The 57,671-nt window shown below is 50.3% G+C and carries 55 protein-coding genes (2 of these 55 cut by a window edge); 25 read left to right on the top strand and 30 right to left on the bottom strand.

The genetic code is table 11. From position 1 onward, the window contains the following. The 7 genes from AC5FXQ_RS09180 to AC5FXQ_RS09150 all read right to left on the bottom strand — a co-directional run. Positions 1 to 1,809, bottom strand: the beginning of a protein-coding gene (locus AC5FXQ_RS09180) for an ice-binding family protein (protein WP_493602167.1). Its footprint begins 2,244 nt before the window's first position; only the first 1,809 of its 4,053 coding nucleotides appear in the window; its start codon is at positions 1,807 to 1,809; its stop codon lies beyond the left edge, outside the window. A 496-nt stretch (positions 1,810 to 2,305) separates the two neighbouring features. After that, positions 2,306 to 3,208, bottom strand: coding sequence for a lipoyl synthase (gene lipA / locus AC5FXQ_RS09175; RefSeq protein WP_493602179.1), 903 nt, complete (start codon positions 3,206 to 3,208; stop codon positions 2,306 to 2,308). 132 nt (positions 3,209 to 3,340) lie between these two features. After that, a complete protein-coding gene (locus tag AC5FXQ_RS09170; RefSeq protein WP_493602166.1) occupies positions 3,341 to 4,039 on the bottom strand; it encodes a hypothetical protein in 699 nt (232 codons plus the stop codon). A 194-nt stretch (positions 4,040 to 4,233) separates the two neighbouring features. Continuing rightward, positions 4,234 to 4,575 (bottom strand): bacillithiol system redox-active protein YtxJ, encoded by a 342-nt coding sequence (ytxJ, locus tag AC5FXQ_RS09165; RefSeq protein ID WP_493602165.1) that lies wholly within the window; start codon positions 4,573 to 4,575, stop codon positions 4,234 to 4,236. Between the two features lie 16 nt (positions 4,576 to 4,591). Continuing rightward, entirely contained in the window at positions 4,592 to 4,948 is a 357-nt protein-coding gene (locus AC5FXQ_RS09160) for a hypothetical protein (protein ID WP_493602164.1), read from the bottom strand. 54 nt (positions 4,949 to 5,002) lie between these two features. Further along, entirely contained in the window at positions 5,003 to 5,206 is a 204-nt protein-coding gene (locus AC5FXQ_RS09155; protein ID WP_493602163.1) for a hypothetical protein, read from the bottom strand. Between the two features lie 35 nt (positions 5,207 to 5,241). Beyond that, complete coding sequence (locus AC5FXQ_RS09150) at positions 5,242 to 7,221, bottom strand: alpha-ketoacid dehydrogenase subunit alpha/beta (RefSeq protein WP_493602162.1); 1,980 nt, start codon at positions 7,219 to 7,221, stop codon at positions 5,242 to 5,244. Between the two features lie 297 nt (positions 7,222 to 7,518). On the opposite strand from AC5FXQ_RS09150, the gene AC5FXQ_RS09145 reads away from it, so the two are divergent. From AC5FXQ_RS09145 to AC5FXQ_RS09105, 9 genes are all read left to right on the top strand, one after another. Then, positions 7,519 to 8,784, top strand: a complete 1,266-nt coding sequence (locus tag AC5FXQ_RS09145; RefSeq protein WP_493602161.1) for a M16 family metallopeptidase — start codon at positions 7,519 to 7,521, stop codon at positions 8,782 to 8,784. Positions 8,785 to 8,932: 148 nt separating this feature from the next. Then, a complete protein-coding gene (locus tag AC5FXQ_RS09140; RefSeq protein WP_493602160.1) occupies positions 8,933 to 9,382 on the top strand; it encodes a PepSY-like domain-containing protein in 450 nt (149 codons plus the stop codon). A gap of 227 nt (positions 9,383 to 9,609) precedes the next feature. Continuing rightward, positions 9,610 to 10,050, top strand: a complete 441-nt coding sequence (locus AC5FXQ_RS09135; protein WP_493602159.1) for a PepSY-like domain-containing protein — start codon at positions 9,610 to 9,612, stop codon at positions 10,048 to 10,050. Between the two features lie 107 nt (positions 10,051 to 10,157). Then, positions 10,158 to 10,607, top strand: a complete 450-nt coding sequence (locus AC5FXQ_RS09130) for a MarR family winged helix-turn-helix transcriptional regulator (RefSeq protein WP_493602158.1) — start codon at positions 10,158 to 10,160, stop codon at positions 10,605 to 10,607. Between the two features lie 59 nt (positions 10,608 to 10,666). Further along, positions 10,667 to 11,485 carry an aldo/keto reductase gene (locus AC5FXQ_RS09125; protein ID WP_493602157.1) on the top strand — a complete coding sequence of 273 codons (819 nt, stop codon included), beginning with the start codon at positions 10,667 to 10,669 and terminating at the stop codon, positions 11,483 to 11,485. Positions 11,486 to 11,784: 299 nt separating this feature from the next. Further along, on the top strand, positions 11,785 to 12,885 hold the full coding sequence (locus AC5FXQ_RS09120) for an alkene reductase (protein ID WP_493602156.1): 1,101 nt from the start codon (positions 11,785 to 11,787) through the stop codon (positions 12,883 to 12,885). Positions 12,886 to 13,081: 196 nt separating this feature from the next. Beyond that, entirely contained in the window at positions 13,082 to 13,567 is a 486-nt protein-coding gene (ispF, locus tag AC5FXQ_RS09115; RefSeq protein ID WP_493602155.1) for a 2-C-methyl-D-erythritol 2,4-cyclodiphosphate synthase, read from the top strand. A gap of 33 nt (positions 13,568 to 13,600) precedes the next feature. Beyond that, positions 13,601 to 15,250, top strand: a complete 1,650-nt coding sequence (locus AC5FXQ_RS09110) for a M28 family peptidase (protein WP_493602154.1) — start codon at positions 13,601 to 13,603, stop codon at positions 15,248 to 15,250. Positions 15,251 to 15,400: 150 nt separating this feature from the next. Next, positions 15,401 to 16,777 carry a LutB/LldF family L-lactate oxidation iron-sulfur protein gene (locus tag AC5FXQ_RS09105; RefSeq protein WP_493602153.1) on the top strand — a complete coding sequence of 459 codons (1,377 nt, stop codon included), beginning with the start codon at positions 15,401 to 15,403 and terminating at the stop codon, positions 16,775 to 16,777. Positions 16,778 to 16,878: 101 nt separating this feature from the next. Here the strand turns inward: AC5FXQ_RS09105 and AC5FXQ_RS09100 are convergent, their stop codons facing one another. Then, positions 16,879 to 17,832 carry an asparagine synthetase A gene (locus tag AC5FXQ_RS09100; RefSeq protein ID WP_493602152.1) on the bottom strand — a complete coding sequence of 318 codons (954 nt, stop codon included), beginning with the start codon at positions 17,830 to 17,832 and terminating at the stop codon, positions 16,879 to 16,881. A gap of 155 nt (positions 17,833 to 17,987) precedes the next feature. Between AC5FXQ_RS09100 and AC5FXQ_RS09095 the strand changes: the two genes are divergently transcribed. After that, positions 17,988 to 18,452, top strand: a complete 465-nt coding sequence (locus tag AC5FXQ_RS09095) for an Lrp/AsnC ligand binding domain-containing protein (RefSeq protein ID WP_493602151.1) — start codon at positions 17,988 to 17,990, stop codon at positions 18,450 to 18,452. 92 nt (positions 18,453 to 18,544) lie between these two features. Here the strand turns inward: AC5FXQ_RS09095 and AC5FXQ_RS09090 are convergent, their stop codons facing one another. The 3 genes from AC5FXQ_RS09090 to sdaAA form a co-directional block, all read right to left on the bottom strand. After that, the gene (locus AC5FXQ_RS09090) at positions 18,545 to 19,801 is read right to left on the bottom strand and encodes a pyridoxal phosphate-dependent aminotransferase (RefSeq protein ID WP_493602150.1); all 1,257 of its coding nucleotides are present in this window, start codon (positions 19,799 to 19,801) and stop codon (positions 18,545 to 18,547) included. Between the two features lie 179 nt (positions 19,802 to 19,980). Continuing rightward, entirely contained in the window at positions 19,981 to 21,156 is a 1,176-nt protein-coding gene (locus AC5FXQ_RS09085) for a DUF4407 domain-containing protein (protein WP_493602149.1), read from the bottom strand. Between the two features lie 375 nt (positions 21,157 to 21,531). Further along, the gene (gene sdaAA / locus AC5FXQ_RS09080; protein WP_493602148.1) at positions 21,532 to 22,449 is read right to left on the bottom strand and encodes an L-serine ammonia-lyase, iron-sulfur-dependent, subunit alpha; all 918 of its coding nucleotides are present in this window, start codon (positions 22,447 to 22,449) and stop codon (positions 21,532 to 21,534) included. Positions 22,450 to 22,652: 203 nt separating this feature from the next. On the opposite strand from sdaAA, the gene AC5FXQ_RS09075 reads away from it, so the two are divergent. From AC5FXQ_RS09075 to AC5FXQ_RS09060, 4 genes are all read left to right on the top strand, one after another. Continuing rightward, positions 22,653 to 22,940, top strand: coding sequence for an acylphosphatase (locus AC5FXQ_RS09075; protein ID WP_493602147.1), 288 nt, complete (start codon positions 22,653 to 22,655; stop codon positions 22,938 to 22,940). Positions 22,941 to 23,006: 66 nt separating this feature from the next. Continuing rightward, complete coding sequence (locus AC5FXQ_RS09070) at positions 23,007 to 24,020, top strand: type II restriction enzyme NmeDI-related protein (protein WP_493602146.1); 1,014 nt, start codon at positions 23,007 to 23,009, stop codon at positions 24,018 to 24,020. A 7-nt stretch (positions 24,021 to 24,027) separates the two neighbouring features. Continuing rightward, positions 24,028 to 24,579 carry a Crp/Fnr family transcriptional regulator gene (locus AC5FXQ_RS09065; protein WP_493602145.1) on the top strand — a complete coding sequence of 184 codons (552 nt, stop codon included), beginning with the start codon at positions 24,028 to 24,030 and terminating at the stop codon, positions 24,577 to 24,579. An 86-nt stretch (positions 24,580 to 24,665) separates the two neighbouring features. Next, positions 24,666 to 25,223, top strand: a complete 558-nt coding sequence (locus tag AC5FXQ_RS09060; protein ID WP_493602144.1) for a DinB family protein — start codon at positions 24,666 to 24,668, stop codon at positions 25,221 to 25,223. 27 nt (positions 25,224 to 25,250) lie between these two features. Here the strand turns inward: AC5FXQ_RS09060 and AC5FXQ_RS09055 are convergent, their stop codons facing one another. Further along, entirely contained in the window at positions 25,251 to 25,931 is a 681-nt protein-coding gene (locus AC5FXQ_RS09055; RefSeq protein WP_493602143.1) for a hypothetical protein, read from the bottom strand. Positions 25,932 to 25,959: 28 nt separating this feature from the next. After that, the gene (locus tag AC5FXQ_RS09050) at positions 25,960 to 26,511 is read right to left on the bottom strand and encodes a hypothetical protein (RefSeq protein WP_493602142.1); all 552 of its coding nucleotides are present in this window, start codon (positions 26,509 to 26,511) and stop codon (positions 25,960 to 25,962) included. A gap of 285 nt (positions 26,512 to 26,796) precedes the next feature. Here AC5FXQ_RS09050 and AC5FXQ_RS09045 point away from each other — a divergent pair, with 285 nt between their 5' ends. Further along, entirely contained in the window at positions 26,797 to 27,423 is a 627-nt protein-coding gene (locus AC5FXQ_RS09045) for a YczE/YyaS/YitT family protein (RefSeq protein WP_493602141.1), read from the top strand. Positions 27,424 to 27,435: 12 nt separating this feature from the next. On the opposite strand, the gene AC5FXQ_RS09040 is transcribed toward AC5FXQ_RS09045, so the two are convergent. Then, a complete protein-coding gene (locus AC5FXQ_RS09040) occupies positions 27,436 to 28,860 on the bottom strand; it encodes a thioredoxin-like domain-containing protein (RefSeq protein ID WP_493602140.1) in 1,425 nt (474 codons plus the stop codon). A gap of 168 nt (positions 28,861 to 29,028) precedes the next feature. Here AC5FXQ_RS09040 and AC5FXQ_RS09035 point away from each other — a divergent pair, with 168 nt between their 5' ends. The 3 genes from AC5FXQ_RS09035 to AC5FXQ_RS09025 are packed head-to-tail and all read left to right on the top strand — an operon-like array spanning position 29,029 to position 30,838. Then, a complete protein-coding gene (locus AC5FXQ_RS09035; protein ID WP_493602139.1) occupies positions 29,029 to 29,517 on the top strand; it encodes an NADH-quinone oxidoreductase subunit A in 489 nt (162 codons plus the stop codon). 59 nt (positions 29,518 to 29,576) lie between these two features. Further along, entirely contained in the window at positions 29,577 to 30,203 is a 627-nt protein-coding gene (gene nuoB, locus AC5FXQ_RS09030) for an NADH-quinone oxidoreductase subunit NuoB (RefSeq protein WP_493602138.1), read from the top strand. Between the two features lie 35 nt (positions 30,204 to 30,238). Beyond that, positions 30,239 to 30,838, top strand: a complete 600-nt coding sequence (locus AC5FXQ_RS09025; RefSeq protein WP_493602137.1) for an NADH-quinone oxidoreductase subunit C — start codon at positions 30,239 to 30,241, stop codon at positions 30,836 to 30,838. 12 nt (positions 30,839 to 30,850) lie between these two features. Here AC5FXQ_RS09025 and AC5FXQ_RS09020 read toward each other — a convergent pair whose 3' ends face one another. The 4 genes from AC5FXQ_RS09020 to AC5FXQ_RS09005 form a co-directional block, all read right to left on the bottom strand. After that, positions 30,851 to 31,303 carry a GNAT family N-acetyltransferase gene (locus tag AC5FXQ_RS09020; RefSeq protein WP_493602136.1) on the bottom strand — a complete coding sequence of 151 codons (453 nt, stop codon included), beginning with the start codon at positions 31,301 to 31,303 and terminating at the stop codon, positions 30,851 to 30,853. A 33-nt stretch (positions 31,304 to 31,336) separates the two neighbouring features. Next, positions 31,337 to 32,089, bottom strand: a complete 753-nt coding sequence (locus tag AC5FXQ_RS09015; protein WP_493602135.1) for an energy transducer TonB — start codon at positions 32,087 to 32,089, stop codon at positions 31,337 to 31,339. 70 nt (positions 32,090 to 32,159) lie between these two features. Beyond that, entirely contained in the window at positions 32,160 to 32,840 is a 681-nt protein-coding gene (locus AC5FXQ_RS09010) for a 2'-5' RNA ligase family protein (RefSeq protein ID WP_493602134.1), read from the bottom strand. A gap of 173 nt (positions 32,841 to 33,013) precedes the next feature. Continuing rightward, positions 33,014 to 33,379, bottom strand: coding sequence for a hypothetical protein (locus tag AC5FXQ_RS09005; RefSeq protein WP_493602133.1), 366 nt, complete (start codon positions 33,377 to 33,379; stop codon positions 33,014 to 33,016). A 716-nt stretch (positions 33,380 to 34,095) separates the two neighbouring features. On the opposite strand from AC5FXQ_RS09005, the gene AC5FXQ_RS09000 reads away from it, so the two are divergent. From AC5FXQ_RS09000 to AC5FXQ_RS08985, 4 genes are all read left to right on the top strand, one after another. Beyond that, positions 34,096 to 35,301: an NADH-quinone oxidoreductase subunit D gene (locus tag AC5FXQ_RS09000; RefSeq protein WP_493602132.1), complete on the top strand. Its 1,206-nt coding sequence runs from the start codon at positions 34,096 to 34,098 to the stop codon at positions 35,299 to 35,301. A gap of 151 nt (positions 35,302 to 35,452) precedes the next feature. Then, positions 35,453 to 36,304, top strand: a complete 852-nt coding sequence (locus tag AC5FXQ_RS08995) for a phosphatase PAP2 family protein (protein ID WP_493602131.1) — start codon at positions 35,453 to 35,455, stop codon at positions 36,302 to 36,304. Positions 36,305 to 36,383: 79 nt separating this feature from the next. Then, positions 36,384 to 38,798, top strand: coding sequence for a DUF5686 and carboxypeptidase-like regulatory domain-containing protein (locus AC5FXQ_RS08990; RefSeq protein ID WP_493602130.1), 2,415 nt, complete (start codon positions 36,384 to 36,386; stop codon positions 38,796 to 38,798). Positions 38,799 to 39,143: 345 nt separating this feature from the next. Further along, entirely contained in the window at positions 39,144 to 40,655 is a 1,512-nt protein-coding gene (locus tag AC5FXQ_RS08985) for an NAD(P)H-hydrate dehydratase (RefSeq protein WP_493602129.1), read from the top strand. Here the strand turns inward: AC5FXQ_RS08985 and AC5FXQ_RS08980 are convergent. From AC5FXQ_RS08980 to AC5FXQ_RS08930, 11 genes are all read right to left on the bottom strand, one after another. Further along, positions 40,652 to 41,512 carry a UbiA prenyltransferase family protein gene (locus AC5FXQ_RS08980; RefSeq protein WP_493602128.1) on the bottom strand — a complete coding sequence of 287 codons (861 nt, stop codon included), beginning with the start codon at positions 41,510 to 41,512 and terminating at the stop codon, positions 40,652 to 40,654. The genes AC5FXQ_RS08985 and AC5FXQ_RS08980 overlap by 4 nt on opposite strands. A 137-nt stretch (positions 41,513 to 41,649) precedes the next feature. Then, complete coding sequence (locus AC5FXQ_RS08975) at positions 41,650 to 42,222, bottom strand: inorganic diphosphatase (protein ID WP_007653328.1); 573 nt, start codon at positions 42,220 to 42,222, stop codon at positions 41,650 to 41,652. Positions 42,223 to 42,269: 47 nt separating this feature from the next. Then, positions 42,270 to 43,973, bottom strand: coding sequence for an alkaline phosphatase PafA (gene pafA, locus AC5FXQ_RS08970; protein ID WP_493602127.1), 1,704 nt, complete (start codon positions 43,971 to 43,973; stop codon positions 42,270 to 42,272). Between the two features lie 169 nt (positions 43,974 to 44,142). Beyond that, positions 44,143 to 45,030, bottom strand: coding sequence for an ATP synthase F1 subunit gamma (gene atpG / locus AC5FXQ_RS08965; protein WP_493602126.1), 888 nt, complete (start codon positions 45,028 to 45,030; stop codon positions 44,143 to 44,145). A 68-nt stretch (positions 45,031 to 45,098) separates the two neighbouring features. Then, entirely contained in the window at positions 45,099 to 46,679 is a 1,581-nt protein-coding gene (gene atpA / locus AC5FXQ_RS08960) for a F0F1 ATP synthase subunit alpha (protein WP_493602125.1), read from the bottom strand. Positions 46,680 to 46,681: 2 nt separating this feature from the next. Then, positions 46,682 to 47,239 (bottom strand): ATP synthase F1 subunit delta, encoded by a 558-nt coding sequence (gene atpH / locus AC5FXQ_RS08955; protein WP_493602124.1) that lies wholly within the window; start codon positions 47,237 to 47,239, stop codon positions 46,682 to 46,684. A 53-nt stretch (positions 47,240 to 47,292) separates the two neighbouring features. Next, the gene (locus AC5FXQ_RS08950; RefSeq protein ID WP_493602123.1) at positions 47,293 to 47,787 is read right to left on the bottom strand and encodes a F0F1 ATP synthase subunit B; all 495 of its coding nucleotides are present in this window, start codon (positions 47,785 to 47,787) and stop codon (positions 47,293 to 47,295) included. A 133-nt stretch (positions 47,788 to 47,920) separates the two neighbouring features. Beyond that, positions 47,921 to 48,184: an ATP synthase F0 subunit C gene (atpE, locus tag AC5FXQ_RS08945; RefSeq protein WP_007653345.1), complete on the bottom strand. Its 264-nt coding sequence runs from the start codon at positions 48,182 to 48,184 to the stop codon at positions 47,921 to 47,923. A 37-nt stretch (positions 48,185 to 48,221) separates the two neighbouring features. After that, entirely contained in the window at positions 48,222 to 49,235 is a 1,014-nt protein-coding gene (gene atpB, locus AC5FXQ_RS08940; protein ID WP_493602122.1) for a F0F1 ATP synthase subunit A, read from the bottom strand. Between the two features lie 44 nt (positions 49,236 to 49,279). Beyond that, on the bottom strand, positions 49,280 to 49,663 hold the full coding sequence (locus tag AC5FXQ_RS08935) for a hypothetical protein (RefSeq protein WP_493602121.1): 384 nt from the start codon (positions 49,661 to 49,663) through the stop codon (positions 49,280 to 49,282). Between the two features lie 4 nt (positions 49,664 to 49,667). Further along, the gene (locus AC5FXQ_RS08930) at positions 49,668 to 49,898 is read right to left on the bottom strand and encodes an AtpZ/AtpI family protein (RefSeq protein WP_007653348.1); all 231 of its coding nucleotides are present in this window, start codon (positions 49,896 to 49,898) and stop codon (positions 49,668 to 49,670) included. A 317-nt stretch (positions 49,899 to 50,215) separates the two neighbouring features. Here AC5FXQ_RS08930 and porW point away from each other — a divergent pair, with 317 nt between their 5' ends. Genes porW through uvrC form a run of 3 tightly spaced genes read left to right on the top strand, consistent with a single transcriptional unit; the run spans position 50,216 to position 57,236 of the window. Beyond that, positions 50,216 to 53,098, top strand: a complete 2,883-nt coding sequence (gene porW / locus AC5FXQ_RS08925; RefSeq protein WP_493602120.1) for a type IX secretion system periplasmic lipoprotein PorW/SprE — start codon at positions 50,216 to 50,218, stop codon at positions 53,096 to 53,098. 1 nt (position 53,099) lies between these two features. Continuing rightward, positions 53,100 to 55,406: a penicillin-binding protein 1A gene (locus AC5FXQ_RS08920; protein ID WP_493602119.1), complete on the top strand. Its 2,307-nt coding sequence runs from the start codon at positions 53,100 to 53,102 to the stop codon at positions 55,404 to 55,406. A 12-nt stretch (positions 55,407 to 55,418) separates the two neighbouring features. Then, entirely contained in the window at positions 55,419 to 57,236 is a 1,818-nt protein-coding gene (uvrC, locus tag AC5FXQ_RS08915; protein WP_493602118.1) for an excinuclease ABC subunit UvrC, read from the top strand. A 216-nt stretch (positions 57,237 to 57,452) separates the two neighbouring features. Here the strand turns inward: uvrC and porN are convergent, their stop codons facing one another. Continuing rightward, positions 57,453 to 57,671, bottom strand: partial view of a type IX secretion system ring subunit PorN/GldN gene (porN, locus tag AC5FXQ_RS08910; RefSeq protein WP_007658785.1) — the final stretch only. It continues 639 nt past the right edge of the window; 219 of the gene's 858 nt are visible here — the last part of the coding sequence; the start codon falls outside the window, past its right edge; its stop codon occupies positions 57,453 to 57,455.

Below are 57,671 nucleotides of genomic sequence, written 5' to 3'. Positions count from 1 at the left end.
CTTGGCATTCACCAGTTCTTTTGTTACGCCCAGGTCTGGCAGCAGGATTACTACTTCTTCTTCATTGTTATCCGGGTCCTTGTCATTGTCCGGAGTGCGGTCGATAATCGTGGCTACGTTGCGGATAGCACCCGTACGAACAATCTTCGCATACACAACCAGTGTAACAGAAGTATTTCCTGCCAATGTTGGGATGTTGAATATACCTGTCGAGGCGTCGTAAGTCGTTCCGTTGGTAGCAGTATGACGCACATACTCCAGCTCCTGTGGCAACTGTTCACGCACATTAACATTTGTCTGAGGCGTAGAGGCGTTGTTCGAAACCTTGATTTCGTAGGCTACCACATCGTTTATCTTATACTCCTCCTTCGGATCAACGACTTTCTTGGTTATACCCAGGTCCGGTAGAATGATCTCTACCTCTTCTTCATTGTCATCCGGGTCTTTATCATCAGGGCGGTCGATGATGGTGGCTACGTTGCGGATGTTGCCTGTGCTTACAATCTCGGCATATACAATCAACGTAGCTGACGTATTACCGGCAAGCGTAGGAATGTTGTAGATGCCTGTAGTTGGATTATAGGTACTGCCAGGAGTCTCCTCGTGACGCACATATTTCAGTCCACTCGCCAGCTGCTCGCTGACATTAATATTCTTTTCCTCTTTTGAAGATGTGTTTACGATCTTAATTTCATAGGCAATCACATCGCCCAGATTATAGCTTGCTTTTGCATCAACTATACGTTTTGTCAAGCTCAGGTTTGGAAGTACAACTTCTTCATCGTCTTCCTCATCACCCGGTTTCGGATCTGGATTATCACCAATAATAATGACTTCGTTTCGGATGTTACCTGTGCCAATCACTTCAAATACCAGGCGAATGCTCTGAGTTTCCTCTACCCCCATGTCGCCAATCACCCATTCGTTTTTCTCCTGGTCGTAACTTCCCTTTGTAGCTGGTTTTACTTCTACCAGTCTCAAACCAGAAGGTATCCGCTCTTTCACAACCACGTTGCGGGCTATACCCGGACCGTTATTCTTGGCAGTAATGGTGTAGGTCACGCGCGAACCCAGCGATACGTCTTTGTTATCTACATTTTTCTCTACTGTCAGGTCGGCATTCGTCACGTTCTGAAGTACAGTAGGGTTGTTTTCGAAATAAATAGTGCCCCCTATGGAGATGGCTCTGCCGTACAGGGATACACCTTTCCCGAATGTGATATCACCTGTAGCGATGATATTGCCATAAAGACTACTAGGAGCCAGGATTTCTACGTCACCGTCGACTACCCAGTAGATATTCTTAGTCTCTACACCTACACCGGACAAGCTAAGCGCTCCCGGATTCACTCTCAGGTTACCGTCGATTTTGAAAACAAAGATTGGTGAACTGCCACCCTGTGACACGAGTAGCGAGATACCACTGATCGTGGCATCCCCGGTGATGCTATATACTCCAGGATAAATTTCACGTCCATTACCTAAATTGGGATTCAGGTTCTCCACTTCCTGAAGGGCCATCAGCTCCTGGTACAGTCTGTTTGCATCGACCATTGCCTCTGCAGCCAGTTCTGTCCCCTTCTCTTTCTTGCCTGTTACCTCAAGAAATTCCTCTCCGATAATTACTTTGCCAGGGCTGATGCCGATGTCACCGCGGATCCATGTTTTGTCGGGGCCTTTAACGACGATCTGTTCATTGGCTAAAGCAATGAACCTATTCACGCGGCCCAGGTTGATTTCCGTCTGCCCAAAACTAAGGGTGGTGGTGGCAGTCAGAAAAAGGGTGAGAAGCAGTAAAATTCTACTCATAGGGGATATGTAATAAAGCGTAATAAATCAGGCATAAATATAAATGTATTTTCATAATCTTTTACTATATCCTGATACTTATATATTCGAGATAAGTTTAATACAATATAAAAAATACAATATATATCTTTAAATAAAATGTTATAACAGTAATCTTGTAAGACTATTCTAATATGACTCCTGCAAATATTTTTTTTAGGAATCTGCTTTTCCAGTGCAATGTTCAGAATATGGCCATATATAAGTGTATTTGTAGCTAAATATTCGAATATACTAATTCAACAACCTTTAAGTTGCCAAAATGCTGCTTTTATACACCTTTTGTTATATAGGCGGACAAAGGAACTGAAAATTTTTTAATTAGAATAGGGAAATTTAGGGAAGGAAAGTAGTACAATAAAAAAGTGCCCTATCAGGATTTGCTTCCCGACAGGGCACTTTTTAAATTAAATTAAACTTTCTAAAAAATCTTTGAAAGTTAATAACTTAACAGAGCCTATACATGCACGTGACGCTCAGCATGGTAGGAAGAGCGCACCAGCGGACCGGACTCCACATATTTGATTCCACGCTTCAATCCTTCTTCTTTGTAATGATCAAATAAATCCGGGTGAATGAACTCAGCCACCTCAATATGAAGCTTGGTTGGCTGCAGATACTGACCCAGCGTCAGGATATCACAACCATTGGCCGCCAAGTCATCCATTGCCTGGTATACCTGCTCGCGGGTTTCGCCCAGCCCCAGCATGATACCGGTTTTAGTGCGCTTGCCATACTCCTTCGTGCGCCTGATTTGCTCGAGGCTGCGGTCGTACTTAGCTTGTGGTCGCACACGGCGGTATAGCTCTTTCACTGTCTCCATGTTGTGCGACACCACCTCCTGGCCCGGAGAGATCATCGTGATCAGGGCATCCCAGTTGGCTTTCACATCAGGGATGAGAGTTTCAATAGTAGTGGCAGGAGAAAGTTCTTTTACCATCCGCACGGTTTCGTGCCAGATGGTGGCACCGCGGTCTTTGAGTTCGTCGCGGTTCACAGAGGTAATTACAGCGTGCTTCACGCCCATTAGCTGTATGGCCTCAGCCACACGGCGCGGCTCGTCTTCGTCGTATTCGTTAGGGCGGCCTGTGGCCACGGCACAGAAAGAGCAGCTGCGTGTACACACATTGCCCAGAATCATGAAAGTAGCTGTACCGGCTCCCCAGCACTCACCCATGTTAGGGCAGTTGCCACTCTCACAGATGGTATGCAGCTTATACTCGTCTACGATGCTTCTAACCTTTGCATACTCTTTCCCTACCGGTAGCTTTACGCGCAGCCAGTTTGGCTTGCGGGGCTGTCCCAAAGCATTGAGCCCCTCGGGCTTCGCATTGGGTTGTATTACCGGAAGTGTCATCATTTCATCCATGCTGCAAAGATAGGTATAATGCGTTAAGACTTCAGCAAAAGCATCCGGAAATTAAGGCTATGTGCCCATCACCAGGTGCTTTCCTCTCAACAAGCAATTGCAGGGAATTGTTCTCAGCCCCTCTTATTTGCGACGGCCGTAGTAGATGTTCAGGTACACGGAGGTAAACAGGCTGTAGTTCTCGGTCTGCGGGATCATGACCATGTCTTTGAAGAACTTCTCGACCATAAAACCCACTTCTACACCTGTAATGCTCTCGCGGTAGCGGCCGTACTCAAAACTCAGGCCTGCCTTGGCGTGCACACCCAGATTGATGTTCGTTTCGCCCAGGCCAGTAAGCACGTTCGCATTGCCCAGCGTGTTTTCGAAGCTCAAGTGCTTATTCGGGTCATAGGCCTCTGTCCGTATGTCACTGCCCAGGCCGCCGGCATAGTCGTAGCGGATGTAATAAGGTATGAGCAGCCCCAGCGAAGGACCTATTGCGCCCAGTGCATTCACCTGCACGCCGCTTTCGGCAGCTTTACGGAACAGTACATGCTCCAGCCCATAGTGCGGGCGCACCGAAAAGAAGTGGTTCTGTTTGCCTGCGATAAAGTGGTCGCCTGAGCCCGGGTTGTAAAGCCTGTTCTCTTTCGGATGTTTGATCTCCACGATCTCGAGACCGCCGAAACGGTAGAGCCGTTCTTTCATGAACCAGGAGCTACGCACAAACACGCCGCCCAGCAGGCCGCCGTTCGAATTCAGGTTGATGCCGTAGCTGAGTTCGTTGCTAAAGTCATCATCAGACTGAGCTGTAGCCGGCAAAACCAGCAGCAGTGTCATAGCAATTGTGAGTAACAGGTTTCTTGCCACCTTTATACAATTTGGGTTAGGTATGTTCTATCCAAAGGCCAGAACCAAAAGCAGGCAGGTATCAGGCATTCGAAGCCATACAGCCCAGCTTACAACTCCGGTCAGGATGGCTACTATCAAGGAATACAGGTTATCGATGAGGCCGGATTTACGCCACAGCTATATCAGGCCGCCAGGCTCCTCTTCATCGAGTCAATGCTGATGCTCAAATGCGAGGCATCATACGTGCACATACCATCCTGGATGAGCAGCAGTTGGGGCGACTGGTGCTGTACCTGAAACACTTCCGCTATTTCGTTTGAAACCGGTCGGTAGCGCAACAGGTCAAGGTAGTAAGGCTTAATATGGTCTACACCGGCACCATCCCACTGGCGCTCCAGCCTGCTTTTGGCAGTGGAGCTGATAGAACATGTCGTACTATGCTTAAATATCACCACCGGGGTGTGCTTCGACTCTTCAATAATGGAATCTAACTGCTCTGCGCTTGTAAGCGGATGCCAATTCATAGCTATCTGGTTAGGTTTACTTTTCCTTCTTCCGGAAAAGCCTGAATTTCTTTTTCTCGCGGTCAGCCGGGTCACGCTGCACGGCCTCTTTCGTGCCATCATGCTTCGTTTTGAGCAACCCCAGCATCGGGCGCCGTCTCACTTTGCCAGACTCACCTTTTTTCAAGGTATAAGCCTCCATGTTCAGGTGGGTATCCTTGTAAGTGGCTGCCTCTACCTGATTGGCCTCCCGCAGCGCCTGACGCATCAGGCGACCGTGTTTGTCTGTCATGGTATAGCTGATCTGACCAAATGCAGGCCAGGCCGCTAAAAACAGCATACCTGTCAGCACTACCAAACGTTTTGTTTGCTTATCAAATCCCAACTTTTCCATAACAGCTTTCCATCTACAGTTGTTATACTGAATTCGGGAATAGGGGTTGCTCCCCTAAAAAATTCCCATTCGCTTCTTCTTCACGCGGCCGTTTTTGTCCATGTCTACCCGCACTGCTTCAAGCCCGGAGGCGTTCTTCCCCGATACTTTGGACGTTTTTCCGGGCTTCGGGCAAGGTATACCTTTGCGCTGGCAGCCTGAACCAAATAGCAGTGCTATGCACAGCAGGCCCAGTACCCAATATCTACTTTTCTGCATCACAAGCAATATACGTGTATTTCCTCTAATTTCTGCTAAAATGCCATAATGCTCTCTACCTTCTCGCGCAGGCGCTGCTTCGGCAAAAACTCCTGCTCCAGCGGCGGCGCAAATGGCACGGCGGTGTCCAGGCTGGCAACCCTTGTTACCGGGCCGTCGAGCAGCTCGAAGCAGTTCTCGCCGATCCAGGCCGCAATCTCGCCTCCTATACCTCCGGTCATGGTGTCTTCGTGCAGAATAATAACGCGGCCGGTGCGGGCCACAGTATCGCGCACGGCTTCTTTGTCCCAAGGGAGTAGTGAGCGCAGGTCCAGTATGTCGAAGCTGATGTCGGTCATCTCTTGCTGCAGTTGCTTGGCCCAATGCACGCCCATGCCATAGGTGATGATAGAAATGTCGGAACCTTCGGCTACCAGTTTGGCTTTGCCGATTTCGATGGTATAATAGTCGTCCGGAATCTCCTGTGAGATGGAACGGTACAGCAGCTTGTGCTCAAAGTACATCACCGGGTTCGGATCTTCGATGGCCGCGTTCAACAGGCCCTTAGCATCGTAAGGCGAAGACGGGTATACGATCTTCAGACCCGGCGTATGGAAAAACCAGGCCTCGTTACTCTGGGAGTGAAACGGCCCCGCAGCGGCACCAGCGCCTGTTGGCATTCGCACCACCACATCGGCATTTTGCCCCCAGCGGTAATGGCTCTTGGCCAGGTTGTTCACGATTTGGCTGAAACCGGCACTCACGAAGTCTGCAAATTGCATCTCCACCATGCTTTTCTTGCCTTTCACGGACATACCCAAGCCTATACCTAAAATGGCCGACTCGCAAAGCGGGGTATTGCGCACGCGGTCTTTGCCAAATTGGTCAATAAAGCCTTCTGTAATTTTGAACACGCCACCGTACTCGGCAATATCCTGCCCCATCAGCACAAGCTCCGGGTAGCGCTCCATGCTTTGGCGCAAACCATCGGAAATAGCGTCTACATAGCGCCTCTCGGTTTTGGCATCCGAAGCAGGTTTGATCACCTCTTGCTCGAAAGGACAATACATATCCTCTATTTCTTCTTCACGATTTGCTTCTGGCATTGGCGTCGCAAAGGCAGTCTGCAGACCTTCTTCGATCTCAGCCTTTATCTCTTCGCGTATACCTTCTATGGCTTTCGGGGTCAGGATCACTTCATCTAGCAGGTACTTCTCAAAGTTTTCCACCGGATCTTTTTTCGACCACTTCTCGAACAGCTCCTGCGGCACATACTTGGTACCGCTGGCTTCTTCGTGCCCACGCATACGGAAGGTGATGGCCTCGATCAGCATCGGGCGCGGGTTCTTGCGCATGCTGTAGGCAGCCTGTCGCACCGTGTCGTATACTTCCACTATATTATTGCCATCGATCTGCAAGGCGTCTATACCGTAAGCCGGGCCTTTGTCGATGAAGTGCTTGAACTTGAATTGTTCGTTGCTCGGTGTGGAAAGGCCGTAGCCGTTGTTTTCGATCATAAAGATAACCGGCAGGTTCCAGACAGCCGCCACGTTCAGCGCTTCGTGGAAGTCGCCTTCGGAGGCACCGCCGTCGCCACTGAACACCAGCGCCACTTTTTCTTTATTATCGAGCAGGTCAGCCAAAGCTATACCGTCGGCTACCGCCAGCTGCGGCCCCAAGTGCGAGATCATGCCTACGATGTGGTGCTCGTTGGAGCCGAAGTGGAAAGAGCGGTCGCGACCCTTTGTAAAGCCGGTCTTCTTGCCCTGAAACTGCGCAAAGAGTCTGTCCAATGGCACTTCGCGGCTCGTGAACACACCCAAGTTGCGGTGAAGCGGCAGAATGTACTCGTCTGACTCCAGCGCCATGGCCGAGCCTACGGAGATAGCCTCTTGCCCTATACCTGAGAACCACTTGCTCACTTTGCCCTGGCGCAGCAGCACCAGCATGCGCTCCTCGATCATGCGGGGTTTCAGGATACCTTTATATAAGGCGATCAGTTCGTCGTCAGAATATTCTTTGCGATTATAATTCATCTTATGATGCGGAAAATTCGTTGTGATATGGCAGCATAACGTTTGCTTAGGCCGCCGATTATGGTGCTAATTTATAAATTTGTTCGGTACTTCGTGCCTTACCGGCTCCGGCTTACGCAACAAGCGACGTCCGGAAGTCCGTAAAAAAAGCAAAAGCTACAGAAAACCTGTCAGGCCTGCAAGTATTTGCGGGTTTTGATTGAACAGGGCACAAGGTATACCTGTTGAAAAAGAAAAGACAGGAAAGAAATCAGGCAAAGGTAACATGGGTTGCCGCCCTTTAAAGAGAAGAAGATTATGATACAGTTTCAGGAATTTACGTTGGATAACGGCCTGCGTGTGATCGTGCACGAAGACCACACCTCCCCGATGGCCGTGCTAAACGTGCTCTACGACGTGGGCTCCCGCGACGAGGAAGAGCAGCACACCGGCTTTGCGCACCTGTTTGAGCACCTGATGTTCAGCGGCTCCAAGCACATCCCGGTATACGACGAGCCCCTGCAGCGCGTGGGCGGAGAAAACAATGCCTTCACCAGTCCCGACATCACCAACTATTACCTGTCACTGCCAGCCCAGAACATCGAAACAGGCTTTTGGCTGGAGTCGGACCGCATGCTGGATCTCGCCTTCAGCGATCACGGTTTGGAAGTACAGCGCAAGGTCGTAGTAGAGGAATTCAAGCAGAACTACCTGAACCAGCCTTATGGCGACGTGTGGCTGAAGCTGCGCCCGCTGGCCTACGAGCAGCACCCGTACAAGTGGGCAACTATCGGCAAGGAAATCGCCCACATCGAAGACGCGACCATGGACATCGTGAAAGCGTTCCACAGGAAACATTACTCCCCAAGCAATGCCATACTGGTGGTGGCCGGTAATGTGACGTTTGACAAGGCGAAGGAGTTGACCGAAAAATGGTTCGGCCCTATACCTGCCGGCGAGAAGTACGAGCGCGCTATACCTTACGAGCCGAAGCAGCAGGCACCACGTGTGCTCGAAACCAGCGCCGACGTACCCTTGAGCGCCATCTACAAAGCCTACCACATGCCGCACCGCACACACGAGGACTACTACGCCGTAGACCTGATCAGCGACATACTGGGCCGTGGCAAGTCCTCGCGCCTGTATGAGCAGCTGGTAAAAGAGCAGAAACTGTTTAACTCCATTTCCGCCTCCGTGACCGGCTCCATCGAACCGGGCTTGCTCATAATCCAAGGCAAACTCAACGAAGACGTGGACCTGCAGGAAGCCAATGCCGCCATCGAAGCTATTAATAAAGAGTTGATGGAGAAACTGGTGGACGAAGAAGAACTGAATAAGGTGAAGAACCAGGCGGAGACCTCCATTGTATTCTCAGAGATTGAACTGCTGAACCGAGCCATGAACCTGGCCTATGGCAAGCTACTCGGCGATGCGAACTTCGTGAACACCGAGGGCGCGAAGATTCAGGCCGTGACGCCGCAGGACATTTTGCGCTGCGCCAAACAGGTGCTTGATCCGAACAATTGCTCTACTTTGCTTTATAAGGCGGAAAAGAAGGCCCAGCCTGTGGAGCAGGAGGCATAGACAAGGAATAAGATTCTAAATTGAAGCGGCTGTGGTGAGAACTGCAGCCGCTTTTTCTTTTTAAAATATACCCCACTTCTTCAGAATTCCTCCAAAATCGGTCCGTAACATACTATACAACCGATTTGCAAAACCTAAATTGAAGAAAATGAAAAAGACTGCATTTGCTATGCTTTTTATGGCAAGCACCTTATTTGCTTGTGATAATAACTCAGATGACGTAAATCCTGACGACGTACCTGCTGCTGTAAAAGAAACACTGCTCAGCAGTTTTCCTGAAGCGACTGACATAGACTGGGAACAAAAAGGGGAAGACTACGAGGCTGATTTCGATGTGAACAAAGTAGATTATAGTGCACTATTTAATGCCTCGGGGAGCCTGATAAAGCACAAGCAGGATATACCTGAGTCTGAATTACCGGACGCTGTGCGGGCAGCCATCAACACAGACTATGCTGCCTATCGTCTGGATGACATCGAGCGACTGGAGGAAGGCCAGACAATGCTGTACCAGGTTGAACTGGACAACAATACCAAGGACGAAAAGCTGGTTTACTCCGCCGATGGCCAGCAGGTACAGCAGGCATACTGGGATTAACGAATGCCAAAACTTATTTAATCAGAAGCCTGGGGTTCTTTACCTCAGGCTTTTAAATTCCATGTAAGGCCGCTCAACCAGCAAACAGCCTTCCTTGGCCCCCGACAAATAATAGTCCCTGCGCTTTTTTACTGGAATGCTCATTAATAACCCATTCTACAAAGTTTCTTCAGATTTGCATGCTAAGCTTAGGACAAAATCATCAGGTTACCTTTCATTACATAATCATGAAGCTACGATTCGCCACCATCACACTTTTTGCAGGACTTCTTGTTTCCTGTGACGATGATGTGTTGCCAGAGAAAGTGCCGCTGGAGGTACGGCAAAACCTACTGAACACATTTCCTCTTGCCTTTGATATTGAGTGGGAAAGGAGCGGTAAAGATTACGAGGCTGACTTCAATATGCATGCGGCAGCACATAGCGCACTTTTTCGACACTCAGGTGAGCTTATGCAGTACAAGCGAAACTTACACTCCTCTGAATTACCAGAAGCTGTCGCCAACTCCATCGCCCAAAACTACCCGAGTTATAAGATAGAAGAGGCGGATGCCATTGTGAGGAACAACATTACCTCCTACCAGGTAGTGCTTAAGAGCAAATCAGCAGAACTTGAGCTAGCCTTTTCAGCAGAAGGCCAGCAGCTTACCCAAGCCTACTGGGACTGATGCTGATCACCATCCCCTTCAGCCTGGCAATTCGTAGCATGTAACTTTTTAGGCATAACATTTGTATATACAAACAACACCATTACCTTTGTACCCACATTCAGCCTATGCGCATAGAAGACGAAATACAGCAGAAAGACTTCAAGGACGATTACCGTCGGATGGTGGTTAACCTGTTGTTTACGAACAATTGGCTGAACCAGCAGTTTATACCTTTCTTCAAGCAGTTTGGACTCACGCTGCAGCAGCATAATGTACTGAGCATTGTGCGGGGGCAGCACCCCAAGCCCGTTTGCTTTGGAGAGGTTCAGGAGCGCATGGTTGACCGCAACTCCAACGTAACGCGACTCGTGGACAAACTGATTGAGAAAGGCTACGTGACACGCGACATCTGCCAGGCGAATCGCCGCATGATTGAGGTACGACTGACACAGAAAGGCACTGCACTACTTGAACAGATTGACGAGCAAATGCCTGCCTTTTTCCAGCGTTTCCATAACCTGACGCAGGAGGAGGCCGTTTTAGTGAGCAAATTACTCGACAAGCTCAGAGGCTGAGCTATTTTTTTATTATAATATTTGTATACACAAATGATGTACAAACTGAAATATATATTATGAAGCATATCCAGATAAAAGACGCATCTATACCTGCCCTTGGCTTGGGCACTTTTCAATTGACAGATGATCAGGCACGTGAAATCACAGCCGCCGCCATCTCAGAAGGCTACCGCCACATCGATACGGCGCAGATCTACCAGAACGAGGCGGGTGTGGGTTCGGCCATCAAAGACGCAGGTATAGCCCGCGACAAGATTTTCCTGACCACGAAAGTTTTCAGGGAGAGCCTGTACAAAAAAGACTTTATGCCGTCGGTAGAGGAAAGTCTGCGCAAACTCAAAACCGACTATGTAGACCTCTTGCTGATCCATTGGCCAAACCGCAATGTGCCCGTAGCTGAGTATATGGACCAGCTGATGGAAGCCCAGCAGAAAGGCTACACCAAATACATCGGCGTGAGCAATCACCCCACTGCCCTCCTCGACGAGGTGCTGGCAACCGGCGCTGACATCATCACCAATCAAGTGGAGTACCATCCGCTGATCAACCAGACCAAGCTCTATACCTACCTGCGCGAGCACGGTATTTCGCTGACTGCTTATAGCCCGATCGCGCAAGGCAAAGTGCTCGGCAACCCTGTCTTGAAAGGTATAGGCGAAAAGTACGGAAAGAACGAAGTGCAGGTATCACTGCGCTGGCTGGTGCAGCAAGACGGCGTGATGGCTATACCTAGAACATCCAAAGTCGAGCGCCTTGGGGACAACATCGCCATCTTCGACTTCGAACTTTCAGCAGAAGATGTTGCCCAGATCGACCAACTGAAAAAGGACCACCAACGTGTGGTTAACCCGCCCTTCTCTCCGGATTGGGACTAGTAAGTTTGGAAGTTTAGGAGTTTAGGAGTTTAGGATTTATCAGTTCATTAAGTACCCTCGCTCGCGTCCCGCGAGTGTGAGGTATTTGGTGGCGTTCCGCCTCCTGTGCCCAAAGGTACAAAAACAGCGGCCAGAGTACGCCCGAAGCTCACACTCACGGGACGTGAGCGAGGGCATAAGGGTATAACAACCTGTAGGGACAGGTCGCGACCTGTACGAATCGTGCACGAAATATCGACGGCTAACGATTCCCAAATCGTGCACGGAAAACAACAATTCAGCCATTTAACAATTCAAAAATGTCACAACCACTTTTAAAATCTATAAAACTCCATGACCTGCAGCTGAAAAATCGTGTGGTCATGGCGCCTATGACGCGTACCCGTGCTGCAAACCATGAAAAGGCGCCTACTGACCTGATCGCTGAGTACTATGAGCAGCGGGCAGAGGCGGGGCTTATCATTTCAGAGGGCACTCCGGTTTCTAAGCTGGCCGTGGGTTATATCAATATACCCGGCATCTACACCGAAACACAGGTAGAGGGCTGGAAGAAAGTTACAAGGGCCGTACACGATAAGGGAGGCAAAATCTTTGCGCAGCTGTGGCACGTAGGCCGCATCTCACACCCCGACCTGCTGGACGGTGAGTTTCCTGTGGCCCCTTCGGCCATCAACCCTAACGATAAGGCCTTTACTGAAGAAGGCTTCAAGCCAACTGTTACTCCTCGTGCTCTTACCGTAGAAGAAATAAAGCAAACGGTACAGGACTTTAAGAACGCTGCTAAAAATGCCATGGAAGCAGGTTTTGATGGTGTGGAGATTCACTCCTCCAACGGCTACCTCTTCCACCAGTTCTTTGTAACCTGCTCTAACAAGCGCACAGACGAGTATGGCGGTTCCAGAGAGAACAGAGCCCGCTTCCTGTTTGAGGTGCTGGACGCAGTGCAGGAGGTCATGCCGATCGAGCGCGTTGGCCTGCGCCTGAACCCAAGCATGCACGGACTTTTCGGCATCACGATAGACGAGGAGACCATCCCAACGTTTGATTACATCATAGAAAAGCTGAACGATTACAACCTGGCGTACCTGCACCTGTCGGAGCCTTTCACAGATGTTACAGATGTACCGTTTGCCGAGCCGAACATAGCCAAGCGTTACCGCCCTATCTACAAAGGCAATCTGATCATCAACAAGAACTTCTCGCAGGAAACGGGAAATCAGGTGATCGAAGAGGGTGATGCAGACATGGTAGCCTTCGGTATACCTTTCATCTCAAACCCGGACCTGCCAAAGCGCTTCGAAAGGAATGCCTCTCTTGCAGAAGCAGACCGCAGCACCTTCTACGCCACAGGTCCTAAAGGCTACATCGACTACCCGACACTGGAGGAGGTAGAAGCCTAGGCGTTTCCTATAACTTAGCACTACAAAAGCCAGCTACCGAAAACGGTGGCTGGCTTTTGCTTTTAAACCTTTCCGAACGATTTGAGTCTATACCCTTGAAAAATGCGTCTGCTGCATAATGACAAAAGGGTAAAAGCAGCTATATTTACTTTTTATACCTGCCGTATAAGGCATTGCTATACCTTCGACACCTACTATGAAATTTAAAATAAGAACCGGCTTCGGCTACGACGTGCACCAACTGCAGGAAGGGCTGGACTTCTGGCTCGGCGGTATCAAGATTCCGCACACACACGGTGCACTGGGCCACTCCGATGCCGACGTGCTGATTCATGTGATCTGTGATGCCCTGCTCGGTGCCGCCAACATGCGCGACATCGGTTTTCACTTCTCCGACAAAGATCCGCAATACAAGGGCATTGACAGTAAGATTCTGCTCAAGGAAGTGATGCACCTCCTCTCCCGCGAAGGCTATCAGATCGGCAACATCGACTCAACCATCTGCCTGCAGGAGCCAAAAGTGAACCCGCATATACCTGATATGAAAGCTTGCCTGGCCAAAGTAATGGGTATACCGGAGCATGATCTTTCTATTAAGGCCACCACCACGGAGCACCTTGGCTTTGTGGGCAAAAAGGAAGGCGTAGCCGCTTTTGCAACCGTCCTGATCTATAAACAATAACCATCCATAACCTTACCTTCACCTAACACAGACATGAAGTATAACAAGTTTTATGTGTATGCGCTGGCAGCCTTCCTGACCACAGGTTGCGCCCAGACGCCTACAACTACAAGCACCACCGCCGAGGCTCCCGTAACGGAAGCAGAGCGACTGCGCGAAGCCGCTCCAAAGTATGCCGCCACCATCACGGCCGCTGACCTCTCCAAGCACCTGCACATACTCGCTTCAGACGAGTACGAAGGCCGCGACACGGGCTCTAAAGGTCTGCAAATGGCTGCCGAGTACATCTCCCGCGAGTTTAAGGAAGATGGTTTGGTTGGTCCTGTAAAAAACAATTCCAATCCATACTACCAGCCTGTAGCGCTGGAGCGCAGCCAGTGGGGCGACGGCTACATCATGGTCGGCAAACAGAAGTTCATGATGGGACAGGACTTTTTCGTGCTGGGTGCTTCACCGTACCAGACAGAGCAAACTGCTGAAGTAGTATTCGCGGGTTACGGCATAGACGCTGACAACTACTCCGACTACGCCAACATCGACGTGACCGGCAAAATGGTTGTGGTGCTGGGCGGCGAGCCCAAAGGTGCCGACGGCAAGTTCCTCTTGAGTGGTACTGACAAGGCTTCTGATTGGGGCAATGACTTCCGTACCAAGCGCAATGCCGCCACCAAGCGTGGTGCCAAGAGCGTGCTGGTAGTTACAGGCACCAATGCTGATGAATTTACCACCATGACGCAGCGCTACCGCAATTACCTGACGCGTCCGTCTATCGGCCTGAAGGGCAACGGCGCACAGGGCGGAGCTACAGCAGCCATGATGGTATCGCCACAGGTAGGCGCCTCTTTGCTGGGCACAACGCCAGAGAAGATGCTGGCCTACGCCAACGCCGTAGCGAAAGCAGGCAAGCCTACACCAGGTACTTTCACAGCCGTGAAGGACGTGAAGGTGAAGACAGAGCGCAAGAGCGAAGCACTTCCGTCTGACAACGTACTGGGCTATATCGAGGGTACTGACAAGAAGGATGAAGTGATCGTAGTAACGGCTCATTACGACCACGTAGGTATAGAGGATGGTGAAATCTTTAACGGCGCTAATGACGATGGTTCCGGCACTGTAGCTGTTGTAGAACTGGCTGAGGCTTTTGCGCAAGCCAAGAAAGATGGCATGGGGCCACGCCGCAGCATCTTGTTCATGCTGGTAACAGCTGAAGAGAAAGGTCTGTTGGGTTCTGAGTACTATGCCAACAACCCGATTTTCCCGCTCGAGAACACAGTAGCTAACATCAACATAGACATGATTGGCCGTATGGACTTCGACGCTGAGAAGACCAACGACCAGAACTATATCTACGTGATCGGTGCTGACAAGCTTTCTTCTGAACTGCACCAGATCAACGAAGAGGTAAACGAGAAGCACGTAGGCCTACGTCTTGACTATAAGTTCAACGACGAGAACGACCCGAACCGCTTCTACTACCGCTCTGACCACTACAACTTTGCCAAGCACGGTATTCCGATTGTGTTCTACTTCAATGGTGTGCACGCCGACTACCACAAGGCAACTGACACGGTAGACAAGATCATCTTCGAGAAAGCTGAGAAAGCCGCCCGTCTGGCGTTCCACGTGACCTGGGAACTGGCCAACCGCGACAACCGCATTGTAGTGGATAGCAATAAAAAGTAACATACTAAACCCGTAGCAGCGGCCGTTTAACATAAAAACATTCCGCTTTTATTAGCTTTGAGGAAAACACCCTAACTTTAAGGGTGTTTTTCTTTTTAATAGCACTTCCTGATCTCTAGCCGTTTCAGGAAAACCGCAGGGTTTATTTATATGAGTAGACTAAAACAGTTTCTGCAGGACGCGGAAACAAAATCATTTGACCTGGGCCACCGCTCGACCATTAAGTTCAACATCGGCAAGTACAACGCCGCTGTGCAGCGTGGCCTTACCCAATACAGCGATCACGAGCTCGCCCGCGAAAGGGCTTCTTTTATAAAAACGAACGCCATCAATAACCTGGACAAGTACCTGATGGAGTTTGAGTCCAATTTCACGGCCCGCGGCGGCAAAGTGATCTGGGCCCGCAATGCAGAGGAGGCACTCAAGGAGATCGGGCAGATCATGAAGCGCAAGCGTGCCCGTTCGGTGGTGAAATCCAAGTCGATGACGACAGAGGAAATTCACCTGAACAACTACCTGGAGAAGAACGGGGTGGAGACGGTGGAGACAGACCTGGGCGAGTACATTGTACAGCTGGCCGAGCAAAGGCCCTACCACATCGTGACACCTGCCATGCACATGTCCAAGAAGGACATTGCAGATCTCTTTGTTAAAAAGCTCAAGATCGCCCCAACCGATAGCGCCGAAGAACTGGTAGCCACTGCGCGTCGTTTGCTTCGTGCCAAGTATACAGAAGCCGAGGTAGGTATAACCGGCGGCAACTTCCTGCTGGCTGATATTGGTGGTGTCGCTGTAACGGAAAACGAAGGCAACGGCCGTTTGTCCACTGCTTTCCCGAAGACGCACATCGCCATTGTTGGTATAGAGAAAGTCCTGCCCTCCGTGATGGACCTCGATCTGTTCTGGCCACTGCTGAGCACCAGCGGCACCGGGCAGCAATTGACCATTTACAATACCATCTTCACAGGCCCGCGCCAGCCTAACGAGAAGGACGGTCCGGAGGAGATGTATGTGGTGCTGCTGGACAACGGTCGCACCGAGCTGCTGGCCTTGCCAGAGAAGCGCGAAGCGCTGAACTGCATCCGCTGCGGCGCCTGCCTGAACGTTTGCCCGGTATACAAGAACATCGGCGGCCATACCTATGAGAGCACGTACAGTGGCCCGATTGGCTCCGTGATTACACCACACTACAACGGCATGGCCGAAAACAAGCACCTGAGCTTTGCCAGTTCGCTTTGCGGCGCCTGCACCTCAGTGTGCCCGGTAAAGATCAACATTCACAACCTGCTGTTGCTCAACCGCCGCCAGAGTGTGGAGCAAGGCTATACCGAGAAAAGCGAGCGCACGACTTTCAAGCTGTGGCTCAAAGCCATGAAGAGCCGCAAGCTGCTGAATATGGCGCCTGCGGGTGTAAAGAACTTTGTTTTGAAGCAAGTGCTGAGAGATACGTGGAGCAAGCGAAGAGAGCCGCTGCAAGTAGCGCCGAAGTCGTTCAATCAGCTTTGGAAGGAAAAAGAAAATAAGTAAAACAAAAAGGCCTGCAAACTCAACGTTGCAGGCCTTTTATGTTCCATTATTCGCTTGGTCTCCCAAGCTACTATTATTACCGTCGTCCATACCTTATACCTTTAAAAAATCGCTGGCGTGCATGGCTTGCGCGAAAACACCGTTACTTCATCCACATCTTTCAGGCGGCAGATGAAACGCGTCATACGCTCCACACCGAAACCGGCACCAGCAGTTTTAGGCAATAAGCCTGCTCTGGCGATTTCCAGATAATGCCTGAACGTTTCCGTGTTAGTTCCTACTTCCTCCATTCGCTTCAGGATCTGCTTGTACTCGTTTTCGCGCTCGGCGCCTGACAAACCCTCGCCAAAGCCCTCTGGCCAGATCACATCATAGTTCAGGTAGGTACCGCGGCGGCCTGGATCTTCTTTGTCGTAAAACTCACGCTTGTGGTTGATCAACCAGAATGGTTCTGTTGCTTCTTCTGACTTGATCTTTTCATAGTCCGGGCCGAGAGCAGCTTCCAACTTTTCGGTGCGGTAGACGGGCCACTTTTCATACTGCGGCAGCAACTCGCCGCGCAACTCGATCAGGAGCTCAGGAATTTCTTTGTTCAGACGGGCGAAGATATAGTTTACCAACTCCTCCATAAACTCCATCACAAAGAAGCGGTCTTTGCCACGAAACTCGAAATCTACTTGAGTGAACTCGAACAGGTGGCGACCAGTGTCTGCTCTGTCAGAGAACTCAAGGCGAACGTTTGGTGACACGATGTAAAGACTATCCAGTTCAGAGTTCACCAAAGCTAGTTGCTTGTGGAAGATCATCGACTTGGTGAGACTCCAGCGCTGATCGGCATAGCCAATAGAGGCATCGACTACCCCGTGGTTGAGCGGGTCGGTGATGGGCGAGAGCATGAGCGGCATCAGCTGCGTCAGCCCTTTTTTGAACATAAAATCGTGCGTGGCACGGATAATCCCTTGCTGTACCTGAAGCACTTTAGGCAGGGATGCGCGGCTTAGGTGCTTCATCGTAGCTTCCAGTGCCGTCGGTTCTGTGAGTGTTTGCAATTCCATTCTATCTAATTATTAATGAATTGATGTATTACAAACATACTTATTCATTATTTTTATTGAAAATTATTTAACATTTAAATACATTTGTTGAAAATAAAATAATATATAGTTTTTATTTTTAACAAATCTTTAAAACACAGGATATATACAGGGGTATGGATTTACAAATTGATAAACTTGATCGTCAGATTTTGCACCTGCTGATGCAGAATGTCAACCGTGCATACACCGATATTGCCAAAGAACTTGGTGTTTCAGGCGGTACCATACACGTCCGGCTGAAAAAAATGACGGAGATGGGCATTGTGCAGGGAGCACAGTTACTGATCAATCCGGCTGCCATCGGTTATGACATCTGCGCCTTTATCGGCGTGTTTCTGGAGAAGGGATCGGCTTATAAAGAGGTGGTAGAGAAGATGCGCAACATCCCCGAGATTGTAGAATTGCATTACACCACGGGCTCCTACAGCATGTTCGTCAAGATCATCTGCCGCGACACGAAGCACCTACGCGAAGTGCTCAATGTGAAAATTCAGGGTATAGCGGGCGTACACCGCACCGAAACCTTCATCTCGCTGGAGGAAAGTATCACCCGACAGATATCGGTGGGAGTTGAGTAAGATATAGAAACAGCAGAGCCGCCATCAAACTGATTAATGGCGGCTCTGCTGTTTCTATAGGTTTAATAAATGGAGTGCCTTGCGGCATCATCTTACTTCAACTTCCTCAATGCCTCTCTTAACCTGCCAAGTGAGTCTTTTATACTTTCCAATGACGCACCGCCTACTGATAGTCGGAACCAGCCTAGCTCAGGAGCCGAACCGAAGGCGGAGAATGGTACCACAGCCAGCTTGGCTTCTTCGAGGATGTAGAAGCTGATGTCTTTGCTCGTTTGCAGTACCTGCCCGGATGACGTGGTTTTACCGGCTAAGTCAAGTTTGGCGGAGAGGTAAATGGCTCCCATCGGCTCGATGGCATCTACATTATATCCTTCGTTTTTCAGGTCTTTGAAGGCGTGGTAGAGCAGGTCCAGACTCTCACGCACATTGTGTTTGAACTCATCCAGAAACACATCTACCGCATCAGTCTGGTGCAGGAAACGGGCAGTTGCCATTTGTTCGGCTTTCGGAGCCCAGGCCCCCACGTGGCCGAGAATGGCCTTCATCTTATCGATCACCACGGTTGGGCCGAAAGCGTAGCCTACACGCACACCCGTAGCGGCAAAGCATTTAGAGGTGCCGTCGATGTAAATGGTATAGTCGCGCAACTCAGGCCGCAGGTTCACTGGGTCGTAGTGCTTGTGCTCGCCGAAGGTCAGCATCCAGTAGATCTGGTCGTAGAGGATGTAGAGTGGTTTCTCGCCTTCTCCGCGGCTCTTGTTTTCGGCTATTACGAGGTCGCAGATGTCTTCGAGGTCCTTCCTGGAGAACATCGTGCCTGTCGGGTTCAGCGGTGAGCACAGGGCCAGCATGGTAGCCCCCTTCAGGCTTGCGGCCACGTCGTCGGCGGTCGGCATGAAGTTGTTATCGGGGCTGGTCTCTACCATCACAGGCGTTGCGCTCGAGAGGTGGCAGTAGTGGTTGTTGTTCCAGGACGGCGTCGGGAATACGACTCTGTCACCCGGGTCTACAAGGGCCAGATAAGTGGCGTAGATCAGCGGACGGGAGCCGCCAGCTACCAGAATATCGTTCTCGGAGTAGGTCAGGCCTAATCGGTCGCGGGTGAAGTCGGCTACGGCTTTGCGGAGCACGGCCACCCCGTTGGCAGGCGGGTAATTGGTATGCCCTTCGGCGTAGGCCTCGGCTATACCTGCCCGCAGTTCGCCGGGTATAGGAAATATCTTGGGATCAAAGTCGCCGATGGTGAGGTTGCATATCTGCTCCCCCTTCGCAATCATTGCGTTAACCTCTCCGGCGAGCTTGATGATCTCGGAGCCGATGAGGTTCTGGGCCATTCTTGAAACGGTCATGCGCCTGTTATTTAGTACGCAACAAGATACTAAGTCTGCGGCATTTTTACCTAGCCTATACCTGAAAGGGATACAAAAAAACGCCTGCCGGACTTTTGCAGCTGGCAGGCGCTTCTGATAACAGGAATTACACTTAGAATGAAGGACTAAAACTTAAAATGTTAATTGTTCGAATAAACTTACCACTTATAGTAGCTGCTCTCTTCGCCATCATTCAGGATGTCGGCGGCGGTGTTTGGGCTTCGGCTGATATCGGCCAGTTTGCGCTCGCGCCACACGGCGGCTGATTCGCGGACTACATCCAGGTGCGCATCCGACTTGAGGCGTTCTTCTTCACGCTTGGCTTCGATCTCAAACTCCTGACGGGCTGCAAACTTGGCTTCGGCTACGGCCTGGCGGGTATCGTATTGCTTCTGGCGCTCCTGCACCCGATGCATTTCCTGCGTCGTGCGCTCATGCTCCACGCCTTTCAGAATATCATCATAAGGGCCTTTGCTGGTAATCAGCTTAGTAAAAATAGGCGCCGTTTCCAGACAGATGAACAGCAGTGTAATAAAAAATACCGGCAGCCACGGTAACTGGTTCAGGGCATCAATTCTGGCCATCAGGCCATCGTAGTTCGAGAAGCTTTCCTGTCCTTCTGACACGGTGCTGTCGTACTGCTTCATCAGGTCGGCAATGCGCTGCTCCTTCACCAGAATTCTGTCGGCTGCACTGGCCTGCAGTAGCTTCAGTTCTTCGTCTACTTTGTCATACTGCTGCTTTTTCTCTTCATAGATGGGGCCTCTGCCTATTTTGCCAGTACCGCCAGTACCATCAGCCTCTGCCGCTACCATTTCATAGAGCTTGTTACGCTCCTGCACTTTGGCCTCCACCTCGGCCCGTATACCTGCTATTTCCGATTTAATAGAATCCACCTCAGCAAACTGTTTGTTCACCAAGGCCTTGTGCTGTATAGCGAGTTCAGCCTGCTTTTCTTTCAGCACAGCCTGTATCTCTTTGTCAAAAATCTTCAGTTCCAGTGGTTTGGAGATAACCACGGCCAGCACCAGCGCCAGCAGGATGCGTGGCGTCACCATCAGCAGCTCTTTCCAGAACCTGCCTTCTTTGCGGATAGTGGAAACGATAAAGCGATCGAGGTTAAAGATAACGGCACCCCATAGCAAGCCAAATGCCACCGCCATGGGTACCGCATCGAATACTGTGTAGAGGGCATAGCCACCCGATATGCTGGCCAGCACACCTGTAAATAAAACAGTGGCACCGACACCGGCATATTTTATGTGCTCCGACTTAGAGCACTTCTCAAGAATAGTATCATCGGCACCGGCGCACCACCAAAAAAATTTCTTCATGTAAAATCCTGTACAGGTTAAAGCTGACGCAAAGGCAGCTTGCAATATTAACGCGCAACTTACTGACAACTATACATTTGCCCTTCAAAATGTGACGAAACACCGGCAAAATGTGATGAACTGCATCGTTACTGTGGCAACAGCTGCCTGAACTGCTTAAGTTCAACTGTATTCCAGTGGCTTATCCGGCATTTGAAGCACATTGAGGCAGGTGCACAATTGTCAGAATCAGGGCTCACAGGATGAAGACAAGGGGAAATCAGGTATAATTTAAAACAAGAAAGGCAGCGACCTCTTCAGCCACTGCCTTTCTCTGTTATATGGAGTTAGAAAAGTATCCCTTCTTAACTCTCAAATTCCTAAACTCTCCAACTCCTAAACTCCTTCACTGTTCTCGTCCTCGTCCGGCAAGATCTCCACATCCTGCACCAGCACGAACTTTTCTATTTCACGTGCTCTTGGGGTATTGGCGAGTCCGCCGAGGGCTGTTTCTTTATACTTGCGCTCCATGCTTTCGCCTACTTCGCCGAGGGCGGCCACGCACTGGTCAACCGGAATAACGGCATTTACACCAGCAATGGCTAGCTGTGATGAAGAATAAGCAATAGCGGCCGCGCTGGCGTTGCGTACAATACACGGCACTTCCACCAGTCCCGCCACCGGATCGCACACCAGGCCCAGCATACACTGGATGGTAATGGCCACTGCCGTGAACACCTGCTCCACGTTGCCGCCGAGGCAGTACACAATCGCACCTGCTGCCATAGCTGCCGCACTGCCCGTTTCGGCCTGGCAACCGCCCACAGCTCCTGCCAGTGAGGCGTTCTGCTCAATGATCAGGGCTATACCTGCCGCTACCAGCAGGCCTTCGTGAATCTTGCGGTCTTCGAGTCCGTGCAGTTCCTGCAGAGTGGTAAGGGTACCAGGCAGGATACCGGAGGCACCCGCTGTTGGGGCAGCTACTACACGGCCCATGCACGAATTCACCTCCTTGGCACCCAGCGCACGCGACACCAGCATCTGAAACTCCGGTGACAGCACCGTTACCGGCGACCTGGCTACTTTCTTGGCGCTGTTGTTCACCATGCCCGAGCGGGAGGTCATGTCTTCGGTGAGGCCGGTCTGCACGGCATCCTTCATCACCTCATAGGCCTTGGCGATGTTCTCCCAGATAAACTCCTCGGTGCGGCCTTTCTGTTCTACTTCGTACTCCAGCACAGGCTGGTATAGTGGTTCGCCGGTTTCAGCGCAATGCTTTTCCCAGCTCTTAAAATCGTTGAATAGTAATGACATATCGTATGGCTTATACCTGCCCTGCGGCTTGCCGCGAGGGGGCGTTAAAGATACTCTAAATTTCAGGAATCAGCTAAAATCCCGTTCCATTTGATAACACGGCTTATGGGGTTAATCGTTCTGTTTCGACCGGCTCATCTGCTTACCTCAACCTATACCTGTTGTCTCCGTTTTTCTGAGTGAACAAGCTATACCTATACCTGATGGAAAACAAAGACAAAAAGCGTGTGGCCATGCGCATACATGGCCGGGTGCAAGGGGTATTTTTCAGAGCCAGCACCCAAGGCAAAGCACTTGAACTAGGCCTGTACGGTTTCGTGCAAAACGAGCCCGACGGCACCGTATACCTGGAGGCAGAAGGAAAACCCGAAGCACTGAAAGAATTGGAAGCATGGGCAAACAAAGGTCCCGACCGTGCGCGGGTTGAGAAAGTGGAGGTAGAGGAGAAGGAGGGGCTGAAAGGGTTTGAGCGGTTTGAGCAGCGGAGGTAAAAGAATTGGATGATGTATAATTATACATTAACTTTATCCTATACATAATTAGCTTAAACTGCCACTATGAGCACACGAATCCTCCATTGCTCGACGTCTGTTGAAAACTACAATAGCTGCATTGATCACAATGTTGCAGGTTTCTCACATAGAGGACCACAACAAAACGATGTGGTATACCTAGCTGTTAAAGTAGGAAAGAAAACTTTATGTGGCGCACGTTTCAAGCTTGATCAACTAACAGACCGAAAGCCTTGGCAAGATGGGGTGCGGTACGTGCATACCTTGAGCATCCGGGAAGTTGAGTTTTGCAAGCCTTTCGATATGGCTATACTGTCAGAAACGGGAGGAAAATATTGGAGTATCAAGTATGTGCAATCCTCAAAACCAATCAATGATCAAGCAGCCTGTGATTTATTAGATCGAGAGTTCAAGACCAATAAAATCGATCACTTTATTCCTTTTGATGTCACTCCTTTTGAAGTCGCACCACCGTTACCAGTTGATACAAAAGGGCCGACTTCAACTACTATTGGAGAAGCAGTGGACGATGTGCCGCTTATGCGTGACTCGATCAAGATTCAGGCAATACTTGCGGATATTGGTGACCGTATGGGATATAGCATCTGGCTGCCAAGAAATGATAGAAGTAGAGTTTTGGAAGTATGGCAGACCAAGAAAAGTTCTGTATTAAATGATTTACCCCTCAATTACGACCTTGATACCATCCGGACGATTGAAAACATCGATGTGCTTTGGATAAAAGGTCGCACCATTGTTCGTGCGTATGAAGTAGAGCATACTACTTCAATCTATTCTGGGATACTCAGGATGGCCGATCTGATGGCACTGCAACCGAACCTAAATATAAAAGCACACATCGTTGCTCCAGAAGAGAGAAGAGGAAAAGTAATGCAGGAGCTATCCAGGCCTGTATTCCGACTGCTTTTGTCCCACTCGTGTTCTTTTATCTCTTACAATGCAGTTGAGGATCTGGCAAAAGAAAAGAGGTTGAAGTTTATGACTGATGCTGTGATCGAAGACATTTCTGAGTCAGCCAAGGAGACCTTAGTTTTTTAACCTCACCATGCCCCTCTCCCTCCTCAGCCAAATCCCTTACCTCACCCCCGACGATATAGCAGCTTTCCTGCCGCTTTGGAAGAAGAAGGTGCAGCTGAATAGGTATGACTTCCTGATACGGCAGGGGCAGGTGGAGCAGGGGCTATACCTGGTTACGAGTGGGGCGCTGCGCATTTACTACCCGCTGCCCGACGAGGAGATCTGCGTGGGCTTCGGCTACCCGCATACCTTGCTGGTGTCTTTCCCGTCTTTTGTCGATGGCAAGCCCTCTGACTACTACATACAAGCCTTGAAGAAAAGTGAACTGCTAGGCATCAGCAAAGCCGATCTGGTGCAATTGATAGAGCAGCGGCCGAACATCAAACGTTTCTGGTACGAGCAGCTTGAGAAGGCGCTGGTCGGCAAGATAGAGCGGGAAGTGGACCTGCTGTTGCCGGAGCCGGAGCAGCGCCTGCAGCGCGTCATGCAGCGGAGTCCGCACCTGTTCCAGCACATCCCCAAAAAGTACATCGCCTCATACCTGCGCATGTCGCCCGAAACGCTGAGCCGGATCAGGTAACTTCTTCGTAAATCTTGACGCTCATCAAGGATTGGGCTTAAGCCATGCTATACCTTTGGTGCGTACACTATAAAACGATGAACGCTATGAATGCCTTAGACCAAATCTCCCGCACCGTCGAAAATCAGAAGCACACTGTTATCTCAGCTTTTGTGCCGCTGGAGCTTTCCCTCCTCAACTACAAACCTGCTCCTGACAGCTGGAGCATACTCGAATGCCTGGAGCACCTGAACCGCTACAGCCGCTATTACAACCCGGCGCTGGCAAAGGCCATTGTGGCAAATTCAGGCAACAGCGCCCATCAGAGCATCAGCTATAGCTGGCTCGGCAAGAAATCGCTGGATATGGTGCGGCCGGACAATGGCAAAAAAAGCAAAACCGTGCGGCACATGAACCCCAACAACAGCCAACTGAGTCGCCAGACGCTGGAGGAGTTTCTGGACCACCAGACCGAACTGCTGCAACTCCTCAACAAAGCCAAAAGCGCCAACCTGAACAAAAAGGCTATACCTGTTGAGTTCTTCAAGCTGCTGAAGCTGCGCATCGGAGAGACGCTGGAGTTTGTGGCCCTGCACCAGGAGCGGCATCTGCAGCAGGCGCTGCAAGTAAAAAAGCAGCTACCCGTCAACCAGGCAGCTGCTTAAAATATTCTTAACAAGCTTTACGGAAGTCTACAGCGAGTTGTAATAGGCAACCAGCTTGGCCATGTCGCTGTCGTTGCGCAGGTTCAGCGCATTCGATTTGATGTAAGTTTCCAGGTAGTCTTTTTTATCAGGTATGGCAGAAAGCAGGGAGTTTTTTGATTTCTTCACTTTCACCGCTTTGTCGCCCACTGCGATGTAATAGTCTTCGCTTTCCTGCACTTCTCTGTCGATGGTGGCCGAGCTGTAGTGCTTGCGGTCAAATATCTTTTTGGAAGTACGCTTCAGAAGCGACACCTGCCCGTCAGCCAGCACTTCCATAAAAGCATTGGCCGACACGCCATCGCCACTATACCCTGAGCGGAAAGTGCGCTCTACGGGTTGGTTGTTTTCGATATACCCTATCTTAAACTCCTGCACCGGCTCCAGCAGTTCCTTCACGTCTCCGTTCTTTGTCTTGAAGATGATGGCGTCCTTCACCTGGTCATACATCAGGTCGATGCCCTGGTATACGGTGCCGCTCTTGAGTGTCAACGAGCCTTTCGCCCAGTCTTTGTGCAGGTACGGTGAGCCTACCATGGTGATGGTGTTGTACTCGTGCACCGGACGGGCCTCCATGTCGTTAGTATGCGTGAACTGCGCACTCGCCTGCAGGCTAAAGCAACAGCCGACCAGCATCACTAAACCGAATCGTAAGAAGACAGCTTTCATAGGGCGTTCTTTTAAGTTGAAAATAAGATTACAGGTTATTATAGTACGTTACCAGCCTGGCCATGTCCTGCTCCTGCCTTAGGTCCAGGCGATTGGCCTTCACATAAGCTTCAAGTTCAGTCTGCCTGTTGCCTATTGCCTGGATCAGCGACTTCTTGTCCTTTTTTAGTTTAGTCAGTTTTCCTTCCCGATTGGCCAGGTAGTAATTTTGCTGCTCTATAATGCTTCTTACTTTTGTAGCTGAGCTATAAGGCACCTCTTCGTGCACTGTTTTAGTTGTACGCTTCAAAAGTTGTGTAGGGCCATCGGCCAGTACTTCATAAAATGCATCTAAAGGCGTAGCATCTACGGGTTCATACCCCTTCATGAACAAGCGCTTCATCAGCTCAAATTCCACAACAGGCTGTACAAACAACTGCGCCTCACCTTTCTTGTTGCTGAACATCAGCTCATCCGCTACCTGGTCATACTTTAGCCGAACGCCGATATACTCTTTCCCGTCCTCCAGCTTAACCCAGCCCTCCTGCCACTCGTCATTCAGGTAAGGCGAGCCCTTTACATCCAGGTACTGCTTTGCCATAATGGGGCGGCCCATGTAATCGACTATCTCAGTTTGAGCAAATGCTCCGGAACCAAGAAGCAGACAAAAACAGCAAGTATAAGCCCACCTCAATATCATAATCGTTTTATCAACTTAATAAGACTTTTCAGTCTTTGAATATAATACTTATTTGTTAAATCTGGTAATCACCCACTACAATATGTATTTGGCTCCCTGACTTCGTTCTTATTGCGGCCAAAATTAACTTTCTTGCGCCCGAATTTGTTCTAACCCGGCTCCTGCTATAAACAGGGCCACCTGATTATGCGCGAAAAAGTAGTTAGCTATAGTTTTTTCTTCCTTGGATTGCTGCTGTTCGGCTTTGCCAATGCCATTGCCGTGAAGGTGAAGTACCTGGGTCTGCACCCCTGGGAGGTGCTCAATGTGGCCCTGTTTCAACACATCGGCTTTACGATTGGTACCTGGAGCGTAATTGTGGGGCTGTTTTTTGTGGTTATCTCCTGGTTCATCAACCGAAAGTATATCAACATAGGCACCTTCCTCAATGCGATGCTTGTCGGGCCGTTCATGGACATGTTCCTCTGGCTCGACATCCTGCCATCGGCTACCAACACGCCGCTCGACTACCTGAATCTGGCTGTCTCAGTGGTGATAGCAGGCATAGCCGGAGGAATGTATGTTGCGGGTGGTGTGGGTGCCGGTCCGCGTGATGGGTTCATGCTGGCTTTGTCGGAGCGGATCAGTATGTCTGTCAGCCGCACCCGCATCATGGTAGAGTGCGTGATCCTGGGCATAGGCTATGTGTTGGGCGGACCGATCTTTATCGCCACCTTCTTCTATACCTTCATCATGAGCCCGATCTTCCAGGTGACGCTCCGCTTCTTCCAGAGAGTGCGCAACAACCTGATCGAGCAGCCTGTCAAGGTATAACTCCCCAATCCCTCAACTCCCAAACTGCCTCACTTTCACTTCTTCTTTCGCTCCTGTATTCAGGTCGATCTGGTAGAGTTGATGGCTGTTGGTGCTGGTTACCCAGAGGTGGCCGTTCAGGTATAGCACATCGTTGGGTTCGTGCAAGCCGTCTGTTAGGGTGCGGACGCGGTGCCGCTCCATGTCGAGCACCTTGATCTTGCCATTGTAGGTGTCGGCGATGTACACGTCGCTGTCGATCACCTCCAGGCCGACGCAGTGCTGCAGCAGGGCATCGTCTACATGCCCATCCACGTCCCCAAAATCAAACAGGCCACGGCCCAGCGGAGTGAGCACCATACCTGTCTTGAGGTTGACAGTACGGATGGCACTGGCTTCGGCATCGGCCACGTAAAGCACTTCGCCCCGAATGGAAAGTCCGCTGGGCTGGTTGAAGGCAGCTTCGTCCAGGAGGCCGTCGGTGAGGGCTTCTCGACCGCTACCGGCAAAGCGGTATACCTGCTCGGTCTCGAGGTCCATGCGCAGGATCTGGTGGTTGCCTGCATTGGCGATGAACATGCTGCGCCCGTGTATGAGCAGGTCCCAGGGGCTGTTGGGGTTGACAGGCTCCTGCCGCTTCTCGTCGTGGAAGTAGTACTCCAGTTCACCGGTGCCGGCGGCGGTGCTCACCATGCGGTGCTGCAGGTCCACTTTGCGGATGGCGTTGTTTTTGGCATCGGCCACATAAAGCACACCGTCATGCAAAGCCAAACCATGTGGTTCGTTAAAGGTCGCCTCAGCATAACTGCCGTTGTGGAAGCTTCTTTCTCCACTGCCGATCACCTCCAGCACCTGGCCTTGTTGGTTTAGCTTCAGGATACGGTTGTGCCCGCTGTCAGACAGGTACAGATTGCCCTCCGCATCGCTGATCAGTTTGGAAGGAAAGTACAGAACACCTGCTTCTTTAGCCTCAGGCTGCACAGGTATAGGCGTCTGGTTGAGCTCGTCTATAAATTCCTCTTTCATACGCTGGATATAAGGCCGAACCGTATCGTACACGCCCTCTCCGGCATGCTGCCCCACCACCTTGCCATTTGGGTCGATAAGCACCGTAGTCGGCCAGGCTTTTACGCCGTACTGGTTCCAGATGGCAAAGTCGGCGTCGTTCACCACCGGATGCTCCACCCCGAACTTCTGTATGGCCTGTCGGATGGTTTCGGTCTGCTTTTCTGCATCGAACTTGGCCGAGTGTACCCCGATCACGACCAGCACATCGGCAAACTCATCCTCCAGTCGCTTCAGGTCGGGCACGATGTGCTGACAGTTGATACAGCCGAAGGTCCAGAAGTCCAGTAACACGATCTTGCCTCTGAAGTCTTTGATAGACCAGCTCCGGTCGGTGTTGAGCCAGCCGTGCGGGGTGTTGATCTCTGGTGCATTGACGCGTCCGGTTAGCATAGCGCAGTTTGGTTTAGGTATCGTGGATTATTTGGTACAGGTATAGGTCAGGAAAGGTTGTTTGTATAACGCCAGCAGGCGGCATTTGTATATATATGCTGCAGCCAAAACAGCGCTTATGCCAAGAAGTTATTTTATCGTAAATTTGTGTAAAACTGCTGCGGCGCTATGGAGGAAACCTACCTGTCTGATTTCGGAACGATCCTGCTTTTCCTGATTGGGGGAGCGATCTTTGTAGTGATCGGTCTGTTTACCGCCAGGCTTATCCGCCCCAGCAGACCTAACCCCGAGAAACTGACCACTTACGAGTCGGGCGAAGAGCCGATCGGCAATTCCTGGGTGCAGTTTAACCCGCGGTTTTATGTGGTGGCGCTTATCTTCATCATTTTTGATGTAGAACTGGCTTTCCTGTTTCCGTGGGCCACGGTGTTCGGACGCCGCGACCTGATCGAGGCTACCGACGGCGTATGGGGCTGGTTTGCCCTGATCGAGATGTTCATCTTCATCGGTGTGCTGGCGCTAGGTCTGGCCTATGCCTGGGTGAAAGGCCACCTCGACTGGATCAAGCCTAAACCGGTAGTGCCGCAGAGTCGCTCCCGTATACCTATGGACGTATACCAGCGTGTGAACGAGCGGAAATACGAGGTAAAGAAGTAGCTCTCAGGGAAAGAAGACTTTGTGACGAAGGAGAAAAACATCTAATTGATCATTCTGATTTGAATATACCACAGGACAAGACGGGAGAAGGCGGTGTGATCATCACCAAACTGGACGACCTGCTCAACTGGGCGCGACTGACCTCGCTGTTCCCGATGGGTTTTGGTCTGGCCTGTTGCGCCATCGAGATGATGGGAGCTTATGCCTCCGGCTACGACCTCGATCGCTTCGGCATTATCCCCCGTGCCTCGCCTCGTCAGTCAGATGTGATGATTGTGGCCGGTACCGTGACCTTTAAGATGGCTGACCGCGTGCGCCGCCTCTACGAGCAGATGCCGGAGCCGCGCTACGTGATCTCGATGGGCAGCTGCTCCAATTGCGGCGGTCCCTACTGGGAGCATGGCTACCATGTGGTGAAGGGTGTGGATCGCATTATACCTGTAGACGTGTACGTACCAGGTTGTCCGCCAAGGCCGGAGGCTCTCATCGGTGGCTTCCTGCGCCTGCAGGAGATCATCCGCCAGGAAACTATCCGCGAACCCAGAGCCGTGCAGCAGATCATGGCAAAGAGAATGCAGAACACAGGTATACGTCATGAGGGAACAGCAGCGGCAACAGAACAACCGGATGGCGGTGAGCTGAGTGTGGCAAATGGGGGCCCAGAGAAGCAAGACCCGATTAGCTGACCTCGATAATCACTCATTCAAAGATCAAAAAAGCTATGCTTTTCAAGGAGATAAAGGACTTTATAGCAGCGCAGTTTGGTGCGGAGGCGATCGTTTCGGAGAACACCGACAATCTGCAGCCCTACCTGGTGCTTCAGACGGAGCGACTGGCGGAGGTATGCCTCGAGCTGCACGACAACAAAGCGACTTATTTCGATTTTCTCTCCAGCGTGACAGGTATAGACAATGGTCCGGAAGCAGGCACCATGGAAGTCGCGTATAACCTCTACTCTATACCTTACGACCACCACCTGATGCTCAAAGTGATCGTGCCGCGCAACAACACTTCGGAGCAGCCTATACCTGTTGTGCCAACTGTGAGCCACATCTGGCGCACCGCCGACTGGCACGAGCGCGAGATCTTCGACCTGGTGGGCATCCTCTTCAAAGATCACCCTGACATGCGCCGTATCCTCTGCGCAGCCGACTGGGAAGGCCACCCCCTCCGCAAAGATTACAAGCTACAGGACTACTACCACGGCATCAAAGTGCCTTACGACAACCATAATGAGTACAGCGGCTTTAGAGGTGAGCCGGCACAGCTGATTTCTTCAGAAGATCCGTTCGGTGATAAGCGAGAGAAGCCGGGGGCGTAGCAGGGATAAAATTTAGTTTATCACCTTCTCGAAGCACACGCTGTTCTCCACCCCCGCATATTGCCCATAGTTCGAAATTAGCTCATAGCCGTTCTTTTTGTAGAGTCTGATGGCTTCAGGCTGTTTCAGGCCGGTTTCTAAAACACACCGGGTGTAGGAAAGCTCCCGAGCCCACTTCTCCAGTTCGGCCAGTACCTGGCTGGCTATACCTTTGTTTCTTCCGGTTGGCAGCACATACATGCGTTTCACTTCCATGGTATCGGGCTCGTATTCTTTGATCGCACCACAGCCCAGGACTTTCCCGTTCTCGTAAGCCAGCACGACATACTTTATCTTGTCGATCTTGTTGTACTGCGCATAAAAGGCGTGCTCTTCTCCGTCACGTATAGCCAGGTCCGCATCGAGTAATCTGACAAGCGCTACAAAGTCAGGATCGTCCGAATCGGTTCTTTTCAGGTATAGCATGGGTTGAGCAGGTAGTATAGACAGGCTGAGCACTTAGTTTTTGATGAAGAATCTGATCGGCACCACGTACTCAACAGGTATGGCCTGCCCGTTTAAGATCCCGGGAAGCCAGGCATCGGGTACAGCCTTCACTACCCTGAGCGCTTCCTCGTCGCAACCATAGCCTATTCCTTTTATTACTCTGTGATCTGCTGTTTTTCCTTCACTATCGATCGTAAAGGCAACCTGCACCTCTCCCGAAATACCTTTGCGCTGTGCATCCCGCGGGTATCGGACGTTACGCAGCACTGTGCCCCACATCATGGCTGAGCCTCCGATGTACAGCGGGGGCCTGTCTAACTTCGCTTTAGTCTTACCTTTACCATCCAGCACACGGTATACTTTGTTTTTTTCTTTATCCTCGAGCTTGAAGTAAGCTATCTCGTTTTTGCTGTAATCATACTGCTGCTCCAGTTCTCCTTTGGAGTTATAAAACTCCCAGATTCCAACCTTGTGATCAGCTGCGTAAGCCCCTTTGGCTTTTGGCTGGCTGGCATTCCCAGCACCTCTTTGGTACTCTACCCAAAGGCTATCTTTGAGCCCTCCTCTGTAAAAACCATCTTCCAGTAATTCCCCTGTATAGCCTATTTTCTGGTATCTGCCTTCCCGAGTGGAGTTATCTGCTTTCTGAACATGGTACACTTCCCTGAAATAAGGGTTCTGGTGCTCCCTGGTGACTTCGACGGTTGCCTGCCCCAGCACAAGCGTCGGGAGAAGGAGTAGTAGGATGAGTATTGATTTTGGCATTGTGACGGTTTGTTAAAAAGCACCTTATAAAGCTATAGCCTCGCTATAAATCATGTTCGGCAGCGGGCTATTACAGCTCAAATTTGCATAATGTTTTCACATATTCCTTCCGCTGATACCAGTCATTATAGACTAACTCGATCGTATTGACTGTAGATGTGCCAAAGTAATGATCCCGATACGCCTCTATTGTGCTTAGAAATTCTTCTTTGTTCCTAAGTTTTTCCTTAAACCTAACTACTGTCGAGTGGGCTGTTTGTATGGTATAGCGCTTATCAATGGACTGCTCTAAACCAGAATCCTGGAAGTTGCTTCTCAGGTTGTCACGAAGCTGGCTAAGCGTATTATCCGCTAAAAAGCCTTGCACCATCAGACAGGATGGAGAAGCAGTAAGCCCTATGAATTCAATTTCAAAGGCACCTGACTCTTTTATGCTTTTCCGAACAGTCTCAATGTAGTCTTCCACCCGAATCTGCCCCAGATCGAAGCCATCATAACATGAAATGATCGACATCACGGTTACATGTAGATCTGAGTTCCGATAAAAATACTGGTTTGGTTCGATCAGCTTAAGTTTAGAGAGCACCTTTTGAATCTCTCCTTTTACAACATCATCTGGCCGCAGTAAAAGGGTGATCCCAAATCTGTTGTCACTCGCAGAATCAATCAACTCGTCAATCTGATAAGCATCTGATCGTATGCTGCGAACTGCATCCTGATAGAGTTTATGATAATGCTCCTGTAAATCCATACAGCAATTTTTGAAGTAATTGGGAGGTTTTTAGAGTGGAACGTCTCGTTTAAAAACAGTGCGAGCGGGTGAGCTTGATTGTTCGTAGGGCAATCAGCGCAACAAGTGAGCAAGAATTTTTAAATTGAGACCAAATTAAGCACTGTTTTATATACTGCTGGGCGTAGGTTTGGCTATTCGTACATCTGGAAAGCTTCCGTGCTGCTGGTTTTAGCTATACCATAATTTTCTTCATCCCGGAAATTCACCACACCAGATTTTATCTTTTCCTTATCTTCTCTAAGCTCCTGCGCCAGCTTTCCAATTTCTCGAGAAATTTGTTCTTTCTTCGCTGGAGTGTAATCATCAAATTTTGGGTCAATAAGTGACACAATCAATTCATTACTGTTTTTGATGTTTATTTCGACTTTCTCTGTTTCATATTTTTCGGCTATAGATTTCTTTAGTCGATTCATGTATTTAAATTCTCCAGTCATTTCTGAACAGCTGGACAAGGAAATTAGAAGAATCACCAAAATTATGGAAGCAGATTTTTTCATTCTTATGGTTTTAGTTTATCATTAAAGATTTTGTGGAACTTCCGGTCAACGTCTCGTATAAAAACTGTGCGAGCGGGCCTGCGTGATTGTCCGCAGGACAATCCGCTGAGCCGGCGAACACAGAATTTCGATTCAAGATCAAATTAAGCATTGTTTTTATATGTTGTTACCCTTGTTTGCGACACGCAAGAGTAAGCACGTTTTCAACCAATTTTTTTTATCACGCCTGATTAAAAGTCCGCTGGGTATATTATTACGTTGTGATTAATCCGAGTGAGCAAGTCCGCTTTTTATCCATTTTGCCTGTCGGTCCGATTTGCGCTTTCCAAGGACCGAATATAACGGTTAAACTCTGCTCTAATAATCCAGTTCCTATTTATCCATTCTATTTGTCAGTCCGCGCCACATTTTTCACGTTGCATTATAGTCCGCTACCCACAACATTTTCCCCTATTTATTTAATTTTCTTGCTCCGAAATTAATCGGCCGGATTTATTTTGGAGCAATTAAGGGTAACTAGTATATAAACGGAATAAACATCCCGCTTTTTGTCGTTTTTAACAGATAACCGGAACTGGATTACAGAATATACTATATAGAAGTTAGAATATACCTGCCTTTCGTCATTATCTTCTTCCAAACAAACCCCTCCAAAATTCCCCCAATTTTCCGAACTTTGTCTAACACATAATACATAAGCTATTAATTCATTCCCTTTGTCTACCACGCATAAAGAATACCTGCTGCAGTCGGAGCCGAACAAGTTCAGCCTGGATAACCTGCAGGCGGGCGAGATGATCGTGAACATGGGGCCGCAGCACCCGAGCACGCACGGTGTCCTGCGCCTCGAGGTAGTCACAGACGGGGAAATTATTACCAATGTAGCGCCCCACATCGGCTATTTGCACCGCTGCTTCGAGAAACACGCTGAGAGCATGGCCTACAACCAAACCATCCCCTACGTGGACCGCATGGACTACCTGGCCGCCATGAACTCAGAGCATGTGTGGTGCATGGGCGTAGAGAAGTTATTAGGTATAACAGACCAGATTCCGAAGCGGGTCGAGTATATCCGGGTGCTGGTAACGGAGCTCAACCGCATCGCGTCGCACTTTCTGGCCATTGGCACCTACGCCATCGACATCGGGGCTTTTACGCCTTTTCTGTGGCTGCTGCGCGACCGGGAGCACATCCAGCGCCTGCTCGAGTGGACTTCCGGAGCCCGCATGCTCTACAATTACATCTGGGTGGGAGGTCTGTACTACGACCTGCCCATCGGCTTTGAGGAGCGCTGCCGTGAGTTTATCAATTACCTGCAGCCCAAGCTTGATGAGCTCGACACGATCCTGCTCACGAACAAGATCTTCATTGATCGTACCGCCAACGTGGGCGTGCTGCCGCTGGATGTGGCCATCAACTACGGTTGCTCCGGCCCGATGCTGCGTGGCTCCGGCCTGCGCCACGACCTGCGCCGCGTCGATGGGTATAGCGTATACCCCGAGCTGGAGTTTGAAGTGCCGATCGGCGAAGGCACCATGGGCAGCACCGGCGACTGCTGGGACCGCAACTATGTGCGGGCGCTCGAGTGCCGCGAGTCGGTTAAGATCATCAGCCAGTGCCTCGACAGGTTGCTGGGTGAGCACAAGCGCACCCCAGACTTCGATCCGCAGGCGGCCTGCCCTAAGAAGATGCGCATGACCGGTACGCAGGAACTCTACTTCCGGGGCGAAACACCTCGTGGAGAACTGGGCTACTTCTTCCGCACCACCGACCGCAGCGACGTACCTTTCCGCTGCCATGGCCGCTCTCCCTGCTTCTCCAACCTGTCGGTGCTGCACGAAATCGCCAGGGGCTGCATGGTGGCCGACCTCATTGCTATTGTAGGCTCTGTAGATATCGTTTTGGGGGAGCTGGACAGGTAAGCCACCCGCTACTTCTGACTGGTAGTTGTCCATTGGAATACATTGTAGCTCCCATTTAAAACCCATGGCAATAGTAGCCGTTAAAATTCACTGATGTGCCTTTTGTTGTACTTTGAGGGTCAGACGAATTTCCTGTAGCATGCATATAAGATTGAACAAGCTATTAACGATACATCTTCTTTGGATTAGTGTACTTTTCGGGCCTGCCACAGCCATGGCGCAGGTGCAAAAGCCTCCGCAGCAGAAGCCGAAGACAGATACGCTAAGGAGTGTAGGCGTAGATTTCTTTACGCTTCCTGCCGACACGGTACTCCCTGGTCAGAAAAATCCTTTTACAGAGTCGCAGCGCCTGGAGGGTGACAACAAACGCTACCTGAAGCGGGCTGTTATACCTGCCGCAGCACTGATCGGTGCTGGTATCTACACCATGGGAGGGCGCGGCATCCTGAGTAGTGATGATGTGTTCAACTACAGAACCAGGGTCTTCCCTAAGTTTGCAACCAACGCCGATGACTTCGCCATGCTTGCGCCACTGGTAGGCCTCTATGGTTTCAACATCATATCGTCACAGAACAGGCACGAACTTGGGCGACAAACGGTGCTGCTCCTTTCTTCCGGAGCACTGGCATCGGCTCTTGTCTGGCCCACTAAGAAGCTTACAGACAGAGACAGGCCCAACGGAAAACCTTATGCCTTCCCCTCCGGTCATACGGCCTACGCCTTCACGATCGCCACTTTCATGGACAAGGAGTTCCGGCACAAGAGCCTCTGGGTAAGTGTGGTAAGCTATGGTATAGCAGGCGGCACCGGTGTGCTGCGCGTGCTCAACAATGCCCACTGGATGTCGGATGTGCTGGCGGGTGCAGGTGTTGGCATCATCTCCGTGAATACTGTCTACTGGGTGCAAGCCAAACTCACCAAAGGTGGCGGTCTGAACACGGCCATGTACCCGACTGTGCTGCCAAATGGGCAAATGGGCATGGCCATGTCCGTTACTTTCTAAACATGCATCCTGTACATCAGGTATAGCCTGGCGTCTCTCTGCCTATGGGGAGGCGCCAATTCTTTTTTATATTTACTGCATGCCAACACTCCGACTGCTCCTGCTACTGCAACTTCTGCTCTGTACCGCCACCTCCCTGGCGCAGGTATACAGTGTGCAGGGCACGGTGCGCGATGCCAACACCCGGGAACGGCTTCCGTTTGTGAGCATCGTGGTCAATGGAGGCGAAACAGGTACGACCTCGAACCTGGACGGCCAGTACCAGCTCCGCCACAACCGCCCCATTACCAGTCTGCGCTTCAGCTACGTAGGCTATACCCCGCAAACGGTGCCGGTCGATTCGCTGTCGCAGCTCAACATTGCTCTGCGTCCGTCGGCGGCCCAGTTGCAGGAAGTGGTGATCCGGTCAGGTATAAATCCGGCACACCGCATCATCCAGCTGGCTAACCAGAACCGTGACCGCCACCGCCTCGATAACATTCCGGCTTATACCTACCGCACCTACAACAAGTTTATCCTGACTGCCAACGCACCGGATGATCTCGACCTGCGCGATACCCTCCGTCTTTCAGAGCAGGACTCTTCTTTTTTGCGCATGCGTGATCTGCTGACCAAACAGCACCTCTTCCTGATGGAGAGTATCACCAACTATGCACAACTTGGCAAGAATCTCTCAAAGGAAACGATACTGGCAACCCGTGTGTCGGGGCTGCAGCAGCCGAGCTTTGGCGTAGTGGCCGCTGAGGCTCGGGAATTTTCTGTGTATGATGACATGCCGGTATTCTTCGGGAAGCGCTACCTGAGCCCCCTGAGCAATGGCAGCATCAGGCGCTATGACTTTGTGCTTCAGGAAACGGCTGTGGTGGGAGCAGACACTGTTTTTATCATCTCGTATGCGCCGCAGCCCGGCAAGAACTTCAACGGCCTGAAAGGACTGCTCTACATCAACAGCGATGGCTGGGCCGTGCAGAACGTGCTGGCTGAGTCGCACGCTGATGACAAACGGGGCCTGAAGCTGCAGCAGCAATTTGTGAAAGTCGATAACCGGCAGTGGTTTCCTGCGGAGCTGGATGTGGAGATTACCGTGCAGCAGATTTACATGCGGGGGCACCAGCCGTACGGGCACATTCGCACCTACATCACCAACGTAAACCTGGACCCACCCCTGCGGCGCAACGATTTCGGGGTGATTGCCCTGGAGCAACGCCCGGATGCCTGGCGACAGCCGGAGCAACTCTGGCAAGTTTACCGCCCCGACTCACTTTCCTCAAAAGAGCAGACCACTTACCAGCGCCTCGACAGTGTGGGGCAGGCGCAAAAGCTGGACCGCACCATCCGCACCATGGAATATCTGATGGCCAAGCAGCTCCCCATCGGTCCCATTAGTCTGGACCTGAACCGATTGCTTAAGGTGAGTCGATTTGAAGGGATGCGACTGGGTATAGGCGCTCATACCAACAACCTGTTTTCGGAGCGCTTCTCTATAGGTGGTTACTGGGGCTATGGTCTGCGCGACAAGGAGCATAAATATGGAGCTGATGCCGCCGTTAAACTGCACAAGCCATCGGAACTCACGCTTTCGGCCGCTTACGCTGAAGATGTAGCAGAGCCGGGTGGTCGTCGATTGCCTTTCAGGGAGCGTGGGCTGCTCAGCGATCTGCGTCCTGCTTTACTACCCAATCTGGATTACACCACCCAGCGAAGCGCCGGCCTGAGTGGGCGCATGCTGCGCTATGTACAGTGGCAGGCAGGTATACGGCAGGAGCAGCGCCGGCCTACCTTACCGCTTTTTGCCCCGGAGTCAGGTATAGGTACGCCAGAGTTCAATCTGGCCGAGGTAACGACGGGCTTGCGCTTCGCCTATGGCGAGCAGTACATGCAGCTGTTCAACCGCACAATGCCCATGCCCACCCGCTACCCTGTGCTCTGGTTGCAATACACCAAGGGTATTGACGGCCTGGATAGTGACGGCTATACCTACAACAAGCTCGACCTACGTGCCGAAGGCTCCTTCCGGCAGCGCAGCTTAGGAGAGACCAGTTTTGTGCTGGCAAGCGGCTTAGTACAGGGCGACGCCCCTTTTGTGAGCCTATACAATGGCTACGGCAGCTACAGCTCCAACTACAACGTATATGCCGGCGAAGGCTTTGAGACGATGCGCCCATACGAGTTTTTTTCTGATCGCTACGTAGCCTTGTTTCTGCGCCAGGACCTGGGCAAGCGCCTGCTCAACACCAAGCTCTTCAAGCCTGACCTGGTGCTCGTGCAGAACATGGGCATTGGCGACCTGCGCCAGTCTATACCTGATTTAGAGCCCTTACAGTATGCCAACATGCGCAAAGGCTTTTTCGAATCCGGATTGATGCTCAACAACATCATCAGCTCTGCCTTCTCTGGTGTTGGGGTAGGCGCTTTTTACCGCTACGGCCCTTACGCCCTCCCTCAGGCTAAAGATAACCTGAAGCTGAAGCTCACAGCAACACTGGCGTTTTGAGAGCAGGATTAGGTCTCTATATTCTGTCCTTTTTTGTCATCCTGAAAGGATCTTCGTAATAGCGGGCTCCTACCCCCGCAGATAGCATCGGCTTAACCTCCCGGGGGTAGGGTCCTCTATTTCTACCAAGTTTTTTTACAGAATGATAGTAAATTTTGAGCGTGTTTTCTTAGCAGGTGACAAAAGAATAAGGGAGGACGCAAAAAGTCTATCTTTAGGTTGTTGAACTCAACCTGATGCAGGCTAGTATCTTGTTTGCTCCTATACCTGAAATACCCGCTTTCCAAGCATAGGAACACAAAATGCGTACAACTATCTACTGATTCAGAAGTATAAAAATAACGTATGAAAATCCTATCCGCTCAACAAACCCGTGAAGCTGATGCACAGACCATCAGTGAGGAAGGTATTGCTTCAGAAGAATTGATGGAACGGGCTGCGCGTGCCTTTGCAGGTTGGCTGGAAAACAAGTTTACACCGGAACACCCTGTTTGTATCTTCTGTGGGCCCGGCAACAATGGCGGTGATGGGTTAGTGGTAGCCCGTTTGCTACACCAACGCCTCTACGATGTGCAGCTATACCTGGTCAACGATGGCGGCCAGACGTCCCCGGATTTTCAGATCAACATGGAGCGGCTACCGCACGAGGTACCGCCACACCACATTACCAGCAAAGAGAATTTGCCTGCCATACCTGACAAAGCCTTTGTGATTGATGCCCTGTTCGGCACCGGCCTTTCCAGACCTGTTACCGGACTCTATGCCGATGTGATCAACTGGCTTAATAAGCACAGCAACTGTACCGTCGCTATTGACATTCCCTCGGGTTTGTACACCGATAAGCAGACACCCGCTGAGGGAGCGATTGTGCAGGCAGATCATACGGTAAGCTTCGAGTTGCCGAAGCTCGCTTTTTTTCTGCCACAGCATGAGCAGTACGTAGGAGAATGGCACATCGTCAGCATTGGCTTGAGTCCTGCATACCTTGCAGAGGCGGAGCCGAACTTCCAGTATGTGACGCAAAAAGAGGTTCAGCAGCTGCTAAAGCCTCGCTCCAAATTCTCGCACAAAGGTACCTACGGACATGCCCTGCTGCTTTGTGGGGGCTATGGTAAAATAGGAGCGGCAGTGCTCGCGGCCAGAGCCTGTTTGCGCAGCGGCGTAGGTCTGCTCACCGTGCAGGCTCCCGCCATTGGCTATGACGTGCTGCAAACGGCTGTGCCGGAGGCCATGCTTCTACCTGACAGCAACCGCAAGCATTTATCCGGGCTGCCGGAGTCTATGGAGAAGTTTAATGCCATAGGTATAGGCCCGGGTATAGGCACCGAGCGCATCACTAAAACCATGTTGGGCCAACTGCTGGCTACCACTGATCTGCCCCTGGTCATCGACGCCGACGCCATTAACCTGATCGCCAGCAGCGACAAGCTCAAAGCCCATCTCCCGAAAGGAAAGATTATCTTCACGCCTCACCCCAAAGAGTTTGAGCGATTGGTCTGCAAAAGCAACAATGAATATGAAAGGCTGGAGGAGTTGCGGGAGTTTTGCAGGGTATACCAATGCTATATGGTGCTCAAAGGAAGCCACTCGGCCATCGCCACGCCGGAAGGAGACATTTACTTCAACACAACTGGCAATGCAGGTATGGCCACGGGTGGAACCGGAGATGTGTTAACCGGCATCCTGACAGCCTTGGTAGCACAAGGCTATACCTTGAAGGAGGCTTGCCTACTTGGTGTGTACCTGCATGGGCTGGCAGGTGATCTGGCCAAAGGAACGGTAGGAGAGATCGCCCTGATTGCCTCCGATGTGATACAGCATTTGCCACAGGCATTTCAGCACCTGAGCCGCTCTTAGCTCACGGCCAGGTATACGAAAGCAAAATGAACCAGCATAGCACCATCGGCCAGCAATGCATAGTAGATCCGGGGCTTTTCTTCTGAGGCATTCCACACAATCAGGCCAGCTACCAGGGCGGCGCTCATCAAGCTGATCAGTACTGCTCCTTCCTCCGTCAACAGCACCAGCAGCAGGTATAGCGTCAAGAGCCCGAGGGACAAATACCGTGTATAGTGCTCGCCTAGCAAACCGGGGAAGGTAAGGGTGCGGGTGCGGCGGTCGTAGGTGTAGTCGCGTATGTCGAACAGTAGGGCCAGCGCCAGGATAAACAGGAAGCGCCGCAGCCATATTAGCATTACCTGGCTGTCCAACTGAACGGCTGCATCGATCAGAGGAAATAACACCGTTACGGCAGACCAGACCAACGCGATCAAGAACACCTTCAGCAGCGGCACGCTCCGGAAAGGCTTCATCCGGCTGCTCCCAAGCGGCACCGTATAGCCAACCGAGATAAGCGCCAGCGCCAGCACAAACCACAGGTTAATCCGGAGTTCGTAAAGGAAGAACAGGGTAACAGCACCAACCAGGCTCAATAAGGCCAGCACGGCCAATTCCCGTTGGTAGCGAATGCTCCAAGACTGCCCCGCTATACCTGCTCCCCACCCGCGCCAGGTGCGCTGCAGGCTGCTGGTGTTGTAGGTAAAGAGCGTCGCCAGAAACACAAAGCCCGCCATGGGGAGTGATACTTCATTGCCTGTCAGCAGATAGGTTTCTACTGTCAGTCCGAAAGCGCAAAGTGAAATGAACACACTGCTGTAGAGAAGGGCTTCTATACCTGCTCTAAACCAACTTGCCAATGGCTGTTGGCGTCTCATCCCGCTGTGTTCTTTTTCTGGCATTCTTCTCTGCAAGTTCGCAATTCAGGTACGGCTTTCAAATGTTGAACGGCTGTAAATAAAAAAGCCTGACACAGGTTTTACCCCACATCAGGCTTTACAGGAAAAGTAAAAGTCTAGATTGTGCTCTTTGGTGCAGCTTCACCGAAGGTAGCGTCATACAGTCTGATGCTCTCTTTGATGATCTCGTAAGCTGGCTCACGACCCAGGAACTGCTCTACGATCACTTCTTTGTGCTCCAGTTTCTTATAGTCTTCAAAGAAGCGGCGCATCTCCAGTAGGGTGTGCGGAGGAAGCTCAGAGATGTCATTAATGTGACGTACCGACATGTCATTGTTTGCCACAGCGATGATTTTGTCGTCTTCTTCGTTGTTGTCGATCATGCGCATCACACCGATTACTTTCGCATCGATCAGACACATTGGAACCACATCAAGCGAACAGATTACCAGGATATCGAGTGGATCTTTATCGTCGCAGTAAGTTTTAGGTATAAAGCCGTAATTAGCAGGGTAGTTCACCGATGAGAAAAGTACACGGTCCAGTTTCAGCATGCCGCTTTCCTTGTCCAGCTCGTACTTTGCCTTTGATCCCTTTGGAATTTCAATGATGGCAGTAACGACTGCCGGGGCCTCCTCACCGTAGCTTACGCTATGCCACGGGTTATTCTTTTCTAAATTCTCCATCATATATTCTTTCTTAAAAGCTGTCGTATACTTCGTCCCGACAGGTATTGTTACTTCATTAATTCTTGCAAAGGGCGCCCCACACTTCCATTCGGTTCCTGTATGTACAGCCATGAGGCAATAGTAGGAGCTATGTCTGCTACGGCAGTTTCAACTGAGCTCTCGCCCGGTTTCACTTTCCAGCCATACCATACCAGCGGCACATGGGTATCATAGTTACCGTAAGAGCCGTGTGTGGTTCCTTTTTGCGGACCGCTTCCGTAGCCTTCGAACCAGCCTGGCTGCAGTACTACGATCACATCGCCGGAGCGCTGTGCATTGTACCCGCTTTCCAGGCGCGACATCATACCGCTGGCCCAGCCAGCTCGCTGTATAGCTTCGCCTGTTACGGCTCTCGCTACGCCATCAAAACGCATGACATAGTTAGCCGCCGCTTCCTGTACCTCAATTCTCGTCAGCTTCTTGCCTTCAATTGTCTTACGGTCAAGGTATACCTGCTGGTTAGTATAACGCTCCACCCAGCGGCCTTTGCCAAACCTCTTATTCAGGTGCTGCTCCAGTGAGTCGCGCATGATGTTAGAATTAGCTATACCTGCCGGAATATTAAGAGACTCCATATAAGCCGGAACGTGTGCCGCTCCGTGGTCTGCTGTCAGGAAGATCAGAACATTATCTTTCCCGATTTCTTTTTCGAGCAGGTTGATCAGTTCTTCAATCTCACGGTCAAGGCGCAGGTATACGTCCTGTACTTCAATTGAGTTCGGGCCGAATGAATGCCCTACATAGTCAGGTGTGGAGTAGCTCAATGCCAGGAAATCAGTGAAATTGCCTTGGCCTAAGTTCTCGCCACGCAAAGCAGCTTTTGCAAACTCCGTTGTAAGTGTGTTGCCTGCAGGTATAGAGCGGATCAACTCGTAATCTTTGCCACGGATGGCAGGTATGTTATGCGGAAACACAGGCCTTTCTTCACCAGGAAGTGCACGCTCCCAATCCATGTCATCTGCTGTGCTTTCGGTATATTGCTCTATTGGCAGCAGCGTGTTCCATACCTCACTTAATAGTTTATCCGGATGCTTTTGATTGTTGAATTCCTGCACCCAGTTCGGCAACGTGTTCGCATAGAACGTGCTCGTGATCCAGTTGCCGGAAGGAGAGTCAAACCAGTAAGCTCCGTTTCCGGTATGGCCGGCCGGCAGAATAGATCCTCTGTCCTTCAGCGCTACACCAATTACTTTTGACTGCATGTTGTTAGAAAGTCGCAGCTCGTCGGTGATGGTGGTAGTCAATAGATTTCGAGGTGACATCAGGCCCGCATCTGAAGTACTCCCTACTGTTTTGACGCTAGTGTCCTCCACGCAGTACATGGATTTCCCTGTGGTTCTATCATACCAGGAGTTACCTACAATACCGTTTAAGGCAGGTACACTGCCAGTATAAACTGAAGCATGACCCGGCCCCGTATAAGTAGGTACGTAGCTGTATTGATTGTTTTTGAAGTTGAAGCCCTGCCTTACAAGCCTTTTGAAGCCGCCTTCGCTATATTTGTCCCAGTAGCGGTACAGAAAATCATAACGCATCTGATCTACTACAATACCAACGATCAGTTTTGGACGGCCTTCTATGCCAATAACAGGTTGATTTCCCTGCTCTCTTGCTACGCTTGGGCTGTTAGTTGTAGTACAAGCCTGCACAGCAATTAAAAGTACTGCCGCTACTATAGTCTGTATTCCGGATCTAAGACCGCTTAACTTCATGTGTATGTTGTTGAGTTTCTCAAATATAGGGAACACTTTCCAACTAATCGGCTAGCATACATTCCTGTATTTGATGTTTTAACAAAAATATAACACACTGTATTATATCCCCAAAAAAAGAACGCCCACCTGGTGTGATGGGCGTTGCTTCTGTATTTGGTAAGTTATTCTATTTTGCAGCAAGCGCCTCTGCACCACCCACGATCTCAAGGATCTCTTTGGTGATGGCCGCCTGTCGCGTCCTGTTGTAGGTCAGCTTCAGCTCTTTCAGCAGCTCGCCTGCGTTTTCCGTCGCTTTGTCCATGGCAGTCATTCGGGCACCGTGTTCTGAAGCGTTTGACTCCAGCACCGCTTTGTATACCTGTATCTTGAGCGACTTAGGTATAAGCTCCTCAATGATCTGCTCTTTTGATGGCTCAAAGGTATAATCAGACACCATGCTGCTGGCAGTTTCCTCTACAGGCTTGTCTTCAATAGGCAGAAACTGCTCGTTGCGCACGATTTGTGTCGCCACGTTTTTGAACTCGTTGTAGATGATATCTACCTGATCAAACTCACGTGCAGTGAAACCATCCATGGCACGCTCCGCAGCAAGGCGTACTGTGTCAAAGGAAAGGTTTGCGAAAGTGCCTGTGAAGTCACTGATCACGTTGTAACCGCGCTTCGTCAAAGCTTCAGCGCCTTTACGTCCGATAGTAAGGAAAGTAAGGTTACCTGCCTCCAGTTGGCTACGGTATTTGCCTTGGGCCAGTGTATTGGCTGCCTTGATGATGTTAGAGTTAAAAGCGCCAGCCAAACCACGGTCAGACGTTACCACGATTACAAGCACTCTGTTCGCTTCACGCTTTTCAGAGTATTTGTTCGATACAGAACCTTCCGTCAGCTGAGAAAGATTGGTCAGGATACCGCTCAAACGCTGCGCATATGGGCGCATACGCAGGATGTTGTCCTGAGCACGTCTCAACTTGGCAGCCGCCACCATTTTCATGGCCTTGGTGATCTGCTGTGTTGACTGTACCGATGTAATGCGGCTTCTAACCTCTTTTAAACTTGCCATATTATGTATGTTATGAGCATAAAGTTAGAGACCGCCTTTGTCAGCAGTCTCTAACTCATAACCAACTATTACTTTTTGTAACGGGCAGAAAGCTCTCTGGCTACCTGCTTGATAACACCTGTCGTCTCGTCGTCCAGCTTACCGGCCAACAGTGCGTTCAGTGTGTCCTGGTGCTGAGCACGCATGGTGCGCAGGAAGTCCTTCTCGAAAGTTCTAACTTCATTCACAGGCACATTGTCCAACAGACCGTTTGTAGCGCAGTAGATAATAGCTACCTGCTCTGCTACCGATACCGGAGAGAACTGTGGCTGCTTCAGGATCTCCAGGTTACGACGACCACGCTCAATTGTCAGCTTAGTCGCAGCATCCAGGTCAGAACCGAATTTCGCAAACGCTTCCAGTTCACGGAACTGCGCCTGGTCAAGCTTCAAAGTACCAGATACTTTCTTCATCGCCTTGATCTGAGCGTTACCACCCACACGCGATACAGAGATACCTACGTTGATCGCAGGACGGATGCCTGAGTTGAACAGGTTTGTCTCCAGGAATATCTGACCGTCTGTGATCGAGATCACGTTCGTAGGGATATAGGCAGAAACGTCACCAGCCTGCGTCTCGATGATTGGAAGAGCGGTCAATGAACCACCACCTTTCACGAGGTGCTTGATAGAATCTGGCAAGTCGTTCATGTTGCGAGCGATCTCGTCAGAAGCGTTTACCTTAGCGGCACGCTCCAGAAGGCGAGAGTGCAGGTAGAATACGTCACCAGGATAAGCTTCACGCCCTGGAGGACGACGCAGCAGCAGAGACACTTCGCGGTAAGCAACGGCCTGCTTGGAAAGGTCATCATAAACAACCAGGGCAGGACGGCCTGTATCACGGAAGAACTCACCGATAGCCGCACCAGTAAATGGAGCAAAGAACTGCATTGGAGCAGGATCAGAAGCAGAAGCCGCTACCACCACAGTGTAATCCATCGCACCACCTTCAGTCAAAGACTTCACTACCTGTGCTACAGTAGAAGCTTTCTGACCTACGGCTACATATATACAGAATACAGGCTGTCCTTTTTCGAAGAACTCGCGCTGGTTCAGGATTGTGTCAATCGCAACTGCAGACTTACCTGTCTGACGGTCACCGATGATCAGCTCACGCTGGCCACGGCCGATCGGAATCATGGAGTCAATCGCCTTGATACCAGTCTGCATTGGCTCGTTCACTGGCTGGCGGAATACCACACCTGGTGCTTTACGCTCCAGTGGCATTTCGTACAGGTCACCAGCAATCGGACCTCTACCGTCGATTGGCTGACCCAGTGTGTTTACCACACGGCCGATGATGCCATCACCTACTTTTACAGAGGCGATACGGTTGGTTCTTCTTACAGTGGCGCCCTCTTTGATTTCACTGTAGTCGCCAAGCATTACGGCACCTACGTTGTCTTCTTCCAGGTTCAGAACAAGCGCCTGAAGTCCGTTCTCAAACTCTAATAGCTCACCAGACTGTGCTTTGGAAAGGCCATAGATACGAGCGACACCGTCACCCACTTGCAGTACTGTACCTACTTCTTCCAATTCTGCCTCAGAACGGAAGCCAGATAGCTGCTCTCTTAGTATGGCTGATACTTCGTCAGGTCTTACTTCTGCCATGATTATAATTTATTGATATAGGGGTTGTCTTTAAATTTATTTCTCAGCTTGTTCAGGTTATACTTCACAGAGCTGTCAATCTGCTGATCGCCAACACGGAGTACGAAACCACCGATGAGTGACGGATCAATCTTTTCTTCTAATTCTACGCGCTGGCCGGTCTGGGCTACCAGACGCTTACCTAGCTCGTTGCGCAGTTCTTCTGTCAATGGCACTGCTGTTGTTACACTTGCAGTTGTAATGCCTTTGTACACGTTATACTGCTTTGTAAACTCTGTGGCTATAAACTCCAGCACTGACTCACGGCCTTTTTGGGCCACAATGCTAAAGAAAGCCAGGGTAAGGTCGTTCACTTTGCCTTTGAACAATGCATTAATCACTGCAAGCTTCTTGTCTGACTTCACAACCGGGTTGCGCATCAGGAGTTTCAGGTCTCTGTTCTGGTCAAGCACTCTGGCGAACATATCCATGTCCTCCTTTACCTGCTCCAGTACACCTCTCTCCTGTGCCAGCTCAATCAGTGACTTTGCGTATCTCGAAGCAACTCTAATTTCTGACATATTGCTTTATTATCACCTTCTCACTTAAGCAGTGGCAGGGTTATGTGATACGATTAGTTAAGCGTTACTTCGTTGATATAATCTTTAGCCAGCGCCTGCTGTGCCTGTGGATTGCTCAATTCTTTGCGCAGGATACGCTCAGCGATATCCACTGAAAGAGCAGCAGCCATGTTCTTCACTTCCGTGATAGCGGCACGCTTCTCATTCTCAATAGACTCACGGGCTTGTGCGATCATGCGGGAACCTTCTTCGTTTGCCTTCTGCTTCGCAGTTTCGATCAGGGCATTGCCTGCATCAGAAGCTTCTTTCAGGATCTTGTCGCGCTCCATACGGGCTTCAGCCAGCAGTTTTTCGTTCTCTGCTTTCAGACCCTGCATCTCCAGCTTTGCTTTTTCAGCAGCGCTCAGTGCATTTTCAATAGAAGTCTCACGCTCGTGCAGGGCGTTCATGATCGGCTTCCAGGCGAACTTGGAAAGCAGGAACAGCACGATGATGAAAGTCACCGTCTGCCAGAAAATTAAACCTATACCTGGGGTTACTAATTCCATTGTGTATGAATTTGAATAATTAGGTTCTAATCAGTTCACCGGCTCTCAACCGGCATTGCTTTTAACTATTTAACTACTTTAGATCTCTCCGTCCGGACCATACGTCCGGACGAGAGACCAATTACAAAGGATATTAGCCCTTGAAAGAGATTAGCAAGCAAACTACCACACCGAACAGTGCAACACCTTCGATAAGGGCAGCCGCGATAATCATAGCAGTCTGGATCTTACCACCAGCTTCTGGCTGACGCGCGATAGACTCCATGGCTGAACCACCGATTCTACCGATACCCAAACCAGCGCCAAGGGCAACCAGACCAGCACCGATACCGGCACCCATGATAGCCAAACCGAAATCGGTTGTAGCTGCTACTGCTTGAAGCAAAATTGCTAACATAATTATAGTTATATATAGTTAAAAAATAAAAAACAGATTAATGATGCTCGTCACCGTGATGCTCTTCCACTGCGCCACCGAAATACATCGCTGAAAGCAGGGTGAAGATATAAGCCTGAAGCAGGGCCACGAACAGCTCAAGGAAGTTCATGAAAGTAGCAAACGCCACACTCAAAGGACCTACTGCAATGCTTTGGAAAATAAAGATCAAGCTAAACAGCGACAGGATGATAATGTGACCTGCCGTGATATTCGCAAAAAGACGAACCATCAGGGAGAACGGCTTGGTAATAATACCGATCAATTCAACCGGAATCATGATCGGAGCCAGCCATACAGGAACACCTGGCGTAGCAAAAATGTGCTTCCAGTAGTTCTTATTGCCGCTAAATACTGTGATCAAAAGTGTCAGCGTAGCCAACACCAGCGTTACCGCGATGTTACCAGTCAGGTTAGCACCACCTGGCATCAAACCAAGCAGGTTGTTGAACCAGATAAAGAAGAACACTGTCAGTAGGTACGGCATGTAGCGCTCGTACTTCGGGCCAATGTTCGCCTTGGCAATCTCGTCACGGATAAAGATGATAATCGGCTCAAAGAAAGACTGGATGCCTCTCGGCGCTTTGCCGTTGTTTTTCTTGTAGCTTCCGGCAATTGTGAAGAACACCGCAAAAAGCAGGGCCACACTAAGGAAAAGAGAAGCAACGTTCTTTGTAATAGATATGTCAATCAGAGAAGACTGGTCAGCGGCTGGCTGTCCGTTGGCATCTGCACGATAGATGTGGCCGTGGCTCACTATGTAACCATCGTAAGGCACTAACTCGTGATTCTCGTCATAGAAGTTACTTGATGAAAACACCTTCGGAGTACCGTTATCGATCAGGATAACAGGAAGGTAGAGCGTCACACCATCGGCAAAATGCCAGTTGTAATCATCCGCGATGTGATGGGTGATCATATCGCCTGGCTTAAACTCGCCGCCCTCAACCGGAGCCTCTGCAGAAGCAGTGATCGTCAGGAAGGAAAACAGTAAAATAAATAACTTCTTCATTAAGAGAGATTTAGAAGCAAATTTAAAATCCGCAAATGCTATTCTTAGTTTTGCTTTTTCAATTGCGGTGCGAAGTTAGTTATTAAGCTGTAGATTTCAAACCCGGTAAATAGAAAATATAACGCGAAGAAGTTGAAAACGAACTGCAGCTCGTTTTCAGAATACATGAACACATAAATAAAAATGACGGCTATGCTGAGGATCATCCGGAAACCCATGGAGCCAAAGTAGTACAACTGAAAGTTATCGGAGTCGTAGCCTACTCCCAGTCGTGACACATAAAAGGCCAGCGCCGTGACTACCACCATAAAGCCTAAAATATACCAGATCAGTGGGTGCAGCAGCGCTGTGCCGGTATAAAAGGAGAGCAAGCCAATACCGATGCTCACGACACCTGTAAAAATGAGGAGGTTTTTGAAGAATTTCACTGCTTTACTTTTTACTTAATGAGATAATTACCAATACCATAGAGGCTACCACGGCCACTACCAGCAGCACAATCGTCATCCAGGGATTTTCGTTGCCCATGTAGTCGTCCAGCTTTGATCCGGCCCAGGCGGCCAGCACCATCGCACCGATCATCTGAAAGGCCAGCCCTGAGTACTTCAGGTACGATTTAAACGATTCTTCGCCCTTTGGCTTTTGATCATCTGCCTGTGACATGTGCTGCTTTGTTTTTCAAGGATTTGCAAAATTACGCTTTTTTAATGGGCTTCTCTGCAAATCGGTTTTATTTCGCCAGCTTTTTAAGGTACCTCAAATGCCTTCTGAGGGCTGAAACCATTTCTTATTTTCTATAGTTCAATAGCGAGCTTCAGGCTTTATCCACAGTCCCTTACATAATTGGCATATTATTGTATTTTTGTAGATGCCTTATGGCCTGCGCTCCATTTCAGCCCGGATACTTTCAAGTATAGCCAGGGCGTTATAAAGGAATAAGCGGCAGGGCTGCCCAACTTATACTGCACATTATCTGTACTTTGAGCAAAAACTCACTATATATCCTCTACGTGCTGGCCTGTCTTATGCTGGCGGGCTGTTCTGCTGAGCGCAATAATCCGCTCAGCAAAGCTTATCATAACACAACAGCCCGCTACAACGGCTATTTTCTGGCTAAAGAGAAACTTGAGGCGATCGAAAAGAGCATACAGGATCAGACGGTGTATGATTACAACCGCCCACTGCCCATCTTCCCGCCCATCGACTCCACTACTTATAAAGCACACGCCGCCGACCTGGAGGATGTGATCAAGAAGGCCTCTTTCCCAATCCAGTACCACCCGAACAGCAAGTGGATCGATGACAGTTACCTGGTCATCGGCAAGGTGCGCTTTTATGAGCTCAATTTCCCGGAAGCCGCTCAGACCTTCCGCTATGTAAACTCCACAGGCAAAGACCGCCACGTGAAACACGAGGCGCTGGTGTGGCTGATGCGCTCATTCCTGAAGCTGGGGGAGACAGACAATGCCTGGCAGGTATCGGAATTTCTGCGCAAAGAGCGCCTGAACCGCGACAATGCCCGCGAGCTATACCTGGCACGTGCCGAGTACCACCTGATGCAGGGCGATACCGCCGCTGTGATCGAGAACCTGGACCTGTCCCTGCCAAATTTCACGGAGCGGGATGACCAGTCGCGGGTGCGCTTCTCACTGGCACGCCTCTACCAGGATCGTGGACAAAGCAAGGAAGCCTACCAGCAGTATAGCCACATCCTGCGTCGCAACCCGCCTTACGACCTGGGCTTTTTCAGTCGTCTATACCTGGGCCAGGTATCGGAACTGGACGATGTTCAGGACCTGAACCGCATTGCTGGCTACTACCAGAAGATGCTGCGCGACGAGAAAAACACCGAGTACCGCGACAAGATCTATTACGAGATGGCTGTGTTTGAGCGCCGCCAGCAGCACTATGACAAAGCCCTGCAGAACATAGAGGCTTCGCTGAAGACACCTGGCTCTATACCTAACCAGAAAGCCTATACCTATCTGCTGGCCGGAGAGATCTATTTTGAGAACCTGAGCAAGTACGACCTGGCGCAGGCTTACTACGACAGTGCCGTGCAGGTATACCCGCAGCAGGCCATTGAATATGAGCAGGTGCTCGAGCGCCGCAATATCCTGGCTGATTTCGCGAAGCAATACAACACCATCCAGTTGCAGGACAGTTTGCAGCAGCTGGCTGCCATGAGCGAAGGCGAACGCCTGGCCTTTGTGCAAAACCTGGTGCAGCAGGAAGAGGAAATAAGACAGCAGGAACAGGCCCGGCAATTGGAACAGGAAAAGCAGCGCAAAGCTCGTCGTTCGCAGGAGCAACAAGCAGCCGTAACGGTCGGAGGCCGTAACAACCCGAATTCGGCCATCGGAGGCGGCAATACAGGAGGCGTGTTCTATTTCGACAACCCGGCGGCAATGGCCACAGCCCGCTCTGAGTTCGTGAGGCGCTGGGGCGACCGTCCGCTGCAGGACAACTGGCGACTCCTGAGCCGTGGCGAAATAGAAGGTGGCCAGGATGAAGCCGTTGCTATGGAGGCCCCTGTTGAATCCGCAGCAGAAGCTGAGACAGAAGAGAATCGCTCTGCCCGCCTGCAGACGCAGGTGGAAGCCTACCTGCAAAATATCCCGACCACTACGCTGGCCATACAGCAGTCTGAGAAACTGCTGGAGGACGCTATGTTCCGTCTGGCTAACATCTATGCCCAAAAGCTCAATTCACCGGAACAGGCCACTGCTACATTCGAGAAGTTTTTGCAGCGCTTCCCTCAATCCGAATATGCAGCCGAGGCGCACTACAGCCTATACCTGATCTACAGCCGGGCAGGCAGCGAACAGAAGGACATCTACTATGCCAAGATCAAGCAGCAGTACCCTAGCACAATTTACGCGAAGCTGGTAGACGACCCGAACTACATGAGCCAGAACGCCCTTGACAACATCAAGGCACATGCACTTTATGATTCTGCTTATGCACAATACGAGTCAGGCGAATACCAGCAGGCAACTGCCCTGCTCAAAGAACTGAGCCAGGTATACCCGCTCAACGACATACCTGATAAAGTGGCTTTCCTGCACGTGATGATCACCGCCCGCTCCGAAAGGCCCGAGTTGCTTCAACAGCAACTGCTGGCATTTAAGCAGCAGCATCCATCCAGTCCGCTAACCCCACGTGCCGACGAGCTGCTTAAGCGCTACCAGGAGCTGGAAAGCAAGCAGCAGCTCCGGCAGGAAGCTCCTGCGCCGCCCACTGCACAGCAAACCGACGAGCGCTCACCGGAGCAGCGTGTCAACAGCAGCATCGCACTGGCATCGGCACGTGATCGCAATGCGGCCCTGCAACAGCAGCGCCCAGCCGCGGCGTTTCCTTTACCTGATACAACGGCAACAAACCGCCCCGACACGACAGCCACTGCTCAGGTTGGCACGCCTTTGGATGTAACAGCTGTGGCTCAGGATACAGCGACAGCACAGGCACCCGAGGTACAGCCTCCTGCCGCTGATCCGCTGGCTTATACCAGCGCTCCTGATTCGGCCTATTATTTTGTGATGCTGTACCCAACGGAGCATGCCGCCTTCAAAGACATCGAAGCAAAGTATGAGAAGTATAACAACACCTATTTCCGCAACCAGAAGCTAACGTTGGATCAGCAGCCATTCGACGGCAACAGAGGCGTACTGCTGATGCGGGCTTTCACTAACATGAAAGAGGCACAGGCTTATAACATCAAACAAAAAGCACCTCAATCCCCGATTGGCAAAATTAGAGGCGTAGAATTCATTACCTTTGCAATATCATCCGACAACTGGCAGAAGTTGCTTCAGAAGAAGGATGTAGAAGAATATCTGAATTACTTCAGAACGAATAATTAACATGGCAACAACCACCCGCCCAAAACCAAAAACGGTATTCCCTAAGGTCATTTCCACAATGTGGCTTCTCTTCCTGAGTGGCCTGGCTGTGTTCATACTGTATATTTATGCGGTCAGCGTCAACTTTCTGAACCTGTTCGGAGACCTGCCCAACATGCGTACGCTCGAGAATCCGAAGAGTGCCCTTTCCTCTGTGCTTTACTCCGCCGATAACAAAGAGCTGGGCAAGTACTTCCGCGAAAACCGCACCCCGATCGAGTACGCTGACCTGCCCGAAAACTTTGTACATGCCTTGATGGCAACAGAGGATATCCGTTTTGAAGAGCACTCAGGTATAGACCCTGAAGCCATGGCCCGTGTAGCTGGAGGAATTCTGATAGGCAGCTCCAAAGGCGGGGGTAGTACCCTAACGCAGCAGCTTGCTAAAAACCTGTTCCGTACCCGTGGCGAAGAGCTAAACAACGGTTACCTGAATGACAAGCCGGGCTTCCGTACGCTTATTCACAAAACAAAGGAGTGGATCATGTCGGTGAAGCTGGAGCAGTCCTATACCAAGCAGGAGATCATGATCATGTACCTGAACATTTTTGAGTTCGGGAGTAATGCCTTTGGTTTGCAGTCTGCCGCCAAGACTTTCTTTGGTAAAGATGCAAAGGACCTGGAAGTGCAGGAGTCAGCGGTGCTGGTTGGCTTGTTTAAGAACCCGAACCACTATAGCCCGAAGTTTAATCCGGAAAATTCGAAGCATCGCCGCAACGTGGTGCTATCGCAGATGGTGAAGTACGGCTACATGACACAGGCCGAGTACGACAGCCTGAAAGAAACTGATATCAAACTTAAATACCGTGTTGAGAACCAGAACATTGGTCTTGCACCCTATTTCCGTACCGAAGCCAGTAAGTTTTTGCTGAAGTGGTGCCGCGAGAACGGCTACGACCTGTATGCCGACGGTCTGAAGATTTACACCACTATTGATTCACGCATGCAGACTTATGCAGAGCAGGCCGTGGAGGAGCATATGAAAGATCGCCAGAAAGAGTTCTTTGCACACTGGAAAGGACGCAACCCCTGGATTGACCGCCAGGGCAAGGAAATCCCGAATTACCTGGAGAATGCCATTAAGCGCACGGACCGCTATCGCAACCTGAACAGACGCTTCGATGGCAACCAGGATTCTATTAACTACTATCTGAACAAGAAAATCCCGATGACCATCTTTACTTATGATGGGGAAAAGGAAGTTCAGATGAGTCCGCTTGACTCGCTCAAGCATTACAAGCATTACCTGCAGACTGGCTTCATGGCGATGGAGCCACAAACGGGTCATATCAAGGCCTGGGTAGGCGGCATCAATTACAAGCACTTCAAATACGACCACGTGAAGCAGGGTGCCCGTCAGCCTGGCTCTACTTTCAAGCCATTCCTGTACACGGCCGCTATCGAAAATGGCTACTATCCGTGCTACGAGGTGCTCGACACGCAGGTATGTATACCATTAGGTGACGGTACAATGTGGTGCCCGAACAACGCTGACAACAAGTTCTCTGGTGAGAAGTTTACGCTCCGCAAAGCAATGGCGCAGTCCGTTAACTCAATTTCAGCCTTCCTGGTGAACAAGCTCGGAGCCGAAACACTGGTTAAGACGGCCAAGCGTATGGGCATCTCAACACCACTGGAGGCCAACCCATCACTTGCACTGGGTGTGAATGACGTGACACTTTATGACATGGTAGGTGCGTATGGCACCTACGTGAACAGTGGAACCTGGGTAGAGCCAAACTTCATCACCCGTATTGAAGACAAGCATGGCAACGTGCTGCACGAATTTGTGCCGAAGACAGTAGACGCCCTTAGTGAAGAAACTGCTTACATGATGGTGCACATGCTCAAGGCCGCTGCTGAGCCGGGTGGTACTGCTTACTATGGCCTTCGTCACCGCAACGGACTCAAAAACGAGATTGGCGGTAAGACGGGTACAACCCAAAACTATTCTGATGCCTGGTTCATGGGCATTACACCGGATCTGGTAGCTGGTGCCTGGGTAGGTGGCGATGACCGCTCTATCCACTTCCGTACCATTGCGCTCGGTCAGGGTAATAAGCTGGCCATGCCGATCTATGGCAACTTCATGCAGAAGGTATATGCTGACAAATCTTTGGAAAGATCAAAAGGCCCCTTCCCTAAACCTTCTACGCCTTTATCGGTAGAATTAGATTGTTCTAAGTATAATAATGGCATGTCGGTAGACTCCCTGCAGCAGGATCAGTTCTACCAAACCCCTGCCCCAATCGACTTAGATGCTTTCTAATGGAATTTGAGCATGGCTGCAAACGAGAAGCTACGGGAGAAGATTTCCCATTTACCACATAAACCGGGCATTTATAAGTTCTTTGATGATGAGGGCATCATCTATGTAGGCAAAGCGATTGATATCAGGAAGCGTGTCAGCTCCTATTTCAATCGCTCTGCCCAACATAACAAAAAGACGCTAAAGCTGATCTCCAAGATCAAGGACATCGAATTCACGATTGTGGACACCGAAGCCGATGCTTTTTTGCTGGAAAACAACCTGATCAAGCAATACCAGCCCAAGTATAACATCCTGCTCAAAGACGGGAAGACTTATCCGTACATCTGTATCGTTAACGAGCGCTTTCCGCGAGTGATCAGCACGCGAAACAAGATCAACGACGGTTCCCGCTATTTCGGTCCTTACCCAAGTGGCACCACCATGCATGTGGTGCTGGATCTGATCCGCACCTTATACCCTTTGCGTACCTGTACCTATAACCTGTCCCCCGAAAATATCGCTGCTGGCAAGTTTAAGGTTTGCTTAGAGTATCATATCGGTAACTGCAAAGGCCCTTGCGAGGACCTGATTGATGAGACGACTTACAATCAATACATCTCCCAAATCAGAAACATCCTTTCAGGTAACCTCTCTATCGCTAAAAATTACTTTAAAGATCGTATGGCCGAGGCAGCGGCTGATTATCAGTTTGAGCAGGCACACCGTTACAAGCAGAAACTAGACCTTTTAGAGGACTTCCAGGCTAAGTCTACTGTTGTTAGTAATACCCTTTCTAACATCGATGTTTTCTCGATCACATCTAATGAAAAATGCGCTTTTGTTAACTACTTGAAAGTAATGAACGGCTCCATTATTCAGACGCAATCTTTAGAGCTGCATAAAAAGCTGGATGAAAGCGATGAAGAGTTACTTGCGACAGTCATTGTGCAATTGCGGCATGAGTTTGAAAGTACTTCCCGCGAAATCATCACGAATATAGAGCTCTCTCTTCCACTAGATAACATCACCATTACCCAACCGCAAATAGGCGATAAGCGCAAGCTGCTTAATCTTTCTCTGAAGAATGCCATGTACCTTCGCAAAGAGCGCGAGGGACGTCAAGAGCAGAACAAGAGCTTAGGCGAGCAACGTGAAATGCGGGTACTGGAAACGTTAAAAAAGGATCTCCGCCTTACTGAGTTACCCCGTCAGATCGAATGCTTCGACAACTCAAACTTTCAGGGGGACAATCCGGTCGCATCGATGGTCTGTTTTAAAAACGGCAAGCCGAGCAAAAAAGACTACCGTCACTTCCACATCAAATCCGTTGTTGGGCCCAATGACTTCGAGTCGATGTATGAAGTGGTGACACGTCGTTACAAGAGGTTGATAGAAGAAAATCAACCACTACCGCAACTGATTATCATCGATGGTGGCAAGGGGCAGCTGAGTTTTGCTGTAAAGGCACTAAAAGACCTTGATCTATGGGGTAAGATTGCTATTGTGGGTATAGCCAAGCGGCTAGAGGAGATTTTCTATCCGGGTGATAAGCTTCCGCTTTACATCGATAAGAAGTCAGAGTCATTGAAGCTTATCCAACGCTTACGAAACGAAGCGCACCGTTTTGCAATCACTTTCCACCGCTCCCGTCGTGATGCTGGCACCTTGAAGACTGAACTGACGGATGTGAAAGGTATTGGCCCAAGTACAGCTGATGCGTTACTTCAGAAGTTCAGATCAGTAAAGAAGCTCAAAGAACTCACGCTGTCAGAATTGACTGCCGAGGTCGGTCAGCGAAAAGCTCAGATTCTCTACGATTTTTTCCACAGCACCAATCGAGAGGCTTGAGTTAATACTCCTGCATTTATCTATAGCTAAAGTTATCGCCTTCTTAGTTATAGACTTAATGGCTCAACATATAAATAGCTTTGTAGCCAGCTACTTCTGCTAAGCTTATCTTTATTGAGCTAATTTGTCTGTGCTCAATCTTAGTTTGCTCGGAAGGCTTGAAACAAAAAAGGGGAGATCTTTTCAGATCTCCCCTTTTTTATGATTGTCTTACAATTAGTAGCTCCACAGGCTATATTCGTACTCGATCAACGCTTCAAGCGCTTCCTGAGCAGCTAACAGGCCTTTCTTACCACCACCGTAGATATCGCCCAGCGCTCTGTCGTTCGGATTAGATATTTTGGTGATATAAGAGCTGAACAGCCACAGATCAAATGCATCAGCCAGGTTCTTGTGCTGTGCATCGTTCTGAGCGTTGTACCAGATAGCAGTTTC

The sequence above is a fragment of the Pontibacter sp. LHS1 genome (assembly GCF_058932855.1).
Note: the sequence above shows the minus strand (reverse complement) of the source record. Positions and strands in the feature narration are given on the sequence as shown.

Excerpts from the sequence above, each read along its gene's own strand:
- AC5FXQ_RS09005 (WP_493602133.1), bottom strand. The coding sequence starts at position 33,379 with ATGAAAAAATCTGCTTCCATAATTTTGGTGATTCTTCTAATTTCCTTG.
- AC5FXQ_RS09120 (WP_493602156.1), top strand. The coding sequence starts at position 11,785 with ATGTCACAACCACTTTTAAAATCTATAAAACTCCATGACCTGCAGCTG.
- lipA (WP_493602179.1), bottom strand. The coding sequence starts at position 3,208 with ATGATGACACTTCCGGTAATACAACCCAATGCGAAGCCCGAGGGGCTC.
- atpG (WP_493602126.1), bottom strand. The coding sequence starts at position 45,030 with ATGGCAAGTTTAAAAGAGGTTAGAAGCCGCATTACATCGGTACAGTCA.
- AC5FXQ_RS09020 (WP_493602136.1), bottom strand. The coding sequence starts at position 31,303 with ATGCTATACCTGAAAAGAACCGATTCGGACGATCCTGACTTTGTAGCG.
- sdaAA (WP_493602148.1), bottom strand. The coding sequence starts at position 22,449 with ATGTCATTACTATTCAACGATTTTAAGAGCTGGGAAAAGCATTGCGCT.
- AC5FXQ_RS09065 (WP_493602145.1), top strand. The coding sequence starts at position 24,028 with ATGCCCCTCTCCCTCCTCAGCCAAATCCCTTACCTCACCCCCGACGAT.
- AC5FXQ_RS09170 (WP_493602166.1), bottom strand. The coding sequence starts at position 4,039 with ATGACACTGCTGCTGGTTTTGCCGGCTACAGCTCAGTCTGATGATGAC.
- atpA (WP_493602125.1), bottom strand. The coding sequence starts at position 46,679 with ATGGCAGAAGTAAGACCTGACGAAGTATCAGCCATACTAAGAGAGCAG.
- AC5FXQ_RS09100 (WP_493602152.1), bottom strand. The coding sequence starts at position 17,832 with ATGGAATTGCAAACACTCACAGAACCGACGGCACTGGAAGCTACGATG.
- AC5FXQ_RS09105 (WP_493602153.1), top strand. The coding sequence starts at position 15,401 with ATGAGTAGACTAAAACAGTTTCTGCAGGACGCGGAAACAAAATCATTT.
- AC5FXQ_RS09155 (WP_493602163.1), bottom strand. The coding sequence starts at position 5,206 with ATGCAGAAAAGTAGATATTGGGTACTGGGCCTGCTGTGCATAGCACTG.
- AC5FXQ_RS09010 (WP_493602134.1), bottom strand. The coding sequence starts at position 32,840 with ATGGATTTACAGGAGCATTATCATAAACTCTATCAGGATGCAGTTCGC.
- AC5FXQ_RS09035 (WP_493602139.1), top strand. The coding sequence starts at position 29,029 with ATGGAGGAAACCTACCTGTCTGATTTCGGAACGATCCTGCTTTTCCTG.
- AC5FXQ_RS09025 (WP_493602137.1), top strand. The coding sequence starts at position 30,239 with ATGCTTTTCAAGGAGATAAAGGACTTTATAGCAGCGCAGTTTGGTGCG.
- AC5FXQ_RS09055 (WP_493602143.1), bottom strand. The coding sequence starts at position 25,931 with ATGAAAGCTGTCTTCTTACGATTCGGTTTAGTGATGCTGGTCGGCTGT.
- AC5FXQ_RS09160 (WP_493602164.1), bottom strand. The coding sequence starts at position 4,948 with ATGGAAAAGTTGGGATTTGATAAGCAAACAAAACGTTTGGTAGTGCTG.
- AC5FXQ_RS08975 (WP_007653328.1), bottom strand. The coding sequence starts at position 42,222 with ATGATGGAGAATTTAGAAAAGAATAACCCGTGGCATAGCGTAAGCTAC.
- AC5FXQ_RS09075 (WP_493602147.1), top strand. The coding sequence starts at position 22,653 with ATGGAAAACAAAGACAAAAAGCGTGTGGCCATGCGCATACATGGCCGG.
- AC5FXQ_RS08980 (WP_493602128.1), bottom strand. The coding sequence starts at position 41,512 with ATGAGACGCCAACAGCCATTGGCAAGTTGGTTTAGAGCAGGTATAGAA.
- AC5FXQ_RS08920 (WP_493602119.1), top strand. The coding sequence starts at position 53,100 with ATGGCAACAACCACCCGCCCAAAACCAAAAACGGTATTCCCTAAGGTC.
- AC5FXQ_RS09095 (WP_493602151.1), top strand. The coding sequence starts at position 17,988 with ATGGATTTACAAATTGATAAACTTGATCGTCAGATTTTGCACCTGCTG.
- AC5FXQ_RS09150 (WP_493602162.1), bottom strand. The coding sequence starts at position 7,221 with ATGAATTATAATCGCAAAGAATATTCTGACGACGAACTGATCGCCTTA.
- AC5FXQ_RS08985 (WP_493602129.1), top strand. The coding sequence starts at position 39,144 with ATGAAAATCCTATCCGCTCAACAAACCCGTGAAGCTGATGCACAGACC.
- AC5FXQ_RS09145 (WP_493602161.1), top strand. The coding sequence starts at position 7,519 with ATGATACAGTTTCAGGAATTTACGTTGGATAACGGCCTGCGTGTGATC.
- AC5FXQ_RS09045 (WP_493602141.1), top strand. The coding sequence starts at position 26,797 with ATGCGCGAAAAAGTAGTTAGCTATAGTTTTTTCTTCCTTGGATTGCTG.
- AC5FXQ_RS08950 (WP_493602123.1), bottom strand. The coding sequence starts at position 47,787 with ATGGAATTAGTAACCCCAGGTATAGGTTTAATTTTCTGGCAGACGGTG.
- AC5FXQ_RS08930 (WP_007653348.1), bottom strand. The coding sequence starts at position 49,898 with ATGTCACAGGCAGATGATCAAAAGCCAAAGGGCGAAGAATCGTTTAAA.
- atpB (WP_493602122.1), bottom strand. The coding sequence starts at position 49,235 with ATGAAGAAGTTATTTATTTTACTGTTTTCCTTCCTGACGATCACTGCT.
- uvrC (WP_493602118.1), top strand. The coding sequence starts at position 55,419 with ATGGCTGCAAACGAGAAGCTACGGGAGAAGATTTCCCATTTACCACAT.
- AC5FXQ_RS08990 (WP_493602130.1), top strand. The coding sequence starts at position 36,384 with ATGCCAACACTCCGACTGCTCCTGCTACTGCAACTTCTGCTCTGTACC.
- AC5FXQ_RS09125 (WP_493602157.1), top strand. The coding sequence starts at position 10,667 with ATGAAGCATATCCAGATAAAAGACGCATCTATACCTGCCCTTGGCTTG.
- atpH (WP_493602124.1), bottom strand. The coding sequence starts at position 47,239 with ATGTCAGAAATTAGAGTTGCTTCGAGATACGCAAAGTCACTGATTGAG.
- ispF (WP_493602155.1), top strand. The coding sequence starts at position 13,082 with ATGAAATTTAAAATAAGAACCGGCTTCGGCTACGACGTGCACCAACTG.
- pafA (WP_493602127.1), bottom strand. The coding sequence starts at position 43,973 with ATGAAGTTAAGCGGTCTTAGATCCGGAATACAGACTATAGTAGCGGCA.
- AC5FXQ_RS09060 (WP_493602144.1), top strand. The coding sequence starts at position 24,666 with ATGAATGCCTTAGACCAAATCTCCCGCACCGTCGAAAATCAGAAGCAC.
- AC5FXQ_RS09050 (WP_493602142.1), bottom strand. The coding sequence starts at position 26,511 with ATGGCAAAGCAGTACCTGGATGTAAAGGGCTCGCCTTACCTGAATGAC.
- AC5FXQ_RS09070 (WP_493602146.1), top strand. The coding sequence starts at position 23,007 with ATGAGCACACGAATCCTCCATTGCTCGACGTCTGTTGAAAACTACAAT.
- AC5FXQ_RS09110 (WP_493602154.1), top strand. The coding sequence starts at position 13,601 with ATGAAGTATAACAAGTTTTATGTGTATGCGCTGGCAGCCTTCCTGACC.
- AC5FXQ_RS09140 (WP_493602160.1), top strand. The coding sequence starts at position 8,933 with ATGAAAAAGACTGCATTTGCTATGCTTTTTATGGCAAGCACCTTATTT.
- AC5FXQ_RS09040 (WP_493602140.1), bottom strand. The coding sequence starts at position 28,860 with ATGCTAACCGGACGCGTCAATGCACCAGAGATCAACACCCCGCACGGC.
- AC5FXQ_RS09135 (WP_493602159.1), top strand. The coding sequence starts at position 9,610 with ATGAAGCTACGATTCGCCACCATCACACTTTTTGCAGGACTTCTTGTT.
- AC5FXQ_RS09130 (WP_493602158.1), top strand. The coding sequence starts at position 10,158 with ATGCGCATAGAAGACGAAATACAGCAGAAAGACTTCAAGGACGATTAC.
- ytxJ (WP_493602165.1), bottom strand. The coding sequence starts at position 4,575 with ATGAATTGGCATCCGCTTACAAGCGCAGAGCAGTTAGATTCCATTATT.
- atpE (WP_007653345.1), bottom strand. The coding sequence starts at position 48,184 with ATGTTAGCAATTTTGCTTCAAGCAGTAGCAGCTACAACCGATTTCGGT.
- AC5FXQ_RS09090 (WP_493602150.1), bottom strand. The coding sequence starts at position 19,801 with ATGACCGTTTCAAGAATGGCCCAGAACCTCATCGGCTCCGAGATCATC.
- AC5FXQ_RS09085 (WP_493602149.1), bottom strand. The coding sequence starts at position 21,156 with ATGAAGAAATTTTTTTGGTGGTGCGCCGGTGCCGATGATACTATTCTT.
- AC5FXQ_RS09015 (WP_493602135.1), bottom strand. The coding sequence starts at position 32,089 with ATGCCAAAATCAATACTCATCCTACTACTCCTTCTCCCGACGCTTGTG.